This window comes from Catellatospora chokoriensis, assembly GCF_011297315.1.
Taxonomy (GTDB): Bacteria; Actinomycetota; Actinomycetes; order Mycobacteriales; family Micromonosporaceae; genus Catellatospora; species Catellatospora citrea.
In genome coordinates this window covers 53,704-107,235 of sequence record NZ_JAAOTI010000028.1, presented here as the reverse complement: position 1 = coordinate 107,235, position 53,532 = coordinate 53,704, and the positions used below count along the sequence as shown (strand labels likewise).

General features: G+C 72.4%; 59 protein-coding genes and 2 tRNA genes (2 of these 61 cut by a window edge). 28 read left to right on the top strand and 33 right to left on the bottom strand.

Annotation, left to right across the window (positions count from 1 at the left end):
- Window positions 1-1,116 carry the 5' portion of a type IV secretory system conjugative DNA transfer family protein gene (locus HAV39_RS33135; protein ID WP_191843113.1) on the bottom strand. Its footprint begins 60 nt before the window's first position, so the window shows 1,116 of its 1,176 coding nt (coding positions 1-1,116); its start codon is at window positions 1,114-1,116; the stop codon falls past the left edge of the window.
- Here HAV39_RS33135 and HAV39_RS33130 point away from each other — a divergent pair.
- Entirely contained in the window at window positions 1,093-1,620 is a 528-nt protein-coding gene (locus HAV39_RS33130) for a hypothetical protein (protein ID WP_191843112.1), read from the top strand. The two genes, HAV39_RS33135 and HAV39_RS33130, sit on opposite strands and share 24 nt — an antisense overlap.
- Before the next feature lie 292 nt (window positions 1,621-1,912).
- Here the strand turns inward: HAV39_RS33130 and HAV39_RS33125 are convergent, their stop codons facing one another.
- Window positions 1,913-2,893 (bottom strand): phosphotransferase, encoded by a 981-nt coding sequence (locus HAV39_RS33125; protein WP_191843111.1) that lies wholly within the window; start codon window positions 2,891-2,893, stop codon window positions 1,913-1,915.
- 115 nt (window positions 2,894-3,008) lie between these two features.
- Here HAV39_RS33125 and HAV39_RS33120 point away from each other — a divergent pair, with 115 nt between their 5' ends.
- The 4 genes from HAV39_RS33120 to HAV39_RS33105 all read left to right on the top strand — a co-directional run bounded on the left by HAV39_RS33120 (window position 3,009) and on the right by HAV39_RS33105 (window position 6,459).
- Window positions 3,009-3,749, top strand: a complete 741-nt coding sequence (locus HAV39_RS33120) for a class I SAM-dependent DNA methyltransferase (RefSeq protein ID WP_191843110.1) — start codon at window positions 3,009-3,011, stop codon at window positions 3,747-3,749.
- Window positions 3,750-3,942: 193 nt separating this feature from the next.
- Window positions 3,943-4,461, top strand: coding sequence for a hypothetical protein (locus HAV39_RS33115; protein ID WP_191843109.1), 519 nt, complete (start codon window positions 3,943-3,945; stop codon window positions 4,459-4,461).
- 85 nt (window positions 4,462-4,546) lie between these two features.
- A complete protein-coding gene (locus tag HAV39_RS33110) occupies window positions 4,547-5,320 on the top strand; it encodes a 2-phosphosulfolactate phosphatase (protein ID WP_191843108.1) in 774 nt (257 codons plus the stop codon).
- Between the two features lie 50 nt (window positions 5,321-5,370).
- Complete coding sequence (locus HAV39_RS33105; protein WP_191843107.1) at window positions 5,371-6,459, top strand: DUF4037 domain-containing protein; 1,089 nt, start codon at window positions 5,371-5,373, stop codon at window positions 6,457-6,459.
- On the opposite strand, the gene HAV39_RS33100 is transcribed toward HAV39_RS33105, so the two are convergent.
- Window positions 6,452-7,171 carry a neutral zinc metallopeptidase gene (locus HAV39_RS33100; protein WP_191843106.1) on the bottom strand — a complete coding sequence of 240 codons (720 nt, stop codon included), beginning with the start codon at window positions 7,169-7,171 and terminating at the stop codon, window positions 6,452-6,454. The genes HAV39_RS33105 and HAV39_RS33100 overlap by 8 nt on opposite strands.
- 108 nt (window positions 7,172-7,279) lie before the next feature.
- Here HAV39_RS33100 and HAV39_RS33095 point away from each other — a divergent pair, with 108 nt between their 5' ends.
- Window positions 7,280-7,834 carry a hypothetical protein gene (locus HAV39_RS33095; RefSeq protein WP_191843105.1) on the top strand — a complete coding sequence of 185 codons (555 nt, stop codon included), beginning with the start codon at window positions 7,280-7,282 and terminating at the stop codon, window positions 7,832-7,834.
- On the opposite strand, the gene HAV39_RS33090 is transcribed toward HAV39_RS33095, so the two are convergent.
- Window positions 7,831-8,661 carry an MOSC domain-containing protein gene (locus HAV39_RS33090; RefSeq protein WP_239120667.1) on the bottom strand — a complete coding sequence of 277 codons (831 nt, stop codon included), beginning with the start codon at window positions 8,659-8,661 and terminating at the stop codon, window positions 7,831-7,833. The genes HAV39_RS33095 and HAV39_RS33090 overlap by 4 nt on opposite strands.
- Entirely contained in the window at window positions 8,658-9,527 is an 870-nt protein-coding gene (locus HAV39_RS33085; protein ID WP_191843104.1) for a bifunctional 5,10-methylenetetrahydrofolate dehydrogenase/5,10-methenyltetrahydrofolate cyclohydrolase, read from the bottom strand. The genes HAV39_RS33090 and HAV39_RS33085 overlap by 4 nt, the downstream gene beginning before the upstream one ends.
- Window positions 9,528-10,058: 531 nt before the next feature.
- On the opposite strand from HAV39_RS33085, the gene HAV39_RS33080 reads away from it, so the two are divergent.
- The 3 genes from HAV39_RS33080 (at window position 10,059) to HAV39_RS33070 (ending at window position 13,979) form a co-directional block, all read left to right on the top strand.
- On the top strand, window positions 10,059-11,327 hold the full coding sequence (locus HAV39_RS33080; RefSeq protein WP_191843103.1) for a hypothetical protein: 1,269 nt from the start codon (window positions 10,059-10,061) through the stop codon (window positions 11,325-11,327).
- Entirely contained in the window at window positions 11,324-12,052 is a 729-nt protein-coding gene (locus HAV39_RS33075; protein ID WP_191843102.1) for a hypothetical protein, read from the top strand. The genes HAV39_RS33080 and HAV39_RS33075 overlap by 4 nt, the downstream gene beginning before the upstream one ends.
- A 1,177-nt stretch (window positions 12,053-13,229) precedes the next feature.
- Window positions 13,230-13,979, top strand: coding sequence for a hypothetical protein (locus HAV39_RS33070; protein ID WP_191843101.1), 750 nt, complete (start codon window positions 13,230-13,232; stop codon window positions 13,977-13,979).
- 266 nt (window positions 13,980-14,245) lie between these two features.
- Here HAV39_RS33070 and HAV39_RS33065 read toward each other — a convergent pair whose 3' ends face one another.
- The 3 genes from HAV39_RS33065 to HAV39_RS33055 form a co-directional block, all read right to left on the bottom strand.
- Window positions 14,246-14,458 (bottom strand): Rossmann-fold NAD(P)-binding domain-containing protein, encoded by a 213-nt coding sequence (locus HAV39_RS33065; protein ID WP_203736323.1) that lies wholly within the window; start codon window positions 14,456-14,458, stop codon window positions 14,246-14,248.
- A gap of 31 nt (window positions 14,459-14,489) precedes the next feature.
- Window positions 14,490-14,894 carry a GNAT family N-acetyltransferase gene (locus HAV39_RS33060; protein ID WP_191843100.1) on the bottom strand — a complete coding sequence of 135 codons (405 nt, stop codon included), beginning with the start codon at window positions 14,892-14,894 and terminating at the stop codon, window positions 14,490-14,492.
- Window positions 14,895-15,067: 173 nt separating this feature from the next.
- Window positions 15,068-15,448 (bottom strand): hypothetical protein, encoded by a 381-nt coding sequence (locus tag HAV39_RS33055; protein WP_191843099.1) that lies wholly within the window; start codon window positions 15,446-15,448, stop codon window positions 15,068-15,070.
- A gap of 120 nt (window positions 15,449-15,568) precedes the next feature.
- Between HAV39_RS33055 and tnpB the strand changes: the two genes are divergently transcribed.
- Complete coding sequence (gene tnpB, locus HAV39_RS33050) at window positions 15,569-17,014, top strand: IS607 family element RNA-guided endonuclease TnpB (protein WP_191843098.1); 1,446 nt, start codon at window positions 15,569-15,571, stop codon at window positions 17,012-17,014.
- Here tnpB and HAV39_RS33045 read toward each other — a convergent pair.
- From HAV39_RS33045 to HAV39_RS33030, 4 genes are all read right to left on the bottom strand, one after another.
- Complete coding sequence (locus HAV39_RS33045; RefSeq protein WP_191843097.1) at window positions 16,989-17,297, bottom strand: hypothetical protein; 309 nt, start codon at window positions 17,295-17,297, stop codon at window positions 16,989-16,991. The two genes, tnpB and HAV39_RS33045, sit on opposite strands and share 26 nt — an antisense overlap.
- 108 nt (window positions 17,298-17,405) lie before the next feature.
- Window positions 17,406-18,452 (bottom strand): aldo/keto reductase, encoded by a 1,047-nt coding sequence (locus tag HAV39_RS33040; RefSeq protein WP_191843096.1) that lies wholly within the window; start codon window positions 18,450-18,452, stop codon window positions 17,406-17,408.
- A 136-nt stretch (window positions 18,453-18,588) separates the two neighbouring features.
- Window positions 18,589-19,188, bottom strand: coding sequence for a Clp protease N-terminal domain-containing protein (locus HAV39_RS43730; protein ID WP_191843095.1), 600 nt, complete (start codon window positions 19,186-19,188; stop codon window positions 18,589-18,591).
- Entirely contained in the window at window positions 19,188-19,424 is a 237-nt protein-coding gene (locus HAV39_RS33030; RefSeq protein WP_191843094.1) for an HTH domain-containing protein, read from the bottom strand. Before HAV39_RS33030 ends, HAV39_RS43730 begins: the two co-directional genes overlap by 1 nt.
- Before the next feature lie 259 nt (window positions 19,425-19,683).
- On the opposite strand from HAV39_RS33030, the gene HAV39_RS33025 reads away from it, so the two are divergent.
- A complete protein-coding gene (locus HAV39_RS33025; RefSeq protein ID WP_191843093.1) occupies window positions 19,684-21,243 on the top strand; it encodes an ArnT family glycosyltransferase in 1,560 nt (519 codons plus the stop codon).
- 94 nt (window positions 21,244-21,337) lie between these two features.
- Here HAV39_RS33025 and HAV39_RS33020 read toward each other — a convergent pair whose 3' ends face one another.
- The 6 genes from HAV39_RS33020 to HAV39_RS32995 all read right to left on the bottom strand — a co-directional run bounded on the left by HAV39_RS33020 (window position 21,338) and on the right by HAV39_RS32995 (window position 24,860).
- Entirely contained in the window at window positions 21,338-22,504 is a 1,167-nt protein-coding gene (locus tag HAV39_RS33020; RefSeq protein ID WP_191843092.1) for a hypothetical protein, read from the bottom strand.
- The gene (locus tag HAV39_RS33015) at window positions 22,501-23,109 is read right to left on the bottom strand and encodes a hypothetical protein (protein ID WP_191843091.1); all 609 of its coding nucleotides are present in this window, start codon (window positions 23,107-23,109) and stop codon (window positions 22,501-22,503) included. The genes HAV39_RS33020 and HAV39_RS33015 overlap by 4 nt, the downstream gene beginning before the upstream one ends.
- 58 nt (window positions 23,110-23,167) lie before the next feature.
- Window positions 23,168-23,240: transfer RNA gene (locus HAV39_RS33010), tRNA-Asp, on the bottom strand.
- Between the two features lie 19 nt (window positions 23,241-23,259).
- Window positions 23,260-23,332, bottom strand: a tRNA-Trp gene (locus HAV39_RS33005).
- A gap of 269 nt (window positions 23,333-23,601) precedes the next feature.
- Window positions 23,602-24,387 (bottom strand): peroxide stress protein YaaA, encoded by a 786-nt coding sequence (gene yaaA / locus HAV39_RS33000; protein ID WP_191843090.1) that lies wholly within the window; start codon window positions 24,385-24,387, stop codon window positions 23,602-23,604.
- Window positions 24,388-24,437: 50 nt separating this feature from the next.
- Complete coding sequence (locus HAV39_RS32995) at window positions 24,438-24,860, bottom strand: DUF1801 domain-containing protein (protein ID WP_191843089.1); 423 nt, start codon at window positions 24,858-24,860, stop codon at window positions 24,438-24,440.
- 79 nt (window positions 24,861-24,939) lie between these two features.
- Here HAV39_RS32995 and HAV39_RS32990 point away from each other — a divergent pair, with 79 nt between their 5' ends.
- The 5 genes from HAV39_RS32990 (at window position 24,940) to HAV39_RS32970 (ending at window position 28,336) form a co-directional block, all read left to right on the top strand.
- Window positions 24,940-25,383: an NUDIX hydrolase gene (locus tag HAV39_RS32990; RefSeq protein WP_191843088.1), complete on the top strand. Its 444-nt coding sequence runs from the start codon at window positions 24,940-24,942 to the stop codon at window positions 25,381-25,383.
- Window positions 25,383-26,339, top strand: coding sequence for a DUF1152 domain-containing protein (locus HAV39_RS32985; RefSeq protein ID WP_191843087.1), 957 nt, complete (start codon window positions 25,383-25,385; stop codon window positions 26,337-26,339). The genes HAV39_RS32990 and HAV39_RS32985 overlap by 1 nt, the downstream gene beginning before the upstream one ends.
- An 81-nt stretch (window positions 26,340-26,420) precedes the next feature.
- Complete coding sequence (locus HAV39_RS32980) at window positions 26,421-26,675, top strand: hypothetical protein (protein ID WP_191843086.1); 255 nt, start codon at window positions 26,421-26,423, stop codon at window positions 26,673-26,675.
- A gap of 64 nt (window positions 26,676-26,739) precedes the next feature.
- Window positions 26,740-27,507, top strand: a complete 768-nt coding sequence (locus HAV39_RS32975; protein WP_191843085.1) for an alpha/beta fold hydrolase — start codon at window positions 26,740-26,742, stop codon at window positions 27,505-27,507.
- Between the two features lie 142 nt (window positions 27,508-27,649).
- Window positions 27,650-28,336: a collagen-like protein gene (locus tag HAV39_RS32970; RefSeq protein ID WP_191843084.1), complete on the top strand. Its 687-nt coding sequence runs from the start codon at window positions 27,650-27,652 to the stop codon at window positions 28,334-28,336.
- Window positions 28,337-28,411: 75 nt separating this feature from the next.
- On the opposite strand, the gene HAV39_RS32965 is transcribed toward HAV39_RS32970, so the two are convergent.
- Complete coding sequence (locus HAV39_RS32965) at window positions 28,412-28,831, bottom strand: HIT family protein (RefSeq protein WP_191843083.1); 420 nt, start codon at window positions 28,829-28,831, stop codon at window positions 28,412-28,414.
- Window positions 28,832-28,873: 42 nt separating this feature from the next.
- Between HAV39_RS32965 and HAV39_RS32960 the strand changes: the two genes are divergently transcribed.
- Window positions 28,874-29,428, top strand: coding sequence for a YbaK/EbsC family protein (locus HAV39_RS32960; RefSeq protein WP_191843082.1), 555 nt, complete (start codon window positions 28,874-28,876; stop codon window positions 29,426-29,428).
- Between the two features lie 44 nt (window positions 29,429-29,472).
- Here HAV39_RS32960 and HAV39_RS32955 read toward each other — a convergent pair whose 3' ends face one another.
- Window positions 29,473-30,189 carry a hypothetical protein gene (locus HAV39_RS32955; RefSeq protein ID WP_191843081.1) on the bottom strand — a complete coding sequence of 239 codons (717 nt, stop codon included), beginning with the start codon at window positions 30,187-30,189 and terminating at the stop codon, window positions 29,473-29,475.
- A gap of 154 nt (window positions 30,190-30,343) precedes the next feature.
- On the opposite strand from HAV39_RS32955, the gene HAV39_RS32950 reads away from it, so the two are divergent.
- The 3 genes from HAV39_RS32950 (at window position 30,344) to HAV39_RS32940 (ending at window position 32,885) form a co-directional block, all read left to right on the top strand.
- Complete coding sequence (locus tag HAV39_RS32950; RefSeq protein ID WP_239120668.1) at window positions 30,344-30,793, top strand: DUF3307 domain-containing protein; 450 nt, start codon at window positions 30,344-30,346, stop codon at window positions 30,791-30,793.
- A 79-nt stretch (window positions 30,794-30,872) separates the two neighbouring features.
- Entirely contained in the window at window positions 30,873-31,829 is a 957-nt protein-coding gene (locus tag HAV39_RS32945) for a phosphotransferase (protein WP_191843080.1), read from the top strand.
- A 132-nt stretch (window positions 31,830-31,961) separates the two neighbouring features.
- Window positions 31,962-32,885, top strand: coding sequence for a 2-hydroxyacid dehydrogenase (locus tag HAV39_RS32940; RefSeq protein ID WP_191843079.1), 924 nt, complete (start codon window positions 31,962-31,964; stop codon window positions 32,883-32,885).
- Window positions 32,886-32,954: 69 nt separating this feature from the next.
- On the opposite strand, the gene HAV39_RS32935 is transcribed toward HAV39_RS32940, so the two are convergent.
- Window positions 32,955-34,574: a gluzincin family metallopeptidase gene (locus HAV39_RS32935; RefSeq protein WP_191843078.1), complete on the bottom strand. Its 1,620-nt coding sequence runs from the start codon at window positions 34,572-34,574 to the stop codon at window positions 32,955-32,957.
- Window positions 34,575-34,667: 93 nt separating this feature from the next.
- On the opposite strand from HAV39_RS32935, the gene HAV39_RS32930 reads away from it, so the two are divergent.
- The gene (locus HAV39_RS32930) at window positions 34,668-35,699 is read left to right on the top strand and encodes a prenyltransferase (protein ID WP_191843077.1); all 1,032 of its coding nucleotides are present in this window, start codon (window positions 34,668-34,670) and stop codon (window positions 35,697-35,699) included.
- Here the strand turns inward: HAV39_RS32930 and HAV39_RS32925 are convergent.
- From HAV39_RS32925 to HAV39_RS32910, 4 genes are all read right to left on the bottom strand, one after another.
- Entirely contained in the window at window positions 35,696-35,851 is a 156-nt protein-coding gene (locus tag HAV39_RS32925; RefSeq protein WP_191843076.1) for a hypothetical protein, read from the bottom strand. The genes HAV39_RS32930 and HAV39_RS32925 overlap by 4 nt on opposite strands.
- A 192-nt stretch (window positions 35,852-36,043) precedes the next feature.
- Window positions 36,044-36,790 (bottom strand): succinate dehydrogenase/fumarate reductase iron-sulfur subunit, encoded by a 747-nt coding sequence (locus HAV39_RS32920; protein WP_191843143.1) that lies wholly within the window; start codon window positions 36,788-36,790, stop codon window positions 36,044-36,046.
- Between the two features lie 11 nt (window positions 36,791-36,801).
- Window positions 36,802-38,742 (bottom strand): fumarate reductase/succinate dehydrogenase flavoprotein subunit, encoded by a 1,941-nt coding sequence (locus HAV39_RS32915; RefSeq protein WP_191843075.1) that lies wholly within the window; start codon window positions 38,740-38,742, stop codon window positions 36,802-36,804.
- The gene (locus HAV39_RS32910) at window positions 38,739-39,371 is read right to left on the bottom strand and encodes a succinate dehydrogenase cytochrome b subunit (RefSeq protein WP_239120676.1); all 633 of its coding nucleotides are present in this window, start codon (window positions 39,369-39,371) and stop codon (window positions 38,739-38,741) included. Before HAV39_RS32910 ends, HAV39_RS32915 begins: the two co-directional genes overlap by 4 nt.
- 343 nt (window positions 39,372-39,714) lie before the next feature.
- Between HAV39_RS32910 and HAV39_RS32905 the strand changes: the two genes are divergently transcribed.
- From HAV39_RS32905 to HAV39_RS32895, 3 genes are read left to right on the top strand one after another with little or no spacing between them, the layout of a single operon-like run.
- Window positions 39,715-40,797, top strand: a complete 1,083-nt coding sequence (locus tag HAV39_RS32905; protein ID WP_191843073.1) for a MerR family transcriptional regulator — start codon at window positions 39,715-39,717, stop codon at window positions 40,795-40,797.
- Window positions 40,794-42,110 carry an MFS transporter gene (locus HAV39_RS32900; protein WP_191843072.1) on the top strand — a complete coding sequence of 439 codons (1,317 nt, stop codon included), beginning with the start codon at window positions 40,794-40,796 and terminating at the stop codon, window positions 42,108-42,110. Before HAV39_RS32905 ends, HAV39_RS32900 begins: the two co-directional genes overlap by 4 nt.
- 9 nt (window positions 42,111-42,119) lie before the next feature.
- Window positions 42,120-43,055: a LysR family transcriptional regulator gene (locus HAV39_RS32895; protein WP_191843142.1), complete on the top strand. Its 936-nt coding sequence runs from the start codon at window positions 42,120-42,122 to the stop codon at window positions 43,053-43,055.
- Window positions 43,056-43,126: 71 nt separating this feature from the next.
- On the opposite strand, the gene HAV39_RS32890 is transcribed toward HAV39_RS32895, so the two are convergent.
- The gene (locus tag HAV39_RS32890) at window positions 43,127-43,939 is read right to left on the bottom strand and encodes a GNAT family N-acetyltransferase (RefSeq protein WP_191843071.1); all 813 of its coding nucleotides are present in this window, start codon (window positions 43,937-43,939) and stop codon (window positions 43,127-43,129) included.
- A gap of 149 nt (window positions 43,940-44,088) precedes the next feature.
- On the opposite strand from HAV39_RS32890, the gene HAV39_RS32885 reads away from it, so the two are divergent.
- Window positions 44,089-44,862: a hypothetical protein gene (locus HAV39_RS32885; protein WP_191843070.1), complete on the top strand. Its 774-nt coding sequence runs from the start codon at window positions 44,089-44,091 to the stop codon at window positions 44,860-44,862.
- A complete protein-coding gene (locus HAV39_RS32880; protein ID WP_239120669.1) occupies window positions 44,859-45,191 on the top strand; it encodes a winged helix-turn-helix domain-containing protein in 333 nt (110 codons plus the stop codon). Before HAV39_RS32885 ends, HAV39_RS32880 begins: the two co-directional genes overlap by 4 nt.
- 19 nt (window positions 45,192-45,210) lie before the next feature.
- Here HAV39_RS32880 and HAV39_RS32875 read toward each other — a convergent pair whose 3' ends face one another.
- Complete coding sequence (locus HAV39_RS32875; protein WP_191843069.1) at window positions 45,211-45,777, bottom strand: nucleoside deaminase; 567 nt, start codon at window positions 45,775-45,777, stop codon at window positions 45,211-45,213.
- A 104-nt stretch (window positions 45,778-45,881) separates the two neighbouring features.
- On the opposite strand from HAV39_RS32875, the gene HAV39_RS32870 reads away from it, so the two are divergent.
- On the top strand, window positions 45,882-46,847 hold the full coding sequence (locus HAV39_RS32870; RefSeq protein ID WP_203736325.1) for an antibiotic biosynthesis monooxygenase: 966 nt from the start codon (window positions 45,882-45,884) through the stop codon (window positions 46,845-46,847).
- A 21-nt stretch (window positions 46,848-46,868) separates the two neighbouring features.
- Here the strand turns inward: HAV39_RS32870 and HAV39_RS32865 are convergent, their stop codons facing one another.
- From HAV39_RS32865 to HAV39_RS32840, 6 genes are all read right to left on the bottom strand, one after another.
- Window positions 46,869-49,607 (bottom strand): molybdopterin-dependent oxidoreductase, encoded by a 2,739-nt coding sequence (locus HAV39_RS32865; protein WP_191843068.1) that lies wholly within the window; start codon window positions 49,605-49,607, stop codon window positions 46,869-46,871.
- A gap of 5 nt (window positions 49,608-49,612) precedes the next feature.
- The gene (locus tag HAV39_RS32860; protein WP_191843067.1) at window positions 49,613-50,431 is read right to left on the bottom strand and encodes an FAD binding domain-containing protein; all 819 of its coding nucleotides are present in this window, start codon (window positions 50,429-50,431) and stop codon (window positions 49,613-49,615) included.
- An 87-nt stretch (window positions 50,432-50,518) separates the two neighbouring features.
- Window positions 50,519-51,175, bottom strand: a complete 657-nt coding sequence (locus tag HAV39_RS32855) for a nucleotidyl transferase AbiEii/AbiGii toxin family protein (protein WP_191843066.1) — start codon at window positions 51,173-51,175, stop codon at window positions 50,519-50,521.
- A gap of 13 nt (window positions 51,176-51,188) precedes the next feature.
- On the bottom strand, window positions 51,189-51,539 hold the full coding sequence (locus HAV39_RS32850) for a hypothetical protein (RefSeq protein WP_191843065.1): 351 nt from the start codon (window positions 51,537-51,539) through the stop codon (window positions 51,189-51,191).
- A 112-nt stretch (window positions 51,540-51,651) separates the two neighbouring features.
- Window positions 51,652-52,560: a pentapeptide repeat-containing protein gene (locus tag HAV39_RS32845; protein ID WP_191843064.1), complete on the bottom strand. Its 909-nt coding sequence runs from the start codon at window positions 52,558-52,560 to the stop codon at window positions 51,652-51,654.
- 62 nt (window positions 52,561-52,622) lie between these two features.
- Complete coding sequence (locus HAV39_RS32840) at window positions 52,623-53,147, bottom strand: DinB family protein (protein WP_191843063.1); 525 nt, start codon at window positions 53,145-53,147, stop codon at window positions 52,623-52,625.
- A 68-nt stretch (window positions 53,148-53,215) separates the two neighbouring features.
- Here HAV39_RS32840 and HAV39_RS32835 point away from each other — a divergent pair, with 68 nt between their 5' ends.
- Window positions 53,216-53,532: the 5' portion of a GNAT family N-acetyltransferase gene (locus tag HAV39_RS32835; RefSeq protein WP_191843062.1), read on the top strand. Its footprint extends 145 nt past the window's final position; only the first 317 of its 462 coding nucleotides appear in the window; it begins with the start codon at window positions 53,216-53,218; its stop codon lies beyond the right edge, outside the window.

Sequence of the window (53,532 nt, the reverse complement as noted above, 5' to 3'; positions counted from 1 at the left end):
CTTCAGCCCGGCCTGATCCCAGATGATCTGCGCGGCCGCCTCGCCCCACTTCCAGGCCATCTGCGCCTTGCTCTGGAAGCCCAGCTGCATGGTGATGCCCCGGCCCGCCGAGTCCGACGCGATGCGGTGCAGGGGCAGCGGGCACATGTTGGCGACCTCGTCGAGGGTCAGGCTCAGCCCGGGGTCCAGCCGCCCGCCCGGCTGCCGGGTGGACAGCAGCTTGGCCTGCTCGAAGATCGCCGACACCAGGGCCGAGAACAGCGGCGCGACACCGCCGTGCTCACGGTCGTTGGCCAGTAGGTACAGCGTTCCCTTCTCGCGGATGAACTGCGCGACGTCGAACTGCTCCTCGGCCGCGCCCAGCGCCACCGCGGCGACCGTTGGATCCTGCAGCCACTCCAGGGCTGGGATGACACCCGTCGTGATCGAGGTCCGGGTGGCCACGTTCGTGCTGGCCAGGTGTGACCAGTTCTCGATCATCGCCTCTGACGCCAGCGAGCGCCGCAGCATCGACCGCACCTCGTTGTCGTGGTCCTCCGGCCGCGACACCCACGTCAGGACGTCCATCATCGTCGCCCCGCCCAACGCCGCGGCGTGCAGCGCGGCACCGAGCACGCGCACCGCCTGGCCCTCCCAGAACTCGCGGTCGCCGACGCCGCCCATGCCGCGGGCGCCGGCCACCATGTTCGCGGCCCGCTGGCGCGCCTCCGTGGGGTCCTCGCAGCCGATGATCGGGTTCCAGCGCAGGTTGCTGCGGTAGCGGTCCGAGCCGTCGCCCAGCTGCTCCGGGTTGAACACGTACACCGGCCCGATCGGCACCCGCGCGGCAACGGTCAGGTCGACCAGGTCCACCTTCGTCGTCGTGGCCACCGCCGCACCTCGGGCGTCGACCAGGAAGTTCGCCATGGTCACGGTCTTTCCGGCCTGCGTCGGCGCCAGCAGCAGAACCATCCGCTCGTACGAGGTGTAGACCCACTGCCGACCGACGCGCACGACCCGGAACCCCAGCTCACGCCATGGGATCCGCCTGCGCTCCCACCAGCTCACGTCGCCGTAGGCGGTCGGCCGCAGCACGTGGGCCTGGCCCCGCAGGTGGCGTACCCCGCCACCCGCCACACGTCGAACGGCGAGGCCAGCCCGTCGCTGTTGCGCGACCGGTGCGCGATCCCCGAAACCACCCGCTGCGGTGAGGACCGCTGCCGCCACCTGTGCACCATCAACATCAGCCCGGCGACCGCTAGCGCCAGCAGCCACCAGCGCAGACTCGGCCAGACCTTCATCATGAAGATCGCCGGGATGCTGTCGGGCTTGTCGAGCTGCGTGTTCCACCACGCCAGCCCGGCGGCCACCAGCAGCAGCCCCAGCCTGCCCGCGGAGCTCGAGACCCGTGCATCGGCCGGGTGCTGGCAGTGCGCAAGCCCAGGAAACGGTGAGTCGCCGGGGCGTACGCACCTGGGCCGAGGTGGCGGTTCCCTGCCGGGTACGGCGATCGGGGTGCAGCGCAAGCTGACGCGGCTCGGCACGCAGATGTCGGCCCCGCCCCTACGCCGGATCGGTGATCCGGCCGGCCTGGCATGTTCGGCGTTGAGACAGTGGCGGATTCGTGATCGCCGCCATTGAGGTGTCGGCAAGAGCCTGCGTGGGCACCGAGGCCGAGCTGGGTGACAGCCTTGCTCACGCGGGCGACGACCACGGCCCGCCCCGCGGTGCAGATCGCCCTGGCACAGCCCGTCGGCCCCCTGCACCGCGTGGCCGAACTCGATCGCAAGAAGGACCGAAGGTCACGTGCCGGCCGCCGGGTCGCAGCCACTGCCCGAGAACCGGCGAGCTGCTCCAGCGCGTCGACGCCCGGCTTGGCACTGACGTCCGCGCTCACCTCGGGCATACTCGGCGAACACGTCGCCGGGCCGTGTCAGAGGACGGCGAGCGCCTTGGTGATGTTCCCTTCGGCCAGGTCCAGCATCCACTGTCGGTCGGGGAAGTCGGTGTCGGCGATCCGTTGCGGGCCTTCGATCAGTGACAGCACTTGGGCGTACCGGTACAGCTCGCACCGGTACGGGTCGAGGTCGACCGGGCGCAGCAGCGGGTACGCGGCGCCGAAGCGCAGGTGCAGGAAGGCGTGCTCCCACTCGACGTCGAAGTACGTCAGGCCCTCGATGTCGATCAGGACCGGTTCGCCGTCGGGGGTGACGAGCACGTGGTCCGGCCCGAGTTCGCCATGGACCAGCCCGTAGGTTTCGCGGGCCGTGACCGCGCCGCGAAGGTCGCGTACGTGCGCGGCGATCCGGTCGTGCGCGTCGGCGATCCGGTCGTCGCGGGCGGCTGCGGCGTGGAGGTGGCCGAGCGCACGGTCCACGATGACGTCCTCGGCGCGACGTTGCCGGGATGCCTCGCCACGGTCGGCGGCGGCGGCGAGCCTGCCGTACCGCGGGCCGAGGCTGGTGTGCATCCGGCGCAGGGCGTCGCCGAGCGCGGCGAGCGGCGCGGCAGCGGCAGCGGAGTCTTGTTCCATCAGCTGTTCGAGGGTCACCGCTCCGGCGTCCTCGATGAGCGCGAGGTCGGCGTCGAGGTGACGGCCGTCGCGGTCGAGCATGAGCAGCCGCGGAACCCGGACGTCGGCCGCGGCCAGGGCGGCGTGGTTGACGGCGAACAGTTCGGCGCCGGACGCGTCGGTGAACGGGTCGTCAGGCACGGTCGGCGACGGCGGCCAGTAGTTCTCCCCGGGAGCCCATACGTAGGCGATCGTGGTCGTCTGGTCGTCCAGGCGCAGCCGGTAGACGCCCTTCTTCGTGCCACCGGTCAGCCGGTCGAGCGCGACGAGCCGGCGGGCGGCACCGAACTGGTCCGCGACCAGGTCGCGGAAGTCGTCCGGCCGCAGGAAGGTCCTGTTCATGATCGCCCTTCGTCGGGTGGAAACGCCATGATCCCCCGACCGCTGTTGCCCGGCAAACTGGTCGGGGCATGGCAAACCCGTGCAAGGGCAACTCCGGTCGACGTACGGCCGGGCGATGATCGATCACGATGGCTACTTCGGAGAGTCCCTCGCGCAGCCGTACGACGACTCGTCGTCGGACATGTTCCAGCCGGATGCTGTCGGGGTGACGGCTGACGTGCTCACTGAACTCGCCGCCGGTGGGCGTGCTCTCGAGCTCGGGATCGGCACCGGGCGGGTCGCTGTGCCGCTGGCCGAACGTGGCGTGCAGGTGCACGGGATCGACCTGTCCCGGGCGATGGTGGCCCGGTTGCGGGCCAAGCCCGGTGGCGGTGCGATCGGGGTGACGATCGGCGACTTCGCGACCACGACCGTGGACGGGACGTTCTCGCTGGCTTATCTCGTCTTCAACACGATCATGAATCTGACCACGCAGGAGGAGCAGGTCGCCTGCTTCCGCAACGTCGCCGCCCACCTGGCGCCGGGTGGCTGTTTCGTGATCGAGGTCATGGTTCCCGAGCTGCGTAAACTTCCGCCGGGACAGCGGGCTGTCCCGTTCCACACCGGCGCGAGCGGGTGGGCGTTCGATCTGTACGACGTGGCCACCCAGCAGATGAGCTCGAACTACGTCGAAGTCGTCGAGGGGCGGGGCAGCTTCCGGTCCATTCCGTTCCGGTACGTGTGGCCCGCCGAACTCGACCTGATGGCGCAACTTGCCGGGCTGCGGCTGCGCGAGCGCTGGGACGGCTGGTCCCGTGCGCCGTTCACGGACGAGAGCTCGTCCCACGTCTCGATCTGGGAGAAGCCGACCGACTGATGTCGGCCGCCGGCGGGCTCCCCCGTCACGACGACGGCCGGTGTATGCCGTGTCGGGCACTTGCGGGCAACTTCGGGCCGACACGGACCGGAGTTACCGAAGGAACACACTGTGTGCCTATAGCGTCACTTTCCGTCTGGAAGCTGGCCGGGTACTGCGGGTGTTCCGCGGTCATCACCAACGGGGGTTCAACATGTCCGTATCCAGTATCGCGCGATGGGCCGTCACGGCTGTCACGGTCGCGGCAGGGGCGCTGGCCGGGTCGGTCGCGGCGGCCGCGGCGCCGGTCACGCCGCCTGCCGGGCCGCCGAGCAGGTTCGAGGTGCCGCTGACCGGGCAGGCCACCTTCGCCGACCTGGGCACGCTCACGTTCACCGGCAAGGTCCACGTCGCCGTGCCGCCGAACCCGATCAGCCCGCAGGGCCTGCGGATCATCCACACCCGGCTGATCGACGGGCTCGGCACCGGCACCGGTGTCTCCTGCGAGGCTCGTGGCAGCCAGCACTTCCGGCTCGCGACGGCCAGCACGCTGGAGTTCACCGGCACGTACAACATGGTGCCGCCGAACCCGGTCAAGCCCGGCGACCCGGCTGAGGCGTGCTGGGGCAAGCGGCTGAACGTGGCGTTCACCGTCAGCCTGGACGACGCGGGCAACGTGGTCGGGCAGCCGACGGCGACGGCCGTGGACCCGGTCGAGGATCCGCAGCCCTGAGCTGGCCGGGTGTCGTGGGGCGGCACGGATCGACCCGTACCGCCCCACGGTCTTGTGATGGCCCGGAATGCGGCAGAATCACCTGATGATCAACCCGTATCAGCAGGCCGGATACCGAGTACGCGTCGACTGGGGCCCGTCGGGCGCGGACGCTGTGGGCGCGGGAGCCGCGGTCGTGGCGGTGGTGGACGTGCTGTCGTTCACCACGGCGCTGACCGTCGCGGCGGACCTGGGCATCGAGGTGTTCCCCTACCGGTGGCGGGACGCGAGCGCGTTCGAGTACGCCCGCCGGCATGACGCGCTGCTGGCGGTGGGCCGTTCCGAGGTGGACGCCCGGCATCCGGTGAGCCTGTCGCCGGCGACGATCCGGTCCGCGGCCGGGGTGCGGCGGCTGGTGTTGCCGTCGCCGAACGGGTCGACGATCGCGCAGCGCCTGGCCGAGACGGGGGCCACGGTGGTCGGGGTGTCGCTGCGCAACGCGGCGGCGGCCGCGGCGTGGACGGCGGCGCGGCTCGCGGACGACCCGGACGCGGTGGTGGCGGTGGTCGCAGGAGGTGAGCGGTGGCGGGCCGACGATTCGCTGCGTCCGGCGGTGGAGGATCTGTGGGGCGCGGGGGCGTACGCCGACGCCCTGGACCGGCACGGGTTCGGGTCGCTGTCGCCGGAGGCGGAGGTCGCCGCGGCGGCCTACCAGCGGGTGGCGGGACGGTTCCCGCAGGTGCTGCAGGACTGTGCCAGCGGCCGCGAGCTGACCGGCTACGGGTACCCGCAGGATGTGGCGATCGCGGCGGAGGTGGGGGCGAGCCGCGTGGTGCCGGTCCTGGCGGGGGCGAGCTTCCGGGCCGATACGGCCGGGTGAGCGGCCGCAATACGGTGGCGGCGCCCGGCCGGGGCTCGTACGGTGGCCCGATGCCTGAGTTCGTGCCGGGTCTTGAGCTGTGCCGGGTGTTCTACGTCGAGGCGGTGCGGCCGCTGCTGGACGAGGCATTCCCCGGGTTGGCGCACGCGGCGGCGCGGGTGGGCGCCGGCTCGGAGGTCCTCGGCTTCGACACGGCCCGCTCGACCGATCACGACTGGGGTCCGCGGCTGGAGCTGTTCCTGTCCCCCGCCGATGTCGCCCGCTGTGGCGCGGACGTGTCGGAGCTGCTGGCGCGGCGGCTGCCGAAACGGGTGCTGGGCTGGTCGACGCATTTCGCGCCGCCGGACGCCCGGGTGCGGGTCATGGCCGACACGCACGGCCCGGTCGCGCACCAGGTGGTGGTCACCGAGGTCGGCGGGTGGTCGGCGGGGCTGCTGGGCTTCGACGGCCGGGCGCAGCCGTCGGCGCGGGACTGGCTGGCGGCGCCGACACAGATCCTCGCCGAGGTGACCGGCGGGGCGGTCTATCACGACGGGCCCGGCGAGCTGACCGCGTTGCGGCGACGGCTGGCCTGGTACCCCGACGACGTGTGGCGGTACGTGCTGGCGTGCCAGTGGACGCGGATCGCGCAGGAGGAGGCGTTCGTGGGCCGGTCGGCACAGGCCGGCGACGAGCTGGGCAGCCGCGTGAACGCGGCGCGGCTGGCCCGGGAGGTGATGCGGCTGTGCCTGCTGCTGGCGCGGCGTTACCCGCCGTACGGCAAGTGGCTGGGGCGCGCGTTCGGGCAGGTGCCGCAGGCGGCAGGGGTCGCGGCGGCGCTACGGGCGGCGCTGGCCGCTGATGAGCCGGGGCCGCGGCAGGACGCGCTGTGTGACGCGTACGAGGCGGCCGGCGGGTGGCAGAACACGCTGGGGCTGGCCGAGGTCGTCGACGCCCGGCGGCGGCCGTTCCACGACCGGCCGTTCCCGGTCATCGGCGCGGACCGGTTCGCGGCGGCGCTGACGGCACGGATCGCCGATCCGTGGCTGGCGGGCCTGACACCGGTCGGCGCCGTCGACCAGTTCGTCGACAGCACCGACGTGCTGTGCCGCCCGGCGGCGGCACGGGCGGTGACGGCCGCGGCGTACGAGGTCAGCTGAGGTCACAGGCGTCCAAGGACTTGTCGTACCCGGCGAAGAACGCGTCGGTGCGCTGGACGACGGTCCCATGCGACTCCGGGGCGAACCACGGCTGGCCTTCGGGGTCGCCGACGGCGAGCAGCCCGCGGCGGAACTCGGCGAGGTCGCCGTCGGCGAGCCGGAGCTGGTCGGCGCGGACGGAGTCGCCGAGGTAGGCGCCGGCCATGCAGTCGGCCTGGAGTTCGTGGTCGATGCCGTAGCGGTGTTCGATGCCAAGGCGGGCCTGGACGGCGTGGGCGTATTCGTGGCCGAGCAGGTAGTAGACGAACGCGTCGCCGATCTTGCGGAACGCGACGACGGCCCAGTCGGCGTCGTAGGCGATGAAGTCACCCGCCGGGCAGTAGACGGCGTTGTCGGCGGGGATGGGTTCGCGGCCGCAGGCGAGGTCGCCGGCGTCGCGGTAGGGGGTGATGGTACGCACGGGCGTGAAGGCGACGCCGGAGGCTTTGAAGACGCCTGACCAGTAGGCCTCGGCCTGGTTCACGGCGCCGCCGGCGTCCTCTCGGAACTCTTCGACGGTCATGGCGCCGTCGGATTCGCGGGCGGTGGTGGGTGCGTTGCCGGGCTGGGGTGCGGTGTCGTCGGGGGTGGCGGGTTCGGGCAGGGCGCCGCAGCCGAGGGTGAGCGCGGCGGCGACGATGAGCGCGATGGTCCAGCGGGGGCGGGCGGGCATCTGCTCGGTCCTTTCGCGGGGTGTCTTCTGTTGTACCCGATGCCCACTCGCGGTCGTGATCTGTCGATTGGGGCGCGGTGAGTTGGGCCGCTCCCCTACGCTCGCGGCGTGAAAGGGTTCGCACGGCGGGAATTCCAGCTGATGCTGCTACGACGAATGTCCGACTTCCAGCCGGACCTGGTAGAGGCGGCATGCACGGAACTGTCGGCCACCCATGCGCAGTACATGGAAGCGCACAACCGGTGGCAGACGATGCTGCGATCGAAATCGACACCCAAAGGGCTGTTGTTGTATGAGGCGGTGTTGGGTCCGGCCGATGAGCGGCGGCAGGTGCCGTACGGCGATGCGGCGCTGACGGCGCACCGGTGGCGGCTGGCGGGGTTGTGGCCGGAGCTGCGCTGGGAGGCGCTGGTCGGCACGGAGGACTTCGTGCTGCACGGGTGGCTGGCGCGGGCGCCGGACTCCGCCGTGCCGGAGTTGGGGCCGGCGCAGGGGCTGGCACCGTGGTCGTGTGTGGTCGATGACGTGCTGGCCCGGTTCCCGGGGGCGCGGCAGCGCGATCCGCAGGCGCCGGCACGGTGGGGAGTGGACGTGCCGGTCGACGGTGGTCGGGTGTGCCGGCTGATGTTCGTGCACGGGCTGCTGCAGCAGGTGGCGCCCTAGGCGGCGCGGACCGGGTCGCCGGGCCTGATCCGGCCCGGGTGCAGGACCTGGGCATAGACGCCCGCGCAGGGCTGCAGGCCCAGCGCGGGCAGCGGCACGACCCGGTGGTGGCGGGCGAGCACCCGCAGGGCGTCGGGATCGCGGGGCAGGCCGCCGTGGGCGAGGGTGGGGATCGCGCAGCGTGGTGTGGAGACGATGACGCGCAGCACGAGGTCGTCGCCGATGCGCAGCTCACGGCCGACCCAGTCGTCCTCGGGAAAGCCGTCGGCGGTGGTGTCGACAACAATGTTGGGCCGGTAGCGGCACGGGTCGGCGGTGCGGCCGGGGTGCAGCGCAGTGATGCGGCGCAGGGTCGCGGTGGTGAGCAGGTGTACGGGCGCGAAGTCGAAGAACGTGCCCGGCGCGGCGCCGCCGAGAGTGCTGGTGACCAGCGGCAGGGTCGCGGTGATGCCGTCGCGCAGGACCGCGTCGGGGTCAGCGCGGTCGAGTTGGGCCTGTTCGGGTGGGGTGGCGGTGAGCACGACGGCGCGGCCGAGCAGCACCGACAGGGTGTTCGCGGCGCCCGGGTCGGTGCTGTGCACGTCGACGCCGGGGCCGGTGATGCGTACGCCGTACCGGTCGGTGGTGGCGGTCAGCGTGAGCAGCCGCTGCCAGAGCCGGGGGTGTTTGGCGCTGGCGATGCGGCCGGTGGTGGTGTCGCGCAGGGCGAGGGCGCGGTCGCCGGTCAGGCCGGTGCCGGTCACGTCGGCGGCGTCGAGCTGTTCGCCGAGCAGGGATTTGACCGGGTACCGGTGCAGGGTGGCGACCGCGGCCCTCGCGCCGGTCACGGATTGGCGCGTTCGGCAGCGGCGACGACGTTACGGAACAGCATCGCGACGGTGGTCGGGCCGACACCGCCGACGCGGGGGGTGATCGCCCCGGCGACGGCAGCGACCGACTCATCGACGTCAGGCAGGATGCGGCGGCCTTCGTAACGCACCCCGCCACCGACCACGACAGCACCGGGCTTGACATGCTCGGGCTGGATGATGCCAGGCACACCGGCGGCGGCGATGAGGATGTCAGCGCGGCGGGTGTAGCGGGCCCAGTCCTTGACGCCGGTGTGCACGACGGTGACGGCGGCGTCGGCGGTGGGGCGCTTCTGCGCGAGCAGCATCGCCAGGGGACGGCCGAGGGTCGCGCCGCGACCGAGGATGACGACCTCACGGCCGGCGACGCCGATGTCGTAGTGGGCGAGCAGTGCTTCGATACCCGCGGGCGTACACGGCAACGGGCCGGGGATGCCGAGGGCGAGGCGGCCCATGTTCATGGGGTGCATGCCGTCGACGTCCTTGTCAGGGTCCATCGCCTGCAGGGCGGCGTTGTAGTCGAGGTGGCCGGGGATGGGGTACTGCACGAGCATCCCATGCACGGCCGGGTCGTCGTTCCAGGTGGTGATGACACGCTCCACGTCAGCCTGCGACGCGGTGGCGGGCAGGTGCTCGTGCGGGGACGCGAAACCGAGTGCGGCAGCCTGCTGCTGCTTGATGCGGATATAACCCGCGCTGGCGTCGTCGTCGCCGACGAGCAGCGTAGCCAGGCTGGGGGTGATGCCGCGGGCGCGCAGGGCGGCCGAGCGGATGGCGACGTCGGCGAGGACCTCATCGGCGACGGGTTTGCCGGGCAGCAGGCGGGCGGTGGTGGGCGCGGACATGCGACTCCTTCACACCCGCAGACCACCAGCGTAAAGGCGCTGTCTGGCGCGTCCACGACGTACTCCCTGACGTGCGTCGATGCCAACGGGAACAGGTCCAGCATGGCCTGAGTCGCATAGTGCGGGGTGCTGTGCACCTGCACCGTGTTGCCGTACCCGTTACCGACCGACGCTGGCACGTAAACCTTCTCCATTTTCTTGTCCCCCATCGCTTTGACACGTGAGCTTCGGATGCCGGGTACCTCGGTGGGCACAGCAGGGCGTACTGGTCGCCTTCGGCATCATCGCTGACGATGGTGGCGGCAGGCTGGCAGACGGGGCCCGTGTCTTCCCGAACCGCCCGTTCGTCGTGAGGACGAACAGAACGGCTAGGGGTTGGTCCGCTCCCGGTTCCAGCTCACCCCGATACCTCTTGAAACTGCGCCACGACGAAGCCGGTTGCCGTGCTGGTGAACACGTCCCGGACGACGACTAGTGTGTCCACCTATGGGAGCCGCTTACAAGGCCGTCCAACTCGGGGCAGACATGCTCATGACGGACGGTGAGGTCATCCATCCGGTCCCGCCGGGCGTCTACGAGTCGGGCCTCGGGTCGGTGGCGACCCGGCTGGCCAGTCGGTTCGGTGACGAGGGTGTCGTCATGGTGGACCTGGACGCGGCCCGCGCAATGCGCCTGCCCACGACCCGCGCCGAGCTGGCCGCCGTCGAGGGCGACCACGTCCTGTTGCGCGAGATCCGGTCAGGGGGTTGGGAGGTCAAGAAGCTCACAGACTGGACGACGCTCCGCCGTGAAGGGCTCTCACTGCGGGTCGGCATCCTGCCCGCGATCGAACCGGCCACGTTCCCGCTGCTCGACCCCGACCCTGCCGACGGCATGGGCACCTTGACGTCCCTGGCGCTCTGGCACCGGGTCACAGGCAGTGCGTACCACGGCACGACTGGAATTGCCGGCACGGCCGTTCTCAGCCGTGTTACGTCAGTCGGCGTGAAGAAGCTCCAGCCGACGTGGAAGCCCAAAATCGCCTTGGTCCCGGGATTCGAGGACGATTTCCACGCGGACCACTTCCGCGCCCCCGTGTCCGGGATGAAATTCGCACACGCCTACGACGCGAACCGTGCCTACATCGCAGCCGCCGCAAACGCGATTCTGGCCCCGTGGCAGTTGAAGCAGGGCGGAGTGAAATTCGACCCGAAGATGGGCGGCTGGTGGTTGTGCGAACTGTCGCCGTGGAATGACAAGCGGATGCCCGACCCCGCAGGTTACTCACAGGAGAATGGGCCGCGCTGGATCTCCACGGCGACGGTTGCGCTACTCCAGCAGTTGACGGAGGAAGGCGTCTACGGTGGCGTGCGGATCAAGGACAGCCGCATTTCCCCCGGGTCGGAATTGTTGCGGCCGTGGGCTTGGAAAATGCGGGACGCTTACGCGGCGGCGGCCGGGGCGACGGACGACCCGCGCGACGCTGAGCGGGTTTTGAAAGCGCTCAAGGAAGCCGGCCGTAAAACGCTCGGGATGCTCGCCAGCGAAACCAACTGGATCTATCGGCCGGACTGGTGGTTCTCCATCATCGCCACGGACCGCGCGAATCGCTGGCGAAAGATGTGGAAGACGGGCCGGGAGCAGAACCGTTGGCCGCTGTGGATTGACGTGGACAATGTGTGGTATGCCTCCGATATCGAGGACGGCACCGCCGCAGTTCCGACCGGCTGGAATCTCGACCCGACCGGGCTGAAGCTCGGGGCGTATAAGCACAAGGCGACCCGTAAAAGCCGTGTTGCGGGAAACGGGGATGGCAAATGAGCGGGTTGGGTGACCGCCTGGTCAACATGATGCGCGGCCGCGAAATCCGGCAACCCCCGATGACCTTCCGCGAGAAGGCGGAGGAATTGCGGCGTACCGCCGGCGTCACGAACGGTGCCAAAATCGCGGGCGTCGACAGGCGTACATTCCAGCGTTGGTTCGAGAAATGGAACGCAGGTAAAAACCCGAAACCGCGGAAGCACTCGCTGGACAAGCTCGATTTCGGCGTGCGTCGGGCGTGGGTCGCCACCGCGCCCGCCGACGGGGCCGTAGTACTAAACGTGAAGGACCGGAACGACACGGCCCGTGCGGTCCGCACGATCACCGCCAAGCAGCTCAAGCTCTCCCCCGGCACGATGACCCGCGTCGCGGACGTTTACGTGGCCACGGGCGACGCCGAGGCAGCAGCTGCCGCGTTCCTGGCCGGCGTTCAGGACCGCTTCTACCGGCGGTGGCTCACACCTCCTCGGAGCGACAGAGACGCAGCCGCGTGGGACCGCTCAGGCGGCACCGGTGCAGCGTCTGCCGGGGCCGGTGCAGAAGCAGGCCACGTCCCTAGCCCTCGACATGCCGAAGGCGAAGACGAGTTCGAGGAAGAGGACCTGGACGAGCTCGCCGGGCCAGAGGTCCCGGAGACGGCCTACGACGAGTTCATGGACGCCATCTACGACGAGAGCGTGGCCGAGATCCCCGATGAGGAGGTCTATGGTGGCGATGTCCAGTAACAGAGGTATTGCGCCGAGGCCGGATGCCGAGTCTGGCCCCGCTATGTCTGCTCGACCGCATCCGACATCTGGGACCACCTGAGGGACCGAGACATCTGCGCGGCCGCTGTATGACCCCCGTGCCGAAAGAGTATCCCCCGTGGGGGATGTCGGGCACCTGGCTCGGCCATGGACGTGGCCTGCCACCTGCGCTGTTGGTTCGTGGTGATCGGGATTCCGGTCGGCACTTCGGCGACCGACCGGTTCGCCGGCCGGTCCACCGGCCGGTCCACCGGCCGGTCCACCAGCCGGTTCTGCGATCATCGCCCACCCGCGCTGCGGCTTGAACAACCCGTGTAGGTAAACGCTGCCCAGGTCTCGGGTGGCGGCGCGTGAGTTCCAGAGACCCGGCCGAGGCACTGTGGACCCTAGTCCGACGCGGGGGCGCTTGGTTCCCGCGGTGCTCGCGCTGTGCGAATCTGCGCGCCACCTCGAGCAGCGGACCCCCTCACACCCCGGCGTCGGCAACGGCGACGGCCGTACAGGCGTCGGCTGCGTGATGGCCCTCGCCGTCACACCGCTCGTTGGCCAACAGCACTTCGACGGTCGTGTCCGTCAGGGCGGAGCCACGGCCCAGTGTGCTCTGTTGGCCAACACGGCGCGCCGAACGGACTGTCGGTGCGGCCGACTTCCGCTGCTCAGGTCGCTGTTGGCCAACAGTGACCTACATCACTGTCGTGATCGGCCCAACAGGCGCGCTATTCGAGGGCATGAAGACATCACACAACCGCCCGGTCGGCGCTGCGACGCCATCGGCCCGGCCGACGACGGCGGATGCTGCCCGGCGATCCGCGCCACCTGGCGCCACCGCACGACGTGCCATCTCTCGACGCGCTCACGCCACGGCAGGCACGAACCCGCCTTCACCCCGGTGCATGAACGCGGTGAAGCACGCTTCCGGACGGGGTGAACACCAGTACCGAGCGGCACGAAGCACAGCACCGGACGGGGTGAAGCGTGCTTCGTACAAACCGTCCTTGAACCATAAAGCACCAAAACACGCACGCGTGCGCGAGCACCGCGTCGCGCCGCCCCGATCCGACGTCGGCCGGCCGACGCCTGCCGGTTCGGTACGGCCTCCGCACATCGACGCTTCCCCCGTGCCTCAAGCAGTCCGCCCGCGACGGGCGGCAGCCGCATGGTGACCACGACCGGCGCCTCAGGCCGCGGCTGGGCGTACCTCGGCGCGGTCCTCGGCGGCACCGTGTCGGTGGCCGCCAACATCGCCCACACCTATCTCGACCACCAGGACCCACCTGCGCTGGCTGTCGCGGTATCGGTGTTCTGGCCGGTCGCGCTGTTCATCGCGGTCGAGATCCTGGCCCGTGTCGACTGGCCGGCAGGCCTGCGCTTCGCGGTGACCCGGTGGGGCATCGTCCCGGTCGCACTGGTCGCCGCAGTCGTGTCCTACCGGCACATGGCCAGCCTCCTGGCCAGCTACGGCGAGGACACCATCACGGTCACCCTCGGCCCGATCGCCGTCGACGGGCTCATGCTCCTGGCCACCGGAGCGCTCATCGCCACCGCACCCCGCACCCGCAACCGACCGGACACCACCCCGGACATGCGCAGACGACCGACCGCAGCCGATCCGGCCACGACCACACCGCCAGCCCCGACACCCGACCTGCGCACCCCCGCCCTCCCACCGGCCGGTCCGCACTCGCCACGGCCACAGACCACCGTGGCCGGAGCGGTCAAACCCACGGCCACAGAGCCCAAACGTCCCGGCCATCGGCCACGTGTCAAAGCCGCCGCCGTGTCCGCCATGGTGGCCGGTGACCCGCACGTCAGCTCCGGTCACGTCGCGGCCGCACTCGGCGTCAGCGAGCGGACGGCCAGAAGGCTGCTGGCCGTCGCCCGCCGGTCGACGGCGACCACGATGTGACCGGCCACGCACCACCGGCCGGCCACATCCCCGACGGCCGACCGGCCAGGCGACCGGCCCGACCATGTCCGCAGACCCTCCCCACGTACGGACACGTACCGCCCTCGCGAAACCAGTCGGCGGCCGCCGAGGCCGAGTGGCGCTGTGGAGCAAGCGGCTGCCGCGCCGGTATGTCTTCGGGAGTGAGCGCTGGGCCCCAGGCTAGGAGCCGACTTGCTGATCTTCATCCTCTGGGCGTGTGGCGTGCTCTGGTTCTGGCGAGGCGGTCAGAGGTCGGTGCCGAGCGCGACGTGCCACCACTGCTCCAACTCGCGCCGGACCAGGTCGAGCTTGGCTTCGATCCGGGCGACGGAGTCCGCGCCGAGTTGCAGGCGCAGCGGCGGTTCGGCCAGCTCAGTGACGTCGATGATGGCGGCCGCCGCCTTCGCCGGATCGTCGGCCTGCTTGCCGGTTCGGGCCTTGGCCCGGCCGCCGGCCATGGGCCTCGGCGCGACGGGTTCGTGATGCTGGTCAGCCGGTGGGGAGGGCTATGAGTCCGGCGTCGGTGGGCCGGAAGCCGCACGCTTCGAAGTAGAAGCCGCGCAGGTGCTCCTCGAAGTCGACGTGCAGCCACTCGCAGCCGGCCGCGCCGGCCTGCCGGGCCGCTTCGGCGACCAATCCGGTGCCTACGCCGCTGCGGCGGGCGTCCGCCGCGACGACGGTGTCCAGCACGAACGCGTGCCCGGATCCGTCCCAGGCGACGTTGACCCAGCCGACGAGGCGTTCGCGAGCGCGGGCGTTGACCCAGCCGAGGCTGTGCCCGGTGACCTGGGCCCACCAGTCGTGGTCGGACGGTTCCCGGTCGAACCCGTCGGCGTGCAGCTGCTCGACCTCGGCGCTGTCGAAGTCGCCGCGCCAGGTGTAGGTGATGGTCATGGGTGCGCACGATATGGCCCGTCGACCCGAGATCCCATCGATTTTGCCGCTCAAGGTCACTCACATAGTGCCTCTAACCTGCTGAAACCCACTGAGAGCCACGCTGACGGGCCAGCGGGCCGCGCCCTATGTCGGAGTAAACACTTTCGTCGCTTTCGACCCGACGACGCGGGTCATCTCAGGTCACGGACCTGCACGCCGGGCGCGTGGCGGTGGACGACGGCGGCGAGCCGGTCGGGGTCGAGCCGCCAGCCGTTGACGGCACGGCCGGCGGCGACAAGACGCGGGTCGGGCGCACCGGAGACGGCGTACCCGAAACCGGCCATCAGCTTTCCGGCCGGGCTGGTGGGCGTGCCGTGCAGTGGCGGCGCGTCGTGCGGCCGCAGCACCCCGATCCAGGGCAGGTTCTGCGCGGTCTGCTGACGCCACAGCACCACCGCCTCGACCTCAGTCCAGGGCACGTGGGCGGTGGTCGCGGCGTAGCGCAGGGGCGAGCCGCCGAGGGTTGGAAACAGTTCCCGATTCTCAGGGCGAACGTACTGAAACATCGTCATGTATGGTGACTGTGTGTTGTTTTGCCTGCTGCCGGCCGACGGTAATGTCGTGTCGTCCGCTGCTGGTGTCGGGTTGTGCCGGTGTGGCGTGCGGGCCGCTGCCAGCGGGAGCGGGCGGGCGTGAAAGGGTTCGAGCCGCGGGCTGGTTTCGTGGTGCAGGCGTACCGGTTCGCTCTGGACCCGAATGTGGGTCAGGAGCAGGGGTTGCGGTCGCATTGCGGTGCGGCGCGTGCCGCGTACAACTGGGCGGTGTCGTGGGTGACGGCCGTGTGGTGGCAGCGCAGGGCCGAGCAGTCCTACGGCATCGCCGACGAAAAGCTCACGCCGTGGCGGCCGACGTCGCTGCCCGCGCTGCGGAAGGCGTTCAACGAGGTCAAGCACACCGATGCGCGGTTCGCCGCCTGGTGGGCCGACAATTCCAAAGAGGCCTACAGCACGGGACTGGCGAACGCGGCGGCGGCGTTCGACAACTACACCAAGTCCAAGCAGGGGGTGCGTGCGGGCCGCCCGATGGGCAGGCCAAGGCGTAAGTCCAAGCGTCGGGCGCGGTTGTCGTGCCGGTTCACGACCGGCACGATCCGGGTCGAGACCGACCGCAGGCATGTGACGCTGCCGCGGTTGGGCACGATCCGCACCCACGAGAACACCCGCAAACTCCAGCGCCGCATCGCCACAGGCACCGCCCGGATCCTGTCCGCGACCGTCACCCACCAACGTGGCCGCTGGCTCGTGTCGTTCCAGGTCGAGATCATCCGCGACGCGCCCCGCCCCGCCCGGCAACCGGACACGGTCGTCGGGGTCGACCTCGGCGTGAAACATCTCGCAGTGCTGGCCGACACCACCGGAAAGATCACCTACGTGCCCAACCCCGCGCACTACGACGCGGCCCTGGGCCGGTTGCGTCGGCTGTCGCGGCGGGTCTCGCGCCGCCGGGGACCCGACCGGCGTACCGGCCGTACGCCGTCGCGGCGGTGGCTCAAGGCCGACGCCGAACGCAACCGCGTCCACCACCGCGTGACGAACCTGCGCACCGACGCGCTGCACAAGTTGACCACGCAGATCCGGGCCGAGTACGCCACGGTGGTGGTCGAGGACCTCAACGTGGCCGGGATGCTGTCCAACCGGCGCCTGGCCCGCAAGGTCGCCGACGCCGGGTTCGGCACGATTCGACGTCAGATCGAGTACAAGGGCCAGTGGGTCGGCGGGGTCACGGTGAAGGCCGATCGCTGGTATCCGTCGTCGAAGACCTGCTCGGAGTGCGGCGCGGTGAGAGACAAGCTGCCGCTGCACGTCCGGGTGTTCGCCTGCGAACAGTGCCCAATGGTGATGGACCGTGATGCCAACGCGGCCCGTAACCTCGCCGCGCTGGCGGCGGCAGTCAAGGCTGGTACCGGAGTGGCCGGAGACCAGGACGCGAAAGCGTCGAAGCCCCGCCGAGCCGACCGTCAGACCCGCACCACCACCCGACCGCGCAAGCGGCCGGGTGGGCGGGCAGGTGGCGCAACCCCGCGTCAGCGGACAGAAACGGGAGATCCTCGCCTTACCGAAGCGGCCACGCCTCGGTAAGGCAGGAACCTTCCCGCCCGAAAGGACGGGATTGCTGATATCCGACTATGGAATCAGCAACGGTGATGCCGGTGTCGTCGACGCGCAGGGCGACCTTGCGGCTGAACGTCCCGACGGCCATGACGACGCCGCCGCCGCCGAACAGGGCGAGGGGGAGGATCCGGGTGAGCGCGTCGAGCGGCACGAGCAGCGCGGCTGCCGTGAACAGCAGGCAGACGGCGATGACGAGGATCGTCTTGGGGGCGGGTCCGTAGCGTTCCTCGTACACGTCGGGTGGGGTCATGGGCGTTCATCCTGCCAGCGGCCGCCGGCGACGGTGGTCCTGGCCGGGCCGCGGGCCGAGGGAGCGGCACCTCTCCCCCGGCCTGCGGTGATCTCATGGAGGCCGATGTCAGGCGGCGGCCCGGTCGGCTTGCGGGCGGCGGCGCAGCGTGCGGTCGGTCAGGGCCGGTGGGCGCCAGGCGCCGTCGGGGCGGTACAGGTTGGCGCCGGGCGGGACGATCTCGTCGATGCGGTCCAGCGTGGCGTCGTCCAGGGCCAGTTCCGCTCCCTTGAGGGCCGTTTCCAGGTGGGCCATGGTGCGTGGGCCGATGATGGTCGCGGTGACGGCGGGGTGGGCCTGGGTGAACGCGAGGGCGAGTTCGGGCAGGGTGCAGCCGAGCTCGGCGGCGAGTGCGGTGAGCTGTTCGAGGGCGTCGTACTTGGCGGCGTTGGCGGGGATGGCGGGGTCGAAGCGGTGCGGGGTGAGCGCGGCGCGGCCGGTGGTGAGGTCGACGGTGTCGCGGCGGATGTGGCCGGACAGGAAGCCGGAGGCGAGTGGGCTCCAGACGAGCACACCCATGCCGTAGCGCTGGGCGACGGGCAGGATGTCGGCTTCGATGCCGCGGGCGAGCAGGGAGTACGGGGGTTGTTCGGTGCGGAACCGGCTGACGGCGCGGCGCTGCGCGGCGTGGTGGGCTTCGACGAGTTCCTCGGCGGGGAAGGTGGAGCAGCCGTAGGTGCGGATCTTTCCGGCGCGGACGAGGTCGTCGAGGGTGGCGAGGGTTTCTTCGATGTCGGTGGTGTGGTCGGGTCGGTGGATCTGGTAGAGGTCGATGCGGTCGGTGTCGAGGCGGCGGAGGCTGTCTTCGACGGCGGTGAGGATCCAGCGGCGGCTGTTGCCGCCTCGGTTGCGGCCTTCGCCCATCGGGAAGTGCACTTTGGTGGCGAGGATGACGTCGTCGCGGCGACCGTGCAGGGCTTTGCCGACGATGGTCTCGGATTCGCCGGCGGAGTACATGTCGGCGGTGTCGATGAAGTTGACGCCGTGGTCGAGGGCGTGGTGGATGATGCGGGCGCAGTCGTCGTGGTCGGGGTTGCCGACGCTGCCGAGCATCATGGTGCCGAGGCAGTAGGTGCTGACTTCGATGCCGGTGCGGCCTAGGGCGCGGTAGCGCATGGTGGTGCTTCTCCCCTGGTCGGGACTCCTGCGCCGGCCCGGCAGGAGTCGATCATGGAAATCAGCGTAGGTGCTGGAGTGCGCTCCAGGTCAAGTCGGCGCGGCCGGGGGTCTGCTCCCCCGGCCGCGTGGGCGGTCAGGCGCGTGCGGCGATGGCCTGTTCGGTGCGGCGGCGCAGGTCGTCGAGGTCGATGCCGGCTTCGGTCATGATCAGGGCGGCAAGCCCTCTGCCTTCGCGGATCATGCCCAGCAGGATGTGCTCGGTGCCGATGTGCTTGTGTTTGAGTCGCAGGGCTTCGCGTAGGGACAGTTCGAGCACGACTTTGCTGCGCGGGGTGAAGGGGATGTGGCGGCCTTCGCTGACGGCGACGTGGGGGCGCCGGCGGAACAGGCCGCGCCGGGGTGGTGGGGCGACCTGGTTGAGGGCGCCGGGGCCGAAGGTCTCCTCGAGTTTGGCGCGTACGGCGTCGAGGTCGATGCCGATGGCCTGGAGTGCGGCGGCGTCGGCGGCGCCGAAGGGTTCGGCGGTGCCGAGGTGGCGGCTGATGGCGGCGGTGACCTGGTCGTGGTCGAGGCCGGCGGCGGTGAGCAGGTCGTATGGGATGCCGCTGGTGGGGCGGAGCAGGCCGAGCAGCAGGTGTTCGGTGCCGAGGTAGTGCTGCTGGCCGCAGTGGCGGGCTTCGTCCTGGGCGCCTCTGACGACGTCGCGTGCGGCGGTGGTGAATCGTTCGAACATCACTTCTCCCGTCGGTCCGGTCCGGGCCAGCGGCCGGCGTGTTTCTTGTGTACGGCCTGTCGGCTGACTTCGAGGGCGTCGGCGATCTCCTGCCAGGACCAGCCTGCTTTGCGGGCGTTGCCGACCTGCAGCGTCTCGAGGGTTTCGAGTAGCCGCCGCAGGGCGAGCACGGCGCGCAGGCCGATGCCGGGGTCGGCGCTGCCGGCTGCGGCGGCGAGTTTTGTCGCGTCGCTCATGGCGTCAATGTAGGTTGACAGAACGCGCCGTGTCAACTCTGGTTGACGCCAAGCTCGCCTGGGATGTCACTGACCTGCGCCGAAATTGAGTGAGCGGGTCGCGGTGGGAGTCCGTCGCGTCGTGAGGTGTGCCCGATATGCACGACACAGGCTTTTGGTGCCGCATGGTCACCATTGGTGGTGTTAGCTTCTGCGAGCCCCCGCCACGCGCCGACGCCGTCGCGTGGCGCTCTGCTGCCTGAATTCAGGACGGAACACGATGACAGGTGCCACCGTCACTTTGCGTTTGACCGTGGTGCGCGACGCGCTGCTGTGGGCCGCGGTCGCCGCGGCCGCGGCGTGGACGTTCGCCTACCGGGCGGCCACCAGCCGCGCCCAGGTCCTGGACTACGACGACGGCGTGTACTGGCAGACCGCGCTGGCCATCGCCGACGGCGCACGGCCGTACACGGAGGTGTTCCACGCGCAGCCGCCGCTGTTCCCGTGGCTGGTCGCGCAGCCGTTCGCGCTGCTGGGCGCGGTCGACGGGGAGACCGCCGCGCGGCTGCTGATGACCGGGTTCGCGGCGCTGCTCGCGGCCACCGCGGCCGGCATGGCGGCGCTGCTGCGCGGGCCGCGGGCCGGGATGCTCGCCGCGCTGGCGGTGGTCGCGTTCCCGCTGGTGCAGCGCTACAGCTTCCAGTTCGGCGCGGACCTGCCCGCCGCGGCGCTGGGCGGGGTCGCGCTGTGCCTGGCCCTGCGCGCCCGCAGTGCGGAGCGGCCGGGCCGATGGTGGTGGTGGGCCGGGTCGGGCGCCGCGCTGTGCCTGGCCGCGCTGGTGAAGCTGATCGTGGTGGTGGTCGCGCCGTCGCTCGCGCTGGTACTGCTGACGACCGTGTCGACCGGACCCACCGGGTGGTGGGCGTGGCTGCGGCGTACCGCGGCGGCGAGCGGATCCATGCTGGCCGGGTTCGCCGCGGCGGCGGCCGTCGCGCTGCTGGTCATCCGGCCCGGCAGGGCGGCCTGGGACCAGGTGTTCGCGTTCCACCTGCGCGCGGCGGAGTCGGCCAACTCCCCCGACGTCATCGGGATGATCGACAACACCGGTGACTGGGGGCTGCCGTACTTCATCGCCGCGGGCGTCGGCGGGCTGCTCGCGCTGGGCCTGCCGGGCCGGGCGGACGGCCGGGCCGACGTCGCGGCGATCGCGGTGTGGGCGGCGGCGATCGTGCCGTACGGGTACCTGCACCATCCGGTGTTCAAGCACCACGTGCTGCTGTTCGTCGCGCCCGCGGGCGCGCTGATCGTGCTGGGCGTGGCCGCGCTGTGGGCGGTGGCGCGGCGCGGGGTGCAGCGGGTCACCGGGCCGCGGCGGCGCTGGGCCGGTGGCGTGGCGGTGGTGGTCGCGATCGCCGCCGGGGCCTGGTACACCACGCACAACACCGTCGCGCCCGCGCTGTCGGACACCTTCGTCGAGGCGTGCCTGCGCGGGCTGCCCCGCGACGTGGTGCTCGTCTCCGACGACCAGGCGATGCTGTCCCGCGCCGGGCTGCGTACGCCGCCGTGGATGGTGGACACCTCGCACGTGCGCATCGACTCCGGCTGGCTCACCGACGCCGAGATCACCGCCGCGGCGACCGCCGCCGACGGGGTGCTGTTCGCCCGGCCCCGCCGCATCGGCAAGCACCCCGAGGTCAGGGTCTGGGCCAAGGAGCACTTCCCGGTGCGTTACACCGCCGACCGGTACGAGCTGTACGTGCATGCCGCGCCGCTGGTCATCGGCTGCACCGGCAAGGTCCAGATCGACGGGAAGACCGTCAAGGAGGCTCCCACGCCGTGACGGCGGACTGTGGGACGCCCCCCGAGGTGGGGCGCCCCGCAGTCCGTGCCCGGCGGCAGCCCAGATGCGTGGGCAGGGCGGCCGCCGGGAGCCTCTACCGTTCCAGCAGCTGCTGGTGGAAGTCGCGGTAGCGCTGCACGGCCAGGCGCAGCCGCTCCGTGTCCGTGCCCGCGTCACCGAACGCCTCGTCCAGCTCGCGCTGCCGGTCGGCCAGCGACTCCTGCAGCGTGCGCACGGCTTCGCCGACCAGGTCCCGCAGTTCCGCGGCGACCGCGGGCGGGTCGTCGACGAACCGCAGCTGCGCGGCCTGCCACCGGGTACGCAGGTCCTCGGCGGCCGCCACCGGCCACAGCGACGCGGCCGCCACCAGCGCGTCGACGGACTCGGCCACCGGCGGGTCGACCGCGTCGGGGCCACCCACGACCTGCACCTCGTCCTCGGGCGGGAGGCCTGCGGTGTCCGTCGCCACCGCGTTGTCCGCCGGGACGTCGGTGTGGCCCGATGTGTCGGCCGACTCGTCGTCTGCGGTCGCATCCGGCGTGGTCATGGCCTCGACCGCCAGGTCGGCCGGGGTGGGTTCGTCGGCGGGAGTGCCGTCCGGCGCCAGGACGTCATTGTCGTCGTCGCGGGCGTCCACCGGGTGGTCGGCGGCGTCGGCGAGCGCGTCGTCGGCGGGCACCTCCACATCGGCCAGGTCGTCGAGCGTCCTGGTCTCGGTGTCGGTCGGCTCCGGGTCGCCTGGCTCGGCGTCGCGGTCGAGGGCCTGCGCCACCGTCTCGTCCCGCACCTCGTCGTCCCGCACCTCGTCGTCCCGCACCTCGTCGTCCCGCACCTCGTCGTCCCGCACCTCGTCGTCCCGCACCTCGTCGGCGGGCACGATCGCATCGGTGCGGTCGGCCGGATCCTCGCCGAGGTGCGCCTCCGGGTGGGCAGGATCGTCGGTCGCGACAGGCTCGTCGTCGTCGGCCAGGGCCGCGGGCTCGTCGTCGCGGGGCGTGGCGACGTCGTGGCCGCCCTCGGTGGTGCCGCCGAAACCGTCGAGGTCCACCGGCTCGACGGGCTCGCCGACGGCCTGCTCGTCGGCGTGTACGGCGCCGTCCTTGTCGTGGCGGTGCTCCGGCTCGCCGTCGACGAGCTCGCCGTCGACGACGTCGTCGGAGCGGTCCTGGTGCGGCACGCCGTCATGCCGGTCACGCGGGTCGAGGTCGTCGTCGGAGTCGGCGAGACCCTGGTTGAACTGGGCTCTGGTGTCGTAGGTCATGCGTTGACCTCCTCATCACGGCGGGGCGTGGGGGCTGCGGCGGCGTCGGGCACCGCCGCGGGGGTGGCGGGCACGGGGTCCTCGCCGAGCAGCTGGGCGACCAGCTCGCGGTAGCGGACAACCGCGATGCGCAGGTCCTCGGTGCCGGCTTCGCCGCGGCTGTTGCGGTCGGCGATCTCCTTGGCCTCGCGGTACGACGCCAGGGTCGCGGCGTGGTCGACGGACAGCTGTGCCAACTGCTCCGCGTCGTCGTCGCCGGGGTAGCCGCGTGCCGTGATCAGGTCACGGACCAGCTCGTCGGCCTCGCCCACCGCGTCGGCGGGGGCGTCGATGAAGTGCGCCTGCAGTGCGTGCCAGCGGTCCACGAACTGGGCGTGGTCCTCCGGGGTCAGCTCCCGCAGTTCCAGCTCGGCGTGGCGGCGCTCGCGGTCGCGCAGGTCGCGTTCGGCTTCGGTCCTGGTGTCGTGCTCGGCGACGGCGCGGTCGTACTCGGGGCCGAACCGGCGGCGCAGCGACTGGCGGCGCAGGGCCGTCCAGGCGACGTACGCGCAGGCGGCGACGGCGGCGAGCACGATCAGGAGCATGATGATCTGTCCGGTGTCCATCGAGGTTCCTCCTTCGACCAGGAGATACCCCTTTTCGCGGCGCTAAACCGCGCTCTTGCGCCGGTGACGGGATTCGAACCCGCGACCCCCCGCTCGACAGGCGGGTGCTCTCACCACTGAGCCACACCGGCAGCGTATGGAGTTGTGTCGCACGGGCGGCAGGATTCGAACCCGCAACCTTCGGATTTGGAGGCCGGTGCTCTGACCGTTGAGCTACACCCGCATGCGTGGAGATGAAGAACCGCCCGTCCCCGGTGTTCCGGGGCGCGGGCGGCGTCGGCCGTTCGCGTGGCGCTCAGCGGCGCCGGTCACCCGGGGTCGGATCGTCGGTGTCGTCCGTGGACCAGGAACGGGTCACGGCGTAGTGGGACGGGGACCATCGCTGATCGCCGGTGTGCTGGGCTCGCATCGCTGTCCTCCTGTCCGGTCCGGGGTGGTGTGCATACGGTAGGCGGTGGCGAGCGCCGGGCACAAAGGATTTACGGCCGGTGGTCAGAGTTCGGTGACGACCACGTCGAGCTGCCAGGGCCGGCCGGGCTTGGCGGGCGGCAGTTCCTCGACGGTGTGCTTGAGGTCGCGCAGGGCGGTGGCGAGTTCGGCCGGGGTGCGCGGGGTGCCGCCGTCGACCAGCAGGTCGCGTACGAGGCGGCCCTTGGTGGCCTTGTTGAAGTGGCTGACCACGGTCCGGGCGCCGTTGCGTTCGTGCAGGACCCGGACGGTGGCGGTGCGCCCGGCGAGCTCGCCGCGGGGCGTCCATGCCGGGGTGTACATCGATGAGCGCAGGTCGAGCACGAGGCCGGTGCCGGCGGCTTCGGGCAGGGCCTGGGTCATCGCGTCGCGCCAGTGGGTGCTGAGCAGGCCGACGCCGGGCAGGCGGACGCCCATGGCGCAGCGGTACGGCGGAACGCGGTCGTCGATGCGCAGCGCGCCCCACAGCCCCGAGAAGATCAGCAGTGCCCGGCGGGCCCGGGACTTCGCCGGGGTGGGCAGGTCGGCCAGGCCCAGGTTGTCGTAGAGCACGCCGGTGTAGAGGCTGCCCGCGGGCAGTGCCTTCGCGGTGCGCAGCAGCGTGTTGCGGGTGATCTCGCCGCGCAGGCCGGGGCTGAGCCCGAGCACGTCGGCGGCGGCGTCGGCGTCGCCGGAGCACAGCGCCACGAGCGCGTCGACGGCCTGCTCGCGGGCGGGGTGCAGGGCGGGCAGGGACAGCCGTGCCAGGTCGAGCGGCTTGCCGGCACCAGCGTCGGCCTTGCCCTCGGAGGGCGGCAGCAGGATCAGCACCGGATCACTGTAGGTGACCTGCCGCGCCGGGCCGGCGTCGGCACGGCCGGTCAGCTGTTGATCGTCTTCCCGTGGACCTGGTGGAACGCGCCGGCGACGAGTTCGCGCAGGGCGGCGGTGTCGACGTCGGCGAGCTTCTTGACGTACACGCAGGCTTTGCTGACGGTGACGGGGCCGAGCCGGGCCAGCAGGTCGCCGTCGTCGCCGATGCCTTCGCCGACGTACAGGACCAGGGCCTGCTTGCGCGGGGAGAAGCCGACGGCGGGCCAGTCGCCCTGCTTGCCGGAGGCGTAGACGTAGCGGTACTGCCCGAAGCCGACGATGGCGCTGCCCCACATCACCGGTGGCTGGCCGGTGACGTCCTCCATCAGCTCGCAGACCGCCTGGGCGTCGGTGCGGCGGCGGGCGTCGGTGACGCCGGCGAGGAACTCCTCGACGCTCGCGTCGTTCTTCGTCGTCTTGGGCTCGGCCATACGGCCAGGGTATGCCGCCGGTCCGACAGCCGGGGTCGCGGGACAGCGCGGGGGTGTCGATGCGAAGTAGGCTCGCCTCATGACCACCCGTATCGTGCTGTCGGCTCTGGTGGGCCGGACCGGCGCCGTACTGCTGCGGATGCGCGACGAGCAGTCGGCGGTGCGGGCGAACCGGTGGAGCCTGCCCGGTGGTGCGATCCGGGCCGGGGAGACCCCGGTCAACGCCGCCAAGCGGCTCGTCGCCGAGCAGACGGGCGTGCCGGTCGACGGCGAGCCGGTGCTGTTCTGGCACGGGTTCCTGCCGGGCACCCGGACCGACGTGTACTTCTTCGCCGCGGGCACCCCCGCCTGGAGTGCCGACATCGTGGCGCAGCCCGGGGTGCTGGCGGAGTTCGTGGCGGGCGAGGACGCGCTCAGCGGGCGGGCGTTCACCCCGGCGTCGGGGTTCGTGCTGGGCCGGTTCCTGGAGTCCAACGAGTATCTGGCGCTGGCCGGGCGGTTCTTCCCGGTCGATCCGGTCTGATGCCGTCGTTGCGGTCGCCGGGGCTGTTCGAGGCCCTGGCCGGGTGCGAGCGTGTGCTGATCGCGGGGGCCGGGGGCGGGTTCGACGTGTACGCGGGCCTGCCGCTGGCGCTGCAGCTGCACGCCGACGGGGTGCGGGTGCACCTGGCGAACCTGTCGTTCGCCGACCTGACGGCGCTGGAGGGCGACGTGTGGCTGGAGCCCGACGTCGCGGCCGTCGGCCCGGCTACCGAGGGCCTGGACGACTACTTCCCCGAGCGGACGTTGGCGCGGTGGCTGGCGGCCAACGACCTGCCGTCGACGGTGTACGCGTTGGCGCGGGTCGGGGTGCAGCCGCTGCGGGCGGCGTACCGGGTGCTGGTGGACCGGCTGGCGCCGGACGCGATCGTGCTGGTCGACGGCGGCACCGACATCCTGATGCGCGGTGACGAGACCGGGCTGGGCACGCCGGAGGAGGACATGACCAGCCTCGCCGCGGTCGCCGGGCTGGACGTGGGCGTCAAGCTGGTCACCTGCCTCGGTTTCGGCATCGACGCCTACCACGGCGTCAATCACGTGCAGGTGCTGGAGAACCTCGCCGAGCTGGACCGGGTGGGGGCGTATCGGGGTGCGCTGTCGATCCCGGCGCAGTCGCCGCAGGGGCGGGCGTACGTCGAGGCGGTCGCGCATGCGCGGGCACTGACCCCGGGGTGGCCGAGCATCGTCAACGGGCAGATCGCCGCGGCGCTGCAGGGCCTGCACGGCGACGTGCAGTTCACCCGGCGCACCGGCGGCAGCCGGCTGTTCGTGAACCCGCTGATGGCGGTGTACTTCACCGTCGACCTGGCCGGGCTGGCCGCACACAACCTGCTGCTGGACCGGATCGAGGGCACGCAGCTGATGCGCCAGGTCAGTGCCGCGATCGAGGCGTTCCGCGACGAGACCGACATCCGGATCCCGCGGGTCTTCCCGCACTGAGCGGTCCGCGCTCGTCGCGGCGTGGGCAAAGTGGATGAATGAGGTATCGCACGCAGTCGATCGGGCGGCTAGGTTCTGTGCATGTCCGGGGACGCGCTGATGATCGGCATTATCGGAGTGCTGCTGGGGATCCTGGTCGGCCGCAGGTGGTTGAAGATGCAACAGGCGGGCGCCGGATACAAGTCGGCGGTCGCCGGGGTGCCGAAGGCCAAGGCCGCGGTGAAGACCGCCCGCAAGGCGTGGATGCTCGCGATCCGGGCCGCCACGCTCGCCGCGGTGCTGATGGTCGTGTACTTCCTGGCCACGACGACGGCGGTCTTCCAGTCCGCGAGGTGACCTGGCTCACCCGTGGCCGAAATCGGGAGGCGGGTGCCGAGCTTGATCACTAGCCTGTCCGCCGATGACACTCTCATATGACGTGGCCGGTGACGGCCCGACGCTCGTACTGATCCACTCCACGGTCTGCGATCGGCGGATGTGGGACCCGCAACTGCCGGTCCTGACCGCTGCGGGTTACCGCGTGATCCGCGTCGACCTGCGCGGTTTCGGCGACAGCCCCATGCCGGACCGGCCCTACAACAACGCCGACGACGTCGCCGACCTGCTCGACGAACTCGGGATCGAGCAGGCCGCGCTGATCGGCTCGTCCGGCGGCGGCCGGGTCGCGATCGAGTTCGCGGCACGCCTGCCGCAGCGCACGACCGCACTGGCGCTGCTGTGCACCGCGGTCGCCGACCACGAGCCCAGCGCCCGGCTCCGCGCGTTCGGCGAGCAGGAGGACGCACTGCTCGAGGCGGGCGACGTCGCCGGGGCGACCGAGCTCAACGTCACCGCGTGGGTCGGCCCGCACGCCGACGACGCGACCCGCGAGCTGGTGCGCCGGATGCAGCGGCACGCGTTCGAGGTGCAGCTCGCCCCCGTGGCGGAGGAGTACGGCTCGATCAAGAAGGACGTCGACCTGGCCGCGATCACCGCGCCGTGCCTGCTGGTGTCGGGCGAGCACGACTTCGCCGACTTCCACGACATCGCGGTGCGGCTGTCGAAGGAACTCGCCGGGTCCCGTCACGTGCACCTGGACTGGGCCGGGCACCTGCCGAGCATGGAGCGGCCCGAGGAACTGAACCCGGTGCTGCTCGACTTCCTGCGCGAGACCGTTCCCGCCCACTGAGCCAACGACGGTCACCATGTCGCACTGTGTGTTCGTATAGCTACGCATGGTGCGGCATGGTGCCGTCGGTTCGCCCCATTCGCTGGCTATAACCGTCTTCTCCGATCCTTCACCGGGATCCGATCTTCCATCGAGGAGAGACGTGAATTCGTTCGTCCGACGCCGGGCGCAGCGCGTGCTGGGCGTGGCGGGCCTGGCGGCCGCGACCCTGCTGGCCTTCGGCAGCTTCGCCCAGGCCCAGCCCGAGGCCGCCGCCGTCATCAAGGCGTGCGTGAACAAGAAGACCGGCGACGTGCGCATCCCCGAGCTGCCCAAGGGCGGCAGCGGCTGCACCAAGCAGGAGCAGGCCCTCACCTGGAACGTCAAGGGGCCCAAGGGCGACCGGGGCGCCCCCGGACCGCAGGGCCCGAAGGGCCCCGCGGGGCCTGCCGGACCGGCCACGCCGCCCGCAGGGTTCAGCGACGTCGAGCGGGACGGCACCCTCTCGACCGATGACACCATCGTGCTGAGCCTCACCAACCTGCCGGCCGGCACCTACCAGGTGACGACGACGCTCAGCGCGGCGCGGATCGGCCAGTCGCCGCAGTTCCAGTGCCTGCTCGCGTTCAAGGCCACGGCGGACGGCCCGGCCCAGGCTGCCGGCAACATGGCCGAGGCGGACCCGCGGCCGGGTGTCGACGGCGCGGCGTTTGCCAGCTCCGGCGCCGTGGCCGCACAGGTCGCCCTGAACGCGGGCGGCGAGTTCGCGCTCCTGTGCCGGGGTACCGGCGGTTTCACGGCCGCGATGAACGCCGTCGCGGTGACCGCGCCGCCCGTGGCCGCCCCGTAAGAGGACACGAAAGGGGTTGACGGCCACGAGCGGCCGTCGACCCCTTTGGGGGGGTGCGGTCCGGCGTGCTGGAGCTCAGGCTGCGGCGAGCGCGGCCGCGATGGCGTCGGCGTGCTTGCGGGCCTGGTCGTCGTCGGCGTACTTGGTGCGGGGCCAGAAGAAGCCGCGCAGGCCGTCGCCCTTGCTGCGGGGCACCACGTGGGTGTGCAGGTGCGGCACACTCTGGCTGATCTTGTTGTTGAGGGCGACGAAGGTGCCCTGGGCCGCCATCGCCGACTCGACCGCCCCGGCGATGCGCTGCACCTGCTGGAAGTAGCCGCCCACGGCGTCGGTGGGCAGGTCGTGCAGGGTCGGCACGTGTTCGCGCGGCACCACCAGCACGTGTCCGGGGAACACCGGCCGGGTGTCCAGGAACGCCACGACCGTGTCGTCGGCGTGGACCAGCCACGCCGGGCGCGCCCCGGCCGCGATCTCGCAGAACAGACATCCCTCCATGGCACCGCCGAGCCTATCGCCTGCCTGGGTAGCATCGGTCGCATGTCTGCTGCACCCATCGGGAACTTCGAGGCGGCCTGGCCCGCCGTGGACCGTGCCGATCTCGTCGCCGCGCCCGTGGCCAAGGCCCTGGCCGGCTGGTCGGGCGCCGAGCCGGTCGAGTCGGTCCTGGTCGTCGACACCGACCCGGAGCTGGCCGACACCGGGAACTTCGGCGAGGCGTACGGGGTCGCGCCGGAGCTGTCCGCGAACTGCGTGGTGGTGGCCGCCAAGCGCGGGCAGGACGTGACCTACGCCGCCTGCATGGTGCTGGCCAGCACCCGCGCCGACGTCAACGGCCTGGTCCGCAAGCACCTCGGGGCGCGTAAGGCGTCGTTCGCGCCGATGGACGAGGCGGTGTCGCTGACCGGGATGCAGTACGGCGGCATCACCCCGATCGGCCTGCCCGACAGCTGGCCGGTGCTGGTCGACGCCGCCGTCGCCGACGCGCCGTACGTGGTGATCGGCTCCGGCAACCGCCGCGGGAAGATCATCGTGCCGGGCAAGGTGCTGGCCGGGCTGCCCGGCGCGACCGTGCTGGAAGGTCTGGGACTGTAACGCGGGGCTCGGGCCGCCGACGCGGGCGGCCCGAGCGCCACGGTTCAGTTCGGCAGGGCCGCCAGCAGGCCGAGCAGCTCCCACCGCTCGGCCTCGGTCAGCGCCTGGTAGATCGGCTCGTCACGCCGGTTGGTGTCGTGCTCGATCGACACCCGCAGCGGGTCCCCGGGCTCCAACGCGTGCAGCTGCTCCACGGTCAGCCCGGCGGCGGCCCAGGCGGCCCGGTGGGCGTCGCCGCGGTGGTGACGCAGCGCACCCAGACGGGTGCTGACCTGCAGCGCGTACGACGCACCCGCCAGCTCGTACACCGGAGCGGCGGCACGGAACGCCGGCCCGCCGGTGGCCTCGCCGGCCTTGAGCAGCACGCCGAGCAGCTCGGCCAGCCGTGGCAGGACCGCCTCGCCGGGCAGCGCCCCACGGAACGTCTGCGCCCAGTGCTCCTGCGCCGCATCGGCGATCACTCGCTGCAGAGCCAGAGTGAAGGTGTGTCCGGTGTCGGTCAGCGACCAGTTGCCGGCGTCGTCGACGGCCATGATGCCCTGGGCCAGCTCGTCGCTCATGTCCCCGCCCGCGTAGGCGGTCACCGCGGCGAAGCCGTCGGCCGGCAGCGGCCGGGCGAGCAGGCCGAAGTAGAAACTGCTGTTGAGGCCCTGGCGCAGCCCGGTCTGCTCAATCAGTTCCCGCAGCCGGGGACGTGCCGCGGCACGCATTCCGATGTAGACGCGGTCGATCGCGGGCCGGACGAGCGCGGCGTACGACATGTGGACTCCCCGTGGTCGTAGTGAATCCGACACCTTACCCAGCCGGACGGCTGAGTTCCAGGCCACATTCCACGCTCACTCCGTAGTGCAGCACACATCGAAAGTGTCGGCTGGATCGCAGCAGAGCGTGTCGTCGCGAGCCACCATGGAGGGCATGTCCTCCGTTCCCGATCCGATGGTGGTGGCCCGCGCGGCCACCTTCGCCGTCGTGCTCCTCGTGCTGTACGTCGGGCACCAGCTCGGCGACCACGTCGCGCAGACCGACCGGCAGGCGGAGGGCAAGGCGGCGGCCGGCCGGCGCGGCTGGGCCGCGATGGCCGGGCACCTCGCCGGATACCACGTGACCATGGTCGTGCTGCTGATCGGCACGACGGCGGTGCTGCGGCTGCCGCTGTCGGGCTGGGGCATCGCCGCCGGCCTGGCCTTCTCCGTGGCGACCCACGCGCTGCTGGACCGCCGCTGGCCGGTGCGGGCGCTGCTGCGGGCCACCGGCTCCCCCCGCTTCGCCGAGCTGACCACCCCGGTCTGCGGCATGTACGCCGCCGACCAGGCCCTGCACCTGCTCGCCCTGCTCGTGTCGGCACTGCTCGTGGTCGCGATCTAGCCCGATCGCGGCGGTGGTGGACACCGGCCCGCGGAATATCACGGGCGGCGCTGATCAACGCGCCGGTAGCCTGCCGGGCATGGACAACACCGTGACACCCGACTGGGCGCAGGTCCTGGCCTGGATCGACGAGTCCCTGGCCGGAGCCGGGCTGCGGGCCGCCGGGCCGGTCGAGCAGACCCGGGTGCGGCCGTGGTCCGTGCTCGCCACGGTGCCCGTCGGCGGGCGCACCGTGTGGTTCAAGGCCAACGGCCACTGCTCGACGTACGAGGCGCGCCTGCTCGACGCGCTCGGCCGGTGGGCGCCGGGCCGGGTCCTGGAACCCATCGCGATCGACAGCGAGCGCGGCTGGTCACTGCTGCCCGACGGCGGCAAGACGCTTCGTGAGGTCGCCGCCGACGACCCGGCGCACTGGGAGGACCTGCTGGCCCGGCACGCCGAGCTGCAACGCGACCTGGCTCCCCGCGCGGCCGAGATGATCGCCCTGGGCGTGCCCGACATGACCGCGGCACAGCTGCCCGGCCACTTCACGGCCCTGCTCGACGACCCGCTCGTCGGCGGTTCGCTGACCGCCGAGAAGATCGCGCTGCTGCGGGCGTACGAGCCGCGGTACCGGCTGCTGTGCGAGCGGGTCGCCGCGAGCGCGGTGCCCGTGACCGTCCAGCACGACGACCTGCACGACGCGAACGTGCTGGTCGGTGACGGGTACCGGTTCTTCGACTGGGGTGACGCGTCGGTGGCGCACCCGTTCGCGGTGCTGCTCATCGCGATGCGGATCGCCGCGGACCGCTACGACCTCAAGCCCGGCGACCCGGTGCTGACCCGGCTGCGCGACGCCTACCTGGAGCCGTGGACCGGGTACGGCACCCGTGCCGAGCTGGCCGCCGAGGTCGAGCCCGCGGTGCAGGCCGCCAAGGTGAGCCGGTCCCTGTCCTGGCAGCGCTCCCTGGCCGACGCCGACCCCGCTTCGCTGGTCGAGTACGGTCCCGCCGTGCCCGGCTGGCTCGAGGAACTGCTCGTCCCCAACGTCCTCTGAACCGGCGCTCGGCCTCGCCGGTGGCTTTCGGCGGCCGGGACGCCTGCGGCCGGGCAAGGTCACCGGTGCGGCCTGCCGGCCCGGTCGGCCGACAGCCGCCTGGCGGCGAGCGGTGGCCGATAGCGTGAGAGCGTGCGGATGTGGATCGCCCATGAGGCCGGCCGGGAGTTGATGGGACCGCTGCCGGCCGGTGTCGAGGTGGCGGTGCTGCCGGCGGTCGACGCGCCGCCGCCCGGTGACCCCGCGGCGGTCGAGTTCTGGGTGCCGCCCAACGTGAGCAGCCCCGGGCTCGTGGCCCTGGCCGGGCCGATGACCGGCCTGAAGGTGGTGCAGCTGCTCTCGGCGGGGGCCGACGCGTGGATCGGGCGGCTGCGCGAGGGCGTGACGCTGTGCGACGCGCGCGGCGTGCACGACCCGAACGTCGCCGAGTGGGTCGTCGGCGCGATCATCGCGTCGGTGCGCCGCTTCGACCACTTCGCGCGTGCGCAGGCCGCGCACCGGTACGCCGCCGCCGAGGTCACGCCCACCGACGAGCTGACCGGCAAACGTGTCCTGATCGTCGGTGCGGGCTCCATCGGCGCGGCGACCGCGGCCCGGCTGGCCCCGTTCGACGTGCGGGTGACCAGCGTGGCGCACACCGCCCGCGACGGCGTGCACGGCGTCGCGGACCTGCCCCGGCTGCTGCCGGACGCGGACGTGGTGGTGCTGCTCGTGCCACTGACCGCGCAGACCGAAGGGCTGGTCGGCGCCGCGTTCCTGGCCGCGATGCCCGACGGGGCGCTGCTGGTCAACGCCGCCCGCGGGCGGGTGGCCGACACTGCGGCGCTGACCGCGGAACTCGCGAGCGGGCGGCTGCGCGCGGCGCTGGACGTGACCGACCCCGAACCGCTGCCGCCCGACAGCCCGCTGTGGGACATGCCGAACGTGCTGCTGACCCCGCACATCGCGGGCGCGGTGCAGGGCACGGTGCCGCGCGCGTACCGGCTGGTCGGCGCCCAGGTGCGCCGCTACCTCGCCGGCGAACCGCTGGACAACCAGGTCCGTGGCGGCTACTGACCCACCCGGACCCGCTCACCACACGGCGCGTGCAGGTGAGGCGACGCGGCGGCCTGCGCGCTGTGGCGATCAGGCCGCTCGGTGCAGTTCGGCGAGCAGGGCGGCCGCGGACGGCGGGCGGTCGAGCAGGTCGCGCAGCACGTCGCCGGAGGAGCGGGCCAGGCCGAAGCGGTAGACGTGCTCGCTGACCCAGGCGTACCAGCCGGGATCACCGGTGGTCCAGTCGCCGCGGGCGGCCCGTACGGCGGCGCGCAGGTCGGCGGCGAGGATCGGCCCGAGCGCGTAGTTGACCATGTAGCCGGGTTCCTGGACGAGCTGGCCGCGCATCGCCCACCAGGACAGCTCCGGGTGCGCGACGACGCCGAGGTAGGTAGAGGTCAGCTCGGCCCACACGTCGTTCGGGCGGCGCGCCGGGTCGGCGTGCAGCCGGATCTCGAACAGGGCCCAGCACACGTCGAGCATCACGTCGGCGTACCGGTCGCGCAGCGCGGTCCGCGCCGGCACGCTCGCACCCAGCCAGTGCTCATGCCAGGCGGGTTCGGCGGTGTCCAGCGCGGTCAGCTCGGCGATCGCCTCGGTCAGCGCGTCGCTGTCGGGCCAGTCCGCGTACGCGGGACGGGCCGTGATCGCGGCGACGTGCAGCGCGTGGCCGGTCTCGTGGATCAGCTCGGTGAGTTCACCCAGCCCGCCCGCGGTGTACGTGCCGAGCACCCAGGGCACGGCCCGGGTCCACCCGCCGGGGGTCTCGCGGGGGCGGGACCCGAACGTCGTGTACGCCACCGGCACCGGCGGCCGGTCCGGCCGGGTGGTCACGTCGTAGCGCACGCCCAGCTCAGCCGGGTCCGCGCCGAGCGCGGCGTGGTACGCGTCGGACAGCGGGCGCAGCCGGTGCAGCGGGATCGCCGACCGCAGCGCCCGCGCGGTCGTGCCGTACGTGTGCCACCAGTCCCACGGCTCGATCGGCGGGCCGCCCGCGGTGATCGCGCGCCATGTCTCCAGGATCGCGACCAGCGCCGGTTCGACCTGCGACACGGCTATGCCGAGGGCGGCCGCGTTCGCGGCGACGGGCGAGCCGTGCGCCCAGCGCCGGGCGCTGTGGGCCAGCAGCCGCCGGTACGGGCTGTCGTCGCCGTCGCCGTCGATCGACTGCCAGACCGGGCGCAGCGTGTGGAACAGGCGGCGGCGCCGCTCGGGGTCGGGTTCGTCGCCGAGGCCGCCCAGCACCGCCAGCCGGGTCAGTGTCCGCCCGTCGTGCTCCACAGCGGCCTGCCGGGCGCTGTAGTCCTGCTCGATCGTGTCCCTGAGCTCGTCGAACTCGGCGCTCGGACGCGCCTGCGGGTGTTCGGCCGATGCTGCCGGATCGGCCGCGGACAGCTCGGCCCACCGCCGCATGATCTCCATCGCGCGGCGGTCGGCGGTGTCCGGCGGCGCCGAGCACTCGGCGGCCTGCCCGTCGGCGGTGAGCACCGCGCAGTCGGCGGTCTGCCGGAGGGCTGCGTGCCGCGTGGTGCGGTCGGTGTCCAGACCGACGGCGGACAGGGTGGCGAGCAGGTGGGTGCGGCTGGCCGCGGCCTCCTCGGCCAGGCCCGGTTCCGCCGTGCCGAGGGCCTCGGCGAGCTCCAGCCGGTCGGCGAGCTCGCGGGCGTGCAGGTAGCAGCGCTCGGCGGCGGTGACGGCGGGGTCGGACATGGCCGCGACGATAGCCGAGCATGATCGCGTCCGTTCGACGCAGGCCGCCGCGGACCGTGTACCGGCCGGGGTCCGCGGCGGTACAGTCCGGCCGTGACGGCTGAGACTTCTCCGCTCCCGCTCAAGGCGCGCCTGGCGGCGTGGCGGTACGCGTTCCTCACCACGAACCCGCCCGAGCAGGGTGTGGTCGACGGGGTCACCCGCTGGCTGGTGGTGACCCGGGCCGGGGTGCTGCCGATGACGCTGACCTCGGGCCTGATGGCGGTGCTGCTGGCCGCGGTGTCCGACGCCGCCGTCGACTGGCTGAACGTGACCCTGGCCGTGGTCGGCATCGTGGTCGCGCACCTGGCCAACAACCTGATGAACGACCTGGCAGACACCGAGGTCGGCAACGACACCGCGGACTACCCGCGGGCGCTGTACGCCCCGCACCCGATCCTGGCCGGGCTGGTCACCAAACGGCAGTTGATCGCGGGCATCCTGCTCTGCCAGGTCGTCGACCTCGTCATCATGGTCACGCTGGTGGTGCGGCAGGACTGGTGGATCGTCGCGTTCGCGGTCGGAGGGCTGTTCCTGTCGTACGCGTACACGGCACCGCCGCTGCGGTTGAAGAAGGTCGGGCTCGGCGAGCTGGACGTGCTGCTCACCTGGGGTCCGCTGATGGTCGGCGGGGTGTACTACGCGGGCACCGGCACGCTGCCGTGGCAGGTCCTGGCCGCCGCGACGGTGTACGCGCTGCTGCCGACGACGGTGCTGATGGCCAAGCACATCGACAAGCTGCCCTACGACGGCCCGGCGGGCACGAAGACGTTCCCGGTGCTGATCGGCGAGCGGGCCGCCAAGCGGCTGACCCAGGCGATGATGGTCGCGTTCTACGTCGGCGTGGCGGTGCTGGTGGCGGTCCGGGCACTGCCGTGGCCGGCGCTGCTGGTGCTGCTCGCGGTGCCGATGCTGGTCAAGGTGGTGCGGGCGTTCGACCAGCCGGTGCCCGCCGAGCCGCCCGCGGACAACCCGGTGTGGCCGCTGTGGTGGGCCCCGATCGCGTTCCTGCACACGCGCCGGGCCGGCGGCCTGCTGATCCTCGGCCTGCTGGGCTGGGCGGTCTGGCTCGCGGTGCGGGGCTAGCGGGCGAGCACCGAGGCCGGCGGCAGGCCGGCCGGCTCGGCAGGCACGCCCACGTCGGCGAGACTGCGCAGGATCCTGGTCGCGACGACGCAGATCGTCACCGCGAGGATGAGGGACAGCACCGCGGAGATGGCTACTGCGACGGGCGACATTTGTGGCCGGCTCATACCCGCCCTTCGGCGTCGATGGGGACGAATCCGGTCACCGTAGCGGACTGTCGGGCGTCATGCTGACCCGCCGGGCACAGCCGCCGGGTGTACGAGCAGAGGCCTGTGCGTCCGGGGATGCGTATCCCCAGATGCACAGGCCTCTGGCACGAATACCGCCGGTTGGGCGGCGCGGACTCAGCTGGCGGCGCGCAGCGCCTGGCGGTAGTCCTTGTTGAGGCGGGCGATGGTTTCGAGGGGGATGCCCTTCGGGCACACCGAGGTGCACTCGCCGGTGTTGGTGCAGCCGCCGAACCCGGCCTCGTCATGCGCGTTGATCATGTCGATGACGCGGGCGTTGCGCTCCGGCTGGCCCTGCGGCATCAGGCCCAGGTGGGTGATCTTCGCGGCGGTGAAAAGCATGCCCGAGCCGTTCGGGCACGCCGCCACGCAGGCGCCGCAGCCGATGCAGGTCGCGGCCTCGAAGGCGGCGTCGGCATCTTCCTTGGGCACCGGGGTGGCGTGCGCGTCCGGCGCGGAGCCGGTCGGCGCGGAGATGTACCCGCCCGCCTGAATGATCTTGTCGAACGCGCGGCGGTCCACGACCAGGTCCTTCACGACCGGGAACGCGGCGGCCCGCCACGGCTCGATGTCGATCGTCTGGCCGTCGGTGAAGTGCCGCATGTGCAGCTGGCAGGTGGTGGTCGCCTTCTCCGGGCCGTGCGGGATCCCGTTGATGACCAGGCTGCACATGCCGCAAATGCCCTCACGGCAGTCGTGGTCGAACGCGACCGGGTCCTCGCCGTCGAGCGTCAGCCGCTCGTTGAGCACGTCGAGCATCTCGAGGAACGACATGTCCGGGGAGACGTTCTGCAGCGGGTAGGTCACCATGCTGCCCTTGTCCGCCGCGTCGGCCTGCCGCCAGATGCGCAGCTTCAGGCTCATCAGCTTCTCGGTCACTTGTAGCTCCGCTGGCTCGGGTGTACGTAGTCGAAGGTCAGGTCCTCCTTGTGCAGGACCGGCAGGTCGCCGCCGAACTCCCAGGCCGCGACGTAGCTGAAGCGCTCGTCGTCGCGGTCGGCTTCGCCCTCCTCGGTCTGGCTCTCGGCGCGGAAGTGACCGCCGCAGGACTCCTCGCGGTGCAGCGCGTCGATGCACATCAGCTCGGCCAGCTCGAAGAAGTCGGCCACCCGGCCGGCCCGCTCCAGGGACTGGTTCAGGCCCTCACCGTCGCCGGGCACCTTGGCCCGCTGCCAGAACTCGGCCTTCAGCTCGCGGATCTCGGTGATCGCCTTGCGCAGGCCGGCGTCGGTGCGCTCCATGCCGCAGTACTCCCACATGATGCGGCCCAGCTCGCGGTGGAAGGAGTCGACGGTGCGGTCACCGTTGATCGACAGCAGCTTCTCGATGCGGTCCTCGACCAGCTTGCGCGCCTCGGCGACCTCGGCGTTCTCGCCGTCCAGCTTCGGGAACGGGCCCGCGGCCAGGTAGTCGCCGATGGTGTTCGGCAGCACGAAGTAGCCGTCGGCCAGGCCCTGCATCAGCGCGGACGCGCCCAGGCGGTTGGCGCCGTGGTCGGAGAAGTTCGCCTCGCCGATCACGAACAGGCCCGGGATCGTCGACTGCAGGTCGTAGTCCACCCACAGGCCGCCCATGGTGTAGTGCACGGCCGGGTAGATGCGCATCGGCGTGGAGTACGGGTCCTCGCCGGTGATGCGCTCGTACATCTCGAACAGGTTGCCGTACTTGGCCTCCACCGCGTCGCGGCCCAGGCGGCCGATCGCGGCGGCGAAGTCCAGGTAGACGCCCAGGCCGCCGGGGCCGACGCCGCGGCCCTCGTCGCAGACGTTCTTCGCGGCCCGCGAGGCGATGTCACGCGGCACCAGGTTGCCGAACGCCGGGTAGATGCGCTCCAGGTAGTAGTCGCGCTCGTCCTCGGGGATGTCGGCCGGGACGCGGTTGTCGCCCTTGGCCTTGGGCACCCACACGCGGCCGTCGTTGCGCAGCGACTCCGACATCAGGGTCAGCTTCGACTGGTGGTCGCCGGACACCGGGATACACGTCGGGTGGATCTGCGTGTAGCACGGGTTGGCGAACAGCGCGCCCTTGCGGTGCGCCCGCCACGAGGCGGTGACGTTGCAGCCCTTGGCGTTGGTCGACAGGAAGAACACGTTGCCGTAGCCGCCGGAGGCGAGCACCACGGCGTCGGCGAACTCGGTGCTGATCTCACCGGTGACCAGGTCGCGCACCACGATGCCGCGGGCCCGGCCGTCCACGATGATCAGTTCGAGCATCTCGTGCCGGTCGTGCATCGTGACGGTGCCGGCCGCGATCTGGCGCTCCAGCGCCTGGTACGCGCCGAGCAGCAACTGCTGGCCCGTTTGGCCCCGGGCGTAGAAGGTCCGGGAGACCTGCGCGCCGCCGAAGGAGCGGGTGTCGAGCAGGCCGCCGTACTCGCGGGCGAACGGCACGCCCTGCGCCACGCACTGGTCGATGATCTGCACGGAGATCTGCGCCAGGCGGTGCACGTTCGACTCGCGGCTGCGGAAGTCGCCGCCCTTGACGGTGTCGTAGAACAGCCGGTGCACCGAGTCGCCGTCGTTGCGGTAGTTCTTGGCGGCGTTGATGCCGCCCTGCGCCGCGATGGAGTGCGCGCGGCGCGGGGAGTCCTGGTAGCAGTACGACTTGACCTGGTAGCCCAGCTCGCCCAGCGTCGCCGCGGCCGAGCCGCCGGCCAGGCCGGTGCCGACCACGATCACGGTGAGCTTGCGCTTGTTGGCCGGGTTGACCAGCTTCGCGCCGAAGCGCCGGCGCTCCCAGCGGGTCTCGATCGGGCCGTCGGGGGCCTTGGTGTCGGCGACCGGGTCGCCGAGGGTGTAGTAGTCCGTCATGGTCATTTCACCAACCCTGTGAGTACGGCGAACGGGACGACGAGGAAGCCCGCGCAGGTGACGAAGGCGATGGCGAACGCGGTGCCCTTGAGCACCCGCTCGCGGCGGGCGTTGCTGACGCCGAGGGTCTGCAGCCCGCTCCAGATGCCGTGGCGCAGGTGGAACCCGAGCGTGACCACGGCCAGGACGTAGAAGGCGGTGACGTACCAGCGCTCGGGGGCGAAGCCCTGCACCACGGCCGCGTTGGCCTGGGCGGGGTCGGCGACCGGGTTGAACGTCCGGGTGGTCAGGTCCAGGATGTGGTAGACCACGAACAGGAAGACGATCACCCCGCCCCAGCGCATGGTGCGCGCGGCGTAGCTGCCCTGGACCGGCTTGCGGTGAGCGTACTTGACCGGGCGGGCCTTGCGCGCGCGGATCGTCAGCACCGCCGCCGACCAGACGTGCAGCGCCAGCGCGACCAGCAGGCCGACCCGCTGGATCCACAGGAAGCCCGAGTGCGGCAGCAGCGGCGCGCCGATCTCGCGCAGCCAGTGCGCGTAGTGGTCGAAAGCCTCCGCGCCAAAGAAGATCTTGAGATTGCCGGCCATGTGCGCGAGCAGGAACAGCACGAGGGCTGCGCCCGAGGTCGCCATGATGACCTTGAGGCCGACCGATGAACGGAAAAGTCCAGGTCGGGAGAGGGTCTGATTCGCTACTGCCACGCCACGGAGGCTAGGGCGAAGTGGATCAGGCGTCCAATGCATGGCGCCTGCGGTGTCGATAGCCGTGGACTATCTGGAAACGCGCTGAAGAGCTGAACGCCCGCTGTAAACGTGCTCCCGCCAGCGGCGGCGTGCCCGCCACCACGCCGTGACCTGTGATGCATCACTCAGAGCGTGGTCAAACTCACTGCCCGAAACGGCTGCTCCCGAGCTGGACCTTGACCCTGGGACAGGGCCCAGCATGATGGGCGGGCCATCACGGAGGGAGCCGGGAGTGCAGCTGCTGACCATCGGCGCGTTCGCGCGCGCTGCCGGGCTGTCGGCGAAGGCCCTGCGCCTCTACGACGAGCTGGGGCTGCTGCCCCCGGCTGCCGTCGACGCCGAGACCGGATACCGCTTCTACGATCCCGGCCAGCTCGAACGCGCCCGGTTCATCGCCTCGCTGCGCCGGCTCGACATGCCGCTGGCGCGCGTCCGCCGGATCTGCGAGCTGCCGCCGCAGGACGCGGCAGCCGAGGTCGGCCGGTTCTGGGCGCAGGTCGCCGCCGACACCGCCGCCCGCGAGCAGCTCGCCGCGCTGCTGGTCGGCCGCCTGACGGCACAGGCGGACCAGGCCGGACCCGTGCCGGAGCTCAGCCTGCGTGCCGCGGCGCGCTCGGCCGTCGGGCTCGTCCGCGACACCGACGAGGACGTCGCGTACGCCGGGACGCGCCTGCTCGCCGTCGCCGACGGTATGCGCGGCACGGCCGGGGCACGGGCCGCCGAGGCTGCCGTCGCCGCGCTGCACCGCCTCGAAACCCGCTCGGGCGACGATCCCGGCGCGCTGCTCGACGTGCTCGCGGCCGCGTTCGACGACGCCGACGTCGCGGTCCGGTCCGTGGCGCGAGGCGACCACGGCCACCGGGACACGGGCCGGGCCGTGACCACGCTGACCGCGCTGCTGTGGACCGGTTCGCACATCGGACTCGCCCACGTCGGCGACACCCGCGCCTACCGGCTGCGCGACGGGGGCCTGCGGCAGCTCACCGGCGACCACAGCTGGGTGCGCGAGCAGCTCGACCTGGGCCGGCTCAGCCACGAGGAGGCCGCCGCGCACCCGCGGCGCTCGCTGCTCACGGCCGCGCTCGACGGCGGCGGGACGCGGCCCGAGCTGGCCCTGCACCCGGCCGCCGCCGGGGACCGCTACCTGCTGTGCACCGACGGGCTGTGGAGCATCGTGGCGACCGCGACCCTGCGGACCGTGCTGTGCGGCTGCGCCGACCCCGCACAGGCCGCCGACGAGCTGGTCGCGGCCGCATACGCGGCGGGTGCACCGGACAACGTGGCCTGCGTCGTCGCCGACGTCACGGCATCATGAGGCTCGGGGCGTACGCGGTCGACCGGCGGCCCCTGGCCGTTCCCGCGTTCCGGCGGCTGTGGGCCGCGTCGGCGGTGTGCGCGGTGGGCGGCTCGTTCAGCGGCGTCGCCGTGCCGACGCAGCTCTACACCCTGACCGGCTCGTCGGCGACGGTCGGGGCGGCCGCCGCGGTGTCGTTCGGCGCGCTGGTCGTCGCCGCGCTGTGGGCCGGGGCGCTGGCCGACCGGGTCGACCGCCGGCCGCTGCTGCTGGCCGGACAGGGCGCGCTCGCGGTGACGTACCTGGGGCTGTGGGTCCAGGCGGCGCTCGGCGGGTCCGTCGCCGCGGTGCTGGTCCTGGTGGCGTGCCAGGGACTGGGCTTCGGCGCGGTCATGGTGACGACCGGCGCGGTGGTGCCCCGGCTGGTGCCCGCGGAGCTGCTGTCCGCGGCGACCAGCCTCAGCTCGCTGGTCCGCTATGGCGGCGCGATCGCCGGGCCGGTGCTGGCCGGGGCGCTGATCCCGCTGCTGGGCCTCGACACGCTGTACCTGCTCGACGCGCTCGCCCTGGCCGCCATGCTGTGGGCCGTGCACCGGCTCCCGCCGCTGCCGCCCCTCGCGGCATCCGGCCTGGCGGCGCAGCGCGGGGTCGGCGCGCGGCGGCCGTCGACCGTGGGGCAGGTGCTGGACGGGTTCCGGTATCTGCTGCGCCGGCGGCTGCTGGTCGCGGTGCTGGCCGTCGACCTGGCGGCGATGGTCTTCGGGCTGCCGTTCTCGCTGTTCCCGGAGCTGGCCCAACAGGCGTTCGGCGGGGCCGCGGGCGGCGGCGTCGAGCTGGGGCTGCTGTACGCCGCGTACCCGGTGGGGGTGTTCGCGGCCGGGCTGTGCTCTGGCGTGTTCACCCGGTTCCGGCGGCACGGGGCGCTGATGGCGGGGGCCGCGGCGGCCTGGGGCGTGGCCGTCGTGCTGCTGGCGCTCGCCCCGCGCCTGGGGCCGGCACTGGCCGCGCTGGCGGCGGGCGGCGCGGTGAACTTCGTGCTCAGCACCTGCCGCAACGCCATCTCGCAGGCGTACACCGACGACGCGTTGCGGGGTCGGATCTCCGGTTCGCTGACCGTGGTGGTGATGGGCGGCCCGCAGCTCGCCCACGTGCTGCACGGCGCGGCTGCCGCCATCGCCGGGCCGCGGGCCGCGATCGCGGCGGGCGGCCTGCTGGCGGTGGCCGCGGTCGCGACGATCGTCCGTGTCGTCCCGGAGCTGTGGACCTACGCGGTCGCGGCGAGCACTCCGGCACCGTCCGCCGCGATGACGGCATCGCCGGGGCGCAGACCATAGCTGTACGCTATCGAGGTGCAGTTGCAGCAGCTCAAATATTTCGTGGCGGTCGCCGAGACGCGGCACTTCACCCAGGCGGCCGAGCAGGCCGGGGTGACCCAGCCGTCGCTGAGCAAGCAGATCCACGTGCTGGAGACCGAGCTGGGCGCGCCGCTGTTCACCCGCTCGCGGGGCAACATCATGCTCACCCCGGCCGGGGAGGCGCTGCTGCCCCGGGCCCGGCGCATCCTCGCCGACGTCGAGACGGCCCGGCTGGAGGTCCAGGAGCTGATCGGGGTGCGCCGCGGCCGGCTGCGCCTGGGCGCCACGCCCAGCCTGTGCACCAGCCTGGTGGCCCCGGTGCTGCGCCGCTACCAGGAGGGCTATCCCGGCGTACGCCTCATGCTCGAGGAGGGCGGCTCGCAGGACCTCGTCGGCAAGCTCGCCCGCGGCGGCCTGGACCTGGCCCTGATCGTGCTGCCGGAACACGGCACCGACCCGGCCCTGCGGGCCGAGCCGATCCTGCGCGAGAGCCTGGTCGTCGCGTCCTCGACGACGCTGCCCGCACCGACCGAGGCAGGCACGCTGCGCCTGTCCGAACTCGACGGGCAGCCGCTGGTCATGTTCCGCCCCGGCTACGACCTGCGCGACGCCACCCTGGAGGCCTGCCGCCGCGCGGGCTTCACGCCGACGTTCGCGATCGAGGGCGGCGAGATGGACGCCGTGCTCGGCTTCGTCGAGGCCGGCCTCGGCGTCGCCCTGGTGCCGTCCCTGGTCCTGTCCGGCCGCACCCGCCTGCGCTCCACCCCCCTGGCTCCCCCGGGCGTGCAGCGCACCATCGCCCTGGCCCACCGGCGCGACGTGACCCCCACCCACGCCGCCCGCGCCCTGCGCGAGGTCCTGCTCGCCTACGTCCACGAGGAATCCGCCTGGTCCCGCCTCCCCACCGGCGTGGAACCCATCTAAGGCGAAGGAAGGGCACCTTCTTATCGGATTCCGATGTAGAAGGTGCCCTTCCCAACCTCGCGGAGCGCTGATCAGGCCGGAGGGTCGGCGATGCAGGCGGTGGCGACGCGGACGAAGCCCTGCCGCTGGTACACGCGGGCCACGTCCTCCGACGCCGCGGACAGGAAGACGGTGCGCACGCCCTGGTCGAGGGCGTGGCGGGCGAGCAGCGCGGTGACCGCCCCGCCGAGGCCGCGGCGGCGCGCCGACGGCAGCGTGGCCACCCCGACGATCTCGGCGACGTCACCCGCGCGCTGGTAGAGGCCGCTGGCCGCCGGTCCCTGACCGGGCAGCTCGGCGAGGGCGTTGGCGCGTACGCCGCTACGGATGTCGGCCAGCTGCCGGGCGAGCTGCTCGGCGTCCGGAGCGCTCAGCGCGGCGTCGCGCTCGGCCGGTCCGGCGTCCCCGGCCGCCGTGCCCGGCGAGCCGAACCCGACGTGGGCCACGGCGCTGATCGCGGCGAGGTCGGCGGCGGCGTCCGGGGCGTCCGCGTCGACGATACGCGCGGATCCGGTGGCCGCGGCGAGCCGGGCGGGGTCGAGCACGAGCAGCGGGGCGCGCAGCACCGACAGCCCGGCCGCCTCGGCGAGCGGCAGCAGGCCGGGGGTGGTCTCGTCGACCCACTCGAACGCCTCGGGCACGCCGAGTTCGCGCTGGCGGGCGCGTACGGCGGCGAGGTCGGCCGCGGTCGGGGCCGGCCCGCCCAGCACCGGTCGGGCGTAGAACGGGTACGGCGTGCTCTGCCGCAGGAACAGTTCGAGGCCGCCGTGCCGCTCCACGGCGGCCCGGTCACGGGGCACGGCGTCGTAGAAGCGTTCCAGGCGGTTCAGCAGATCGTCGGTCACCGGCTGAGGCTAGTGCGAGCCAGATGCCGCGTCGCGCGGTTTACCCGGCGTGCCGGGTGTCGCCCGACGGATAAAGGGGCTGCGCCTCTTGCGATCGCCATGTACTTTGCATTACAAAGTTCTTGGCGACAGTTGAAGGGAGTCCGGCGATGACGACACCGGCGACCGCGCACCCCGAGCAGATGCTCGACGAGGTGCGCAGAGTCCGCGAGCAGGCCCGCAGGCAGGCCCACGCCGGGGCGTGGTTCCCGGTGGCCGCGCTGGCGGTGCTGCTGCTGGCCAGCATCAGCCTCTACGAGGTGCCGTTCGCGCAGGTCGACGCGGTGGGCCTGTACTCCCCCTGGGCGGGCCTGCCCGCCACGCCGCGCAGCGAACTGGCGTCCTACCTGTTCTGGTTCATCGGCACCCCGCTCACCATCGCTCTGATCGGCGCCTGGTATCGCTGGCGCGCCCGCCGGGTCGGAGTCCGGGTGCCCTGGCGCTGGTTCGCGGTCACGGCCATGGGCGCCCTGCTCGCGCTGGCCGTGATCGCGGCCATGCCGGTCGACCGGCCCGCCGATGCGCAGCAGATGGGGTCCTACGCGGCGGTCCCGCTCCTGGAGCAGGTCAGAATCGGGCTGTTCACGCCGCTGATGCCGATCGCGCTCGCGATCGTGGTGCTCGGCTGGGCCGAACGCAGCCGGGCCGTGGCGCTGTCCGGCCTCTGGGTCGGTGCGATCACCTGGTGGCAGTGCTCGCAGGGCCTGGGCCGGCTGGCCGGCTGGCAGGCGTGGGTGCTCGGCGGGTTCGAGGGTCCGGCGCTGGGCGGCGAGCTGACCCTGTTCGGGCTCAACCGCCCCGGGCCGACGCTGATCCTGATCGCGCTGCCGCTGCTGGTCTTCGCCACGGTGCGGGCGGTACGCACCCGCGGCGGCCTACGGTGAGCGGCGACGACACGACGCACCCGGCACTGGCCCTGGACGAGACCGTCCACCAGCGCTTCCGGCTGGGCATCATGGCCGTGCTCGCCGAGACCGCCGAGTGCTCCTTCACGACCCTGCGCGACCAGCTCCAGCTCAGCGACGGCAACCTGAGCCGGCACCTGCGGGTGCTGGAGGAGGCGGGGCTGGTCGAGATCCGCAAGGGATACGAGGGCCGCAAGCCCTGCACCTGGCTCAAACTGACCCGCCAGGGCGCCGCCGCGCTCCGCCAGGAGATCGCCGCCCTGGAACAGCTCGTCGCACGCATGCGCGCCACCGACCCCCTGCGCTGACCAGGCGCCCTTCCTTCGGTCAGTACGCGTGGTGGTCAGGCTTGTCGAGCCACGCTTGGTAGACCACCGCACCCAGTTCGGGGTGGAGCTGCTCCAGGTGGATGCGGCGCTGGTCGGGGGGTCGGGCGAAGTCCTCGTACTGGAAGGCGTCGTCGAAGCCGATCTTCCGGGTGGCTTCCACGTCGCAGCTGTAGTAGACGGCGTCGATGCGGGACCAGTAGATGGCGCTCATGCACATCGGACACGGCGCGCCGCTGGTGTAGATCGTGCAGCCCATCAGCATCCTGGCCCGGCGCGGCAGCGGATCGGGCGAGCCCTCGGGGCGCTCGACGTAGGCCAGGGTCGACTCGTCCTGGTGGTCCTCCGGGATGGACGGGGCCTCGGGGTTGAGCACCTGGACGGCCTTGCGGATCGCCTCGACCTCGCCGTGCGCGGTCGGATCTCCGGTGAGCAGGACCCGGTTCTGCCCTCGGGCGATGATCTCGCCGTCTCGGGCGATCACCGCGCCGAAGGGGCCGCCCCAGCCGCGCTCCACCGACTCCGCCGCCATGCGTACGGCCTCGGCCAGGAGCTCTTTGTGGTCCATCGCGCGCCTCCCGTCGACGGCCCCCCCGCGCTCCACCTTAGTGTCCATCATGTTCGGTTCACTCTGATTGCACGATAAGTGCCGCTTGTGTAGGCTAGTTGATCGTGGAGTCACGGGTGGACCCGGCGACGGGCGGGCCTGCCGCCAGTGCGACCGTCGTCATCACCCAGCACGTCACCGCGGGCCGCGAGGACGAATACCAGCCCTGGCAACAGCGGACCATCGAGGCCGCCGGCCGGTTCGACGGCTTCGAGAACGCCGAGATGTGCCCGCCGGACACCGGCGGCGAGCGGGTCGTGGTCTTCCGCTTCACCACCGTCGAGCAGCTGACCGCCTGGATGCAGTCCGACGTGCGCCGCCGGCTGCTCGACGAGGGTGCGGGCCTGTTCGACGCCCCGCCCGCCGTCGAGGTGCTCGTCGGCGAACCGCCCGCCCGGGACGTGGTCACCGCGGTCGTGTCACACGACGTGCTGCCGGGCCGGGAGCAGGCGTTCGCGCGCTGGCAGGACCGGATGAGCCAGGCGCAGGAGCGGTTCCCCGGATATCTGGGCAGCGAGCTGTTCCCGCCCGTGCCCGGCGTCCAGGAGCACTGGGTCACGCTGCTGCGCTACGACACCGCCGCGCACCTGACCGCATGGCTGGAATCGGACGCGCGCGCCAGGCTCCTGCACGAGGCCGGCCGGATCCTGCGCCGGCCCTTCGACCTGCACACGATCCGGTCGCCGTTCAGCGGCTGGTTCGGCTTCGGCGGCGCGCCCGCGGCGGTGCCCAGCTGGAAGCAGGCGATGGCGGTGCTGCTCGCCCTGTTCCCGACCGTGACCCTGCTGTACTACGTCGGCGCTCCCCTGCTCCGGGCGCTGCAGGTCACCGGTGCGTTCGCCATCTTCGTCAGCAACGTGCTCAGCAGCGTCATCCTCACCTGGCTGCTGATGCCGCTGGTCAACCGGGCCCTGGCGTTCTGGCTGCTGCCGCACGGTCCGCACCGGGTCCGCACCGACGTCGCCGGCGCGGCCGTCGTCGTGGCCTGCTACGCGGTGCTGATCGCGGTGTTCACCGCCCTGTTCGGCTGAGCGGCGGCCCACCGCCGGGCCTCATTCGTGCGGGTGCACCCCGGCGGTGTGCGCGGGCGGGATCTCCGCACCGGCGGCGATGCTCAGGCAGACGCGGTCGCGGGTCAGCGGCAGGGCGCCGAAGCGGATCCCGGTGGCGTCGCGGACCGCGTTGGCCAGCGCCGGAGCCACCGGGTTGAACGGGCTCTCGCTCATCGACTTCGCGCCCAGCGGGCCGAGCCGGTCGGCGGTGTCGGCGAAGCGCACCTCGGTGTGCGGCACGTCACCGAACGCCGGGACGTGATAGTTGCGGAAGGTCTCCGTGGTGACCCGTCCGGTGTCGTCGAGCACCATCGACTCGTACATCGCCGCGCCCAGTGCCTGGGCGACGCCGCCCTCGACCTGCCCGCGGCACTGCATCGGGTTGACCACGCGCCCGGCGTCGGCCGCGTGCACGCTCTGCAGGATCCGGATCTCGCCGGTGCCGGGATGCACCGCCACCCGGAATCCGTGCACGTTGAACGCCACCGACCGCGGCGAGCCGTCGCACCCGCCCTCACCGGCCGGCGACCAGCCGCCCTGCGCGAGGTCGGCGAGCGGCACGGGCACACCGCCGCAGCGCACCGCGTCGCCGTCCAGCGCGCAGGCCGCCGGGTCCACGCCGGTGCGGGCCGCGGCCGCGGCGACGAGCTGATCCCGCAGCGCCTGCGCGGCGCGGGTCGCGGCCAGCCCGGCGACCACGATGCCGGTCGACCCGAAAGCCCCGGTGTCGTACGCGACGACGTCCGTGTCGGCCTGCCGCAGCCGGATCCGGTCGGCGCTCGTGCCGAGCACCGTCGCGGCGAGCTGGCGGTGCACCGTGGAGGTGCCGTTGCCGAACTCGGCGGTGCCGACCGCGAGGTCGTACCCGCCGTCGGCGCGCAGGCTGATCCGGGCGCGGGACCGGTGCCCGTGCGGCGGCACCGTGTCGATCATCGCGAGCGCGACGCCCTGCCCGACCAGCCAGTCCGGCCCCGGGGCCGTGCGCTCGCCGCCGCGCAGCGCCGCGTCGACGAGCTGCAGACACTGGTCGAGGCCGTAGCTGCCGATCTCGACGTCCTCGGGTTCGGTGCTGTGGGCGATCATCGGGTCGTCGGGTCCGATGACGTTGCGCTGCCGGAACGCGATCGGGTCGATGCCCAGGGTGCGGGCCAGCTCGTCCATCGCCGACTCGATCGCGAAGATCGTCTGGCTGAGGCCGTAGCCGCGGAACGCGCCGGCGGGCACGGTGTTGGTGTAGACGGCGTACCCGTCGACCTTCTTGTTCGGGCACCGGTACACCGAGACCGCCTCGTGGCAGCTGTGGAAGATCGTGGCGGCGTGGTTGCCGTACGCCCCGGTGTTCGAGACGACGCGCAGTCGCAGGGCCGTCAGCGTGCCGTCGCGCCGCGCGCCCACCTTGATCTGCACGGTCGCCGGGTGGCGGGTCGTCGTGGCGGTGAACTGCTCCTGCCTGGTGAACTCCAGCTGCACCGCCCGGCCGGTGCGCAGCGTCGCCAGCGCGGCCAGGTCCTCGGTGAGCATCTCCTGCTTGGCCCCGAAGCCGCCGCCGACCCGGCCGCACGCCACCCGGACCGTCTGCTCGGGACGGTCGAACAGGTCGCACAGCGCGCCCCGGGTCAGGAACGGCACCTGGCTGCTGGTGCGCACGTCGAACCGGCCCGCCTCGTCCAGCCGGCTGATCGAGGCGTGCGTCTCCAGGTGGGCGTGCTGCACCCGGTGGGTGGTGAACGTGTGCTCGTACACCGCGTCGGCGGCGGCGAACCCGGCCTCGACGTCGCCGACCTCGCCGTGGACCTCGACCGCGATGTTGCGCTCCGCGCAGGCGATGCGCTGCTCGGCGCCCTTGCCCGGGTGCAGGGTCGGGGCGCCGGGCGCCATCGCCTGCTCGGCGTCGAACACCGCAGGCAGGACCTCGTAGTCGACGACCAGCCGCCGGCAGCCCTCCTCGGCGGCGGCGACGGAGTCGGCCAGCACCGCGGCCACCCGCTGGCCGACGAACCGCACCACGTCGTCGAGCAGGCGGGTGTCGGCCGGATCGTCGCGGGGGTCCTCGTGGCGGGCCGTGGAGTAGAGCTTGTCCGGCGAGTCCGCGTGCGTGAACACGGCCAGCACCCCGGGCACGGCGAGCGCCGCGCTCGGGTCGATCGACCTGATCCGGGCGTGTGCGTGCGGCGAGCGCAGCAGCTTCAGGTGCGTCAGCCCGTCGACCGCCACGTCGAGGGTGAACCGGGCCGTGCCGGTGACGACCGCTGGTCCGCCGGGCGCGGGCAGGTTGCGGCCGACCTGGTCACCGGGACCGGGCTGCTCGACGTGGGTCACCCCGGCGACGGCGTCGGCGACCGCGCGGTAGCCGGTGCACCGGCACAGGCTGCCCTTGAGCGCCCGGCCGAGGTCCTGGCGCTGCCGCTCGTCGAGCGCGGCCACCGTCATGATCATCCCGGCGGTGCAGAAGCCGCACTGGAAACCCTGCGCGTCGAGGAAGGCCTGCTGCACCGGGTGCGGCTCGTCGCCACGGGCGAGTCCTTCGATCGTCGTCACGCGGCGCCCGAGCGCGCGGAAGGCGGGCAGCAGGCAGCTGTGCACCGGTTGTCCGTCCAGGTGCACGGTGCACGCGCCGCAGTCGCCCGCGTCGCAGCCCTTCTTCACCCCGTACCAGCCCAGCTCACGCAGGTAGGTGCGCAGGCACTGCCCCGGGCGCGGCCGGGCGGTGAAGTTCGTGCCGTTGACCTCGACCGACATCGGTCTCACGCCTCCGGACCCAGCTCGCGGCTGATCTCCTCGGCGAACCGCAGGGTCATGTGCCGCCGCCAGGCCGGGCTGCCGTGCACGTCGTCGTAGTACAGCGGCGGGCCGATCGCCTGGTCGACCGCGGCGGCCAGCGCGTCCGGGCCGGGCACCGCCGGGAACCGCAGCTGGACCGGGCGCACGGTCGAGGCGGTCACCGTCAGCACGAAGGAGCCGGGCGTACGCGCGCCGACGAGCAGCGCCGCCGACCGGCCGTGCGGCGACAGCGAGATCTGGCGGAAGGCCGTCGTGGCGCGCAGGGCACGGTCCGGCAGGTGGATCGAGCGCAGCAGCTCGCCCCGGGCCAGCACGTTGCTCCGCGGACCGGTGACGAACGCGGCGGCGGGGACCTGCCGGCGGCCGCCGTCCGGGGTCCAGATCGTGCAGACGCCGTCCAGGGCCGCCGTCAACGAGATCATCGGGCCGGGTGGCAGCGACAGGCACAGGTTGCCGCCGACGGTCGCCTCGTTCCAGATCTTGAACGAGCCGAGCAGGGCGTGGCAGCAGTCGCGGATCAGCGGTCCCACCGGCCAGTGCGGTGGCAGCGGCAGCGCGTACAGCTGGGCCAGGGTGCACGTGGCGGCGATCTCCAGGCCGGTCTCGCCGGCGCGCAGCGGCTCCCAGCCGAACCCGGCCAGGTCGACCAGCCGCCGCAGGTGCGGCTGCGGCTCGGAGAACAGCCAGGTGCCGCCGGCCAGCCACGCGTCGCCCGGCTGCCAGGTCGCCTGGTCGGCCCGGGTGGGCGCCTCGACCACCGAGGTGATGGTGTTCAGGTCCATCCGCGTCCCCTCCGCCCGAGCGCCGCCCCTGCCAGATTCCCATCCGGTGGTCGGTCGGGGGCGGTAAACGGGACACGCGGCGAGCGGTCAGGCTGCGGCGCGGGGCCAGTCCGCGAACGCGGCGCGCACGGTCGCGCAGGCCTGCGGGGTGAGCCCGTACAGGTGCCGCCAGACGTCGTCGGCGAGGCGGTCCAGGCGGGCCATCGCGGCGGTGAAGTCCTCGTCGGACAGCGTCGGGTCGGCCCGCAGACCCAGTTCGACGAGCTGGTCGCGGGAGTAGTCGCGCAGCGCGCCCGCCACGTCGATGTAGTCGCGGGGCTCGGCCCGGGTCGCCAGCGCCGCGACCTTGCCGCCGAGCACGTCCTCGACGTGCAGCACCGGGCCGATGTCCATGACCACGGTGCCGCGGTTGCGGTCGAACCGGGCCAGGGTCAGCCGCATCACCGCGTCCCCGCGCACGATCTGGAACTCGACCAGCTCGTCGTCGAAACCGCCGAACACCTCGCCCAGGTCGTCGCCGTACGTGGTGACGTCCAGCCCGGCCGCGCGCAACGCCTGGGCGACCAGATCCCCGGCGGCGCGCACGCCGCCGTCGACGTCGGTGAACAGGTCCACGTCCTCGGTCGCGCGGTGCACGATGCCGTACAGATTGAGCGCGTGCCCGCCGCCGAGCGCGAACCCGTGCGCCTGTGCCACACCCAGCGCGATCCGGGCGACCTCGACCTGCAGTTCCTCGACCGTCATCCGGGGGCGTCCGTCACCGGGCGGCGACGGACGCGCGCAGCACCGGGTGGCGTTCCTCCCAGGCCCGGCGCACGCCGCGGGGCAGGAACAGCTGCGGCCACAGCCGGACCAGGGTCGGCCCGTCGAGCCAGGCCCGCAGCTCCTCGACGCTGCTCGCCTCGCGCAACACGGTCTCGTACATCCACTGCAGCAGGTGCGCGTTGTCCAGGTCGAGGTGGCGGTCGGCCTGCCAGAACAGCCGGTGCGGCAGCACCGCGACCCCCGACGTCGGCCCGGCCAGCGCGGCCAGGTCCGGGGCCACCAGCGCACGGCGGCCCGGCCGCGCGCTGGGGGGCGCGGCACTGCGGCGATCGCGGCGGTCCACACACTGAGGGTAGCGGCTCACGGACCCGGCGGGACAGCCGCTTGCCCCGCCGTCGCCCGGCGGTGGACGCCACCCGCACTGACCTCGGCGTTCGCGTGTGCCAACAGGGACCTCAGCGGCGGCGGGAGCTGCGGGCCGGGCGGGACCGTGACGGGCGGGCGGCGCTGGTGGCGTCGCCGGTGGCCGTGTGCGTCGCGGGCCAGTGGGCCGGGCGGGTGAGCGTGGGCGGCAGCAGCGTGCCGAGGTCGCCGCGGGCCGCGTCGAGCTGCGACTGGATCAGGTACAGGCAGCCGGTGAGGTCCGCGCCGCGGATGTCGGCCCCGCGCAGGTCCGCACCCAGCAGGTCGGCCCCGCGCAGATCCGCGCCGCGCAGATCCGCCCCGATCAGGTACGTGCCGCGCAGGCTCGCCCGGCGCAGGTCGGCCTCGCGCATGTCCGCGCCCATCAGATCGGTCCCGGACCGGTCGGGTCCGGGACCGCCGCCCCGCCCGCGGACCGCCGCGCTGGTCTGGCGCAGCAGGTCACCGGCCTCGCGGCGGCGCGCGTCGACGTCGAGCGCGGCCAGCTCGGCGGGCGTGCCACCGGTGAGCTGCTCGGTCTGCGCCAGCACCCGGGCCAGGTCCGCGCCCAGCGCTGCGCCGGGCCGCAGCGCCACCGCCTCGTGCAGGTAGTACAGCAGCTCGTGCAGGTGCCGCATGACCGAGAACGACGCGAACATGTCCCGGGCCGTCGCGGGCTCGGCACGCCAGTCGCGACCACCGAAGGTCACCTGGGCGACCTGCTGGCCCGCGCCGAAGCAGTCGAACACGGTGCACCCGGCGAAGCCGCGTTCGCGCAGCTGCGTATGGATGCCGCAGCGGAAGTCGCCCTGCAGGTTCGGGCAGGCCGTGCCCGCGGGCTTGTCGATCGCGAAGTCGCTGGAGCGCGCGAACGCGGGGGCCACGCAGCACAGCGCGAAGCAGCGCGAGCAGTCGGCGTGCAGGCGCTCCCGCCAGGGCTCGGCAGGCCGGTCGTCGGGCACGGTGGTGGCTCCTGAGCTGGGCTTTCCGTGGTCGGTTCCGAGCCTAGCGGGCCGGTGCGGGCTCACTCGCCGGTGACGCCGTCGACGGCCTCGCGGATCACGTCGGCGTGGCCGTTGTGGCGGGCGTACTCCTCGATCATGTGCAGGTACACCCAGCGCAGCGACATGGTCTCCTGGAGCCGCTCGTGCACGAACGTGTCGTCCAGCGACACCCCGGCGACGGCGTCACGGCAGGCCTGCTGCTCGGCGGCCAGCGCCGCAAGGTCGGCCTCCGCGCCCGCCGGGTCGGCCAGGTCGAACGAGGCCCCGGGGCGGCCGTCGGGGTGGCTGTACAGCGACGGCACCGCCTCGCCGCGGACCCGGCGGCGGAACCAGGTGCGCTCCACGTCGGCCAGGTGCCGGACCAGGCCGAGCAGGGTCAGCGTCGACGGCGGCGCGGACGCCTGCGCGAGCTGCCGCCCGGTGAGCCCGGCGCACTTGTGCAGCAGGGTGGCCCGGTGCCGGTCCAGGTAGCCCTCCAGCAGGGTGCGCTCGTCGGCGACGTACGGCTCGTCGGTGCGGGTGATCGGCGGGGCGGTCCAAGTCATGTGACGCATGATGCCTGTTTCGTCCCCGCTCCGCATGGTCGGGGTGCCGCCGGTACGCTCCGGAACTTGTGATCGAGACCGAGCGGCTCGTGCTGCGCCCCTACACCCCCATCCTGGCGGCGCGGATCGCCGACGGCGCGCCGCGCGACCCGCGCTGGGCCGACGACTACCCGTTCGACGGCGACCAGACCGCGGCCCGGATGTACCTGCAGGCGGGCGCGCCCACCGGGCCGTGGGTGCCGTACACGGTCGAGGTGCGCGCGAGCGGCCTGGTCGTGGGCGGGGTCGGCTTCCACGGCGCGCCCGACGCCTCGGGCACGGTCGAGATCGGGTACGGCCTGGCCGAGTCCGCGCGCGGGCACGGTTACGCCGCGGAGGCCGCGTC

Excerpts from the sequence above, each read along its gene's own strand:
- HAV39_RS32865 (WP_191843068.1), bottom strand. The coding sequence starts at position 49,607 with ATGTCGGTCGAGGTCAACGGCACGAACTTCACCGCCCGGCCGCGCCCG.
- HAV39_RS32960 (WP_191843082.1), top strand. The coding sequence starts at position 28,874 with ATGTCTGCTGCACCCATCGGGAACTTCGAGGCGGCCTGGCCCGCCGTG.
- HAV39_RS32875 (WP_191843069.1), bottom strand. The coding sequence starts at position 45,777 with ATGGACCACAAAGAGCTCCTGGCCGAGGCCGTACGCATGGCGGCGGAG.
- HAV39_RS33065 (WP_203736323.1), bottom strand. The coding sequence starts at position 14,458 with ATGGCCGGCGGCCGGGCCAAGGCCCGAACCGGCAAGCAGGCCGACGAT.
- HAV39_RS33060 (WP_191843100.1), bottom strand. The coding sequence starts at position 14,894 with ATGACCATCACCTACACCTGGCGCGGCGACTTCGACAGCGCCGAGGTC.
- HAV39_RS32935 (WP_191843078.1), bottom strand. The coding sequence starts at position 34,574 with ATGTCCGACCCCGCCGTCACCGCCGCCGAGCGCTGCTACCTGCACGCC.
- HAV39_RS33030 (WP_191843094.1), bottom strand. The coding sequence starts at position 19,424 with ATGAGCGACGCGACAAAACTCGCCGCCGCAGCCGGCAGCGCCGACCCC.
- HAV39_RS32990 (WP_191843088.1), top strand. The coding sequence starts at position 24,940 with ATGACCACCCGTATCGTGCTGTCGGCTCTGGTGGGCCGGACCGGCGCC.
- HAV39_RS32985 (WP_191843087.1), top strand. The coding sequence starts at position 25,383 with ATGCCGTCGTTGCGGTCGCCGGGGCTGTTCGAGGCCCTGGCCGGGTGC.
- HAV39_RS33105 (WP_191843107.1), top strand. The coding sequence starts at position 5,371 with ATGCCTGAGTTCGTGCCGGGTCTTGAGCTGTGCCGGGTGTTCTACGTC.
- HAV39_RS32860 (WP_191843067.1), bottom strand. The coding sequence starts at position 50,431 with ATGGACCTGAACACCATCACCTCGGTGGTCGAGGCGCCCACCCGGGCC.
- HAV39_RS43730 (WP_191843095.1), bottom strand. The coding sequence starts at position 19,188 with ATGTTCGAACGATTCACCACCGCCGCACGCGACGTCGTCAGAGGCGCC.
- HAV39_RS33085 (WP_191843104.1), bottom strand. The coding sequence starts at position 9,527 with ATGTCCGCGCCCACCACCGCCCGCCTGCTGCCCGGCAAACCCGTCGCC.
- HAV39_RS32945 (WP_191843080.1), top strand. The coding sequence starts at position 30,873 with ATGGACAACACCGTGACACCCGACTGGGCGCAGGTCCTGGCCTGGATC.
- HAV39_RS32840 (WP_191843063.1), bottom strand. The coding sequence starts at position 53,147 with ATGACTTGGACCGCCCCGCCGATCACCCGCACCGACGAGCCGTACGTC.
- HAV39_RS33080 (WP_191843103.1), top strand. The coding sequence starts at position 10,059 with ATGACGGACGGTGAGGTCATCCATCCGGTCCCGCCGGGCGTCTACGAG.
- HAV39_RS33020 (WP_191843092.1), bottom strand. The coding sequence starts at position 22,504 with ATGACCTACGACACCAGAGCCCAGTTCAACCAGGGTCTCGCCGACTCC.
- HAV39_RS32915 (WP_191843075.1), bottom strand. The coding sequence starts at position 38,742 with ATGACCATGACGGACTACTACACCCTCGGCGACCCGGTCGCCGACACC.
- HAV39_RS33070 (WP_191843101.1), top strand. The coding sequence starts at position 13,230 with ATGGTGACCACGACCGGCGCCTCAGGCCGCGGCTGGGCGTACCTCGGC.
- HAV39_RS33115 (WP_191843109.1), top strand. The coding sequence starts at position 3,943 with ATGTCCGTATCCAGTATCGCGCGATGGGCCGTCACGGCTGTCACGGTC.
- HAV39_RS32955 (WP_191843081.1), bottom strand. The coding sequence starts at position 30,189 with ATGTCGTACGCCGCGCTCGTCCGGCCCGCGATCGACCGCGTCTACATC.
- HAV39_RS32910 (WP_239120676.1), bottom strand. The coding sequence starts at position 39,371 with ATGGCGACCTCGGGCGCAGCCCTCGTGCTGTTCCTGCTCGCGCACATG.
- HAV39_RS33100 (WP_191843106.1), bottom strand. The coding sequence starts at position 7,171 with ATGCCCGCCCGCCCCCGCTGGACCATCGCGCTCATCGTCGCCGCCGCG.
- HAV39_RS32900 (WP_191843072.1), top strand. The coding sequence starts at position 40,794 with ATGAGGCTCGGGGCGTACGCGGTCGACCGGCGGCCCCTGGCCGTTCCC.
- HAV39_RS32920 (WP_191843143.1), bottom strand. The coding sequence starts at position 36,790 with ATGAGCCTGAAGCTGCGCATCTGGCGGCAGGCCGACGCGGCGGACAAG.
- HAV39_RS32950 (WP_239120668.1), top strand. The coding sequence starts at position 30,344 with ATGTCCTCCGTTCCCGATCCGATGGTGGTGGCCCGCGCGGCCACCTTC.
- HAV39_RS32885 (WP_191843070.1), top strand. The coding sequence starts at position 44,089 with ATGACGACACCGGCGACCGCGCACCCCGAGCAGATGCTCGACGAGGTG.
- HAV39_RS33015 (WP_191843091.1), bottom strand. The coding sequence starts at position 23,109 with ATGGACACCGGACAGATCATCATGCTCCTGATCGTGCTCGCCGCCGTC.
- HAV39_RS33055 (WP_191843099.1), bottom strand. The coding sequence starts at position 15,448 with ATGACGATGTTTCAGTACGTTCGCCCTGAGAATCGGGAACTGTTTCCA.
- HAV39_RS32925 (WP_191843076.1), bottom strand. The coding sequence starts at position 35,851 with ATGTCGCCCGTCGCAGTAGCCATCTCCGCGGTGCTGTCCCTCATCCTC.
- HAV39_RS32965 (WP_191843083.1), bottom strand. The coding sequence starts at position 28,831 with ATGGAGGGATGTCTGTTCTGCGAGATCGCGGCCGGGGCGCGCCCGGCG.
- HAV39_RS33075 (WP_191843102.1), top strand. The coding sequence starts at position 11,324 with ATGAGCGGGTTGGGTGACCGCCTGGTCAACATGATGCGCGGCCGCGAA.
- HAV39_RS33040 (WP_191843096.1), bottom strand. The coding sequence starts at position 18,452 with ATGCGCTACCGCGCCCTAGGCCGCACCGGCATCGAAGTCAGCACCTAC.
- HAV39_RS33045 (WP_191843097.1), bottom strand. The coding sequence starts at position 17,297 with ATGACCCCACCCGACGTGTACGAGGAACGCTACGGACCCGCCCCCAAG.
- HAV39_RS33110 (WP_191843108.1), top strand. The coding sequence starts at position 4,547 with ATGATCAACCCGTATCAGCAGGCCGGATACCGAGTACGCGTCGACTGG.
- HAV39_RS32995 (WP_191843089.1), bottom strand. The coding sequence starts at position 24,860 with ATGGCCGAGCCCAAGACGACGAAGAACGACGCGAGCGTCGAGGAGTTC.
- HAV39_RS33120 (WP_191843110.1), top strand. The coding sequence starts at position 3,009 with ATGATCGATCACGATGGCTACTTCGGAGAGTCCCTCGCGCAGCCGTAC.
- HAV39_RS32975 (WP_191843085.1), top strand. The coding sequence starts at position 26,740 with ATGACACTCTCATATGACGTGGCCGGTGACGGCCCGACGCTCGTACTG.
- HAV39_RS33125 (WP_191843111.1), bottom strand. The coding sequence starts at position 2,893 with ATGAACAGGACCTTCCTGCGGCCGGACGACTTCCGCGACCTGGTCGCG.
- HAV39_RS33025 (WP_191843093.1), top strand. The coding sequence starts at position 19,684 with ATGACAGGTGCCACCGTCACTTTGCGTTTGACCGTGGTGCGCGACGCG.
- HAV39_RS32980 (WP_191843086.1), top strand. The coding sequence starts at position 26,421 with ATGTCCGGGGACGCGCTGATGATCGGCATTATCGGAGTGCTGCTGGGG.
- HAV39_RS32855 (WP_191843066.1), bottom strand. The coding sequence starts at position 51,175 with ATGACGGTCGAGGAACTGCAGGTCGAGGTCGCCCGGATCGCGCTGGGT.